The sequence below is a fragment of the Nostoc sp. DSM 114167 genome, from assembly GCF_052692655.1.
The window spans coordinates 865,074-922,744 of the sequence record NZ_CP195116.1 but is presented as its reverse complement, the minus strand read 5'-3'; the positions used below and the strand labels follow the sequence as shown (position 1 = coordinate 922,744).

The window sequence follows — 57,671 nt, the reverse complement described above, 5'->3', positions numbered from 1 at the left end:
TAAAAACACATCGGCAATTAGTGGTTCTTGGTCATCCCCTGATAAAGTCAGTTTCAACCCTTCTGGGACACGTTCAATTGCTTTCACCACATTATTCTTAATCAAGCGAATTCCGTGGTTCGTCATACCCTCTTCAATTTCTATGCGGACATCTTCATCAAAACCATTCAAAATCTTTTCACCTCTGGTAATTTGTGTCACCTCAGAACCCAAACCGCGCATAATACAAGCAAATTCCGTGCCGATATAACCAGCGCCAATAATGACGATGTGTTTTGGTTGTTCTTTTAAATGAAAGATTTCGTCGGAGGTAATCCCATGTTCCATCCCTGGTAAATCTGGTTTGACAGGACGCCCACCAACAGCAATTAAAATTTTGTCTGCTGTAACTTTACGTCCATCAACTTCTATGGTGTGGGGGTCTACCAATGTAGCGCGACCAGAAAATAGTTCTACTCCGGCTTTTTCCAAGAAGCTTATATGTAGTTGCGATAATCGCCGAACTTCCTTATCTATAGATGTAATGAAATATTCCCAGTCAAACTCAGCATTACCCACTTTCCAGCCATAGCCGGAAGCGTCGCTGAACAGTTCGGGAAAGTGAGAGCCATAGACCATGAGTTTTTTGGGAACGCAACCGCGAATCACACAAGTGCCACCAACTAAATCATATTCAGCGATCGCCACTTTTGCGCCGTAGCTAGCCGCTCGTTTGGAAGCCGCCAAACCTCCAGAACCCGCACCAATTACAAACAGGTCGTAATCAAAAGTCATAAGTTTATGTTCTCTTTAGCAACAAGTGAGTTCCTGGTAACTTACACACAGAACGTGATTGAACTATATAAGGATATCCGGTGAACGCTGTGTAAGTCCTGTCCTTGATTTAATCTAGCGTTAGCAGATGCTATCTGGTCGTAGGGAATATCACTTTTTGCTTTGGCGGCAGTAAAGGCAGTAGTTAACAGTTGTATAGTTCTGCCCCTAATCGAGCATAAGTTTGTGCTACCGCATTAGAGCAACTAAGTTCCACAGGAATTAGACAAAATTATGACAAGACGTACTGTCTTCGGCTTTCGCATAGCATTTTTTACCCCAATTAGCAATTTTTATGTACTTGGAGAGTCAGTTGGAGTTACGGGTGTTACGGGTGTTACAGGTGTTGGAGTTACGGGTGTTGGAGTTACTGGTGTTACTGGTGTTGGAGTTACGGGTGTTACGGGTGTTGGAGTGACAGGTGTTGGAGTTACGGGTGTTACTGGTGTTACTGGTGTTGGAGTTACGGGTGTTACTGGTGTTACTGGTGTTACTGGTGTTGGAGTTACAGGTGTTGGAGTTACAGGTGTTGGAGTTACAGGTGTTACTGGTGTTACTGGTGTTACGGGTGTTGGAGTTACTGGTGTTACGGGTGTTACTGGTGTTACTGGTGTTGGAGTTACTGGTGTTACGGGTGTTACAGGTGTTGGAGTTACTGGTGTTACGGGTGTTACAGGTGTTGGAGTTACTGGTGTTACGGGTGTTACTGGTGTTGGAGTGACGGGTGTTGGATCTGTTGAGGTTACGGGTGTTGGAGTTACTGGTGTTACGGGTGTTACAGGTGTTGGAGTTACTGGTGTTACTGGAGTTACGGGAGTTACGGGTGTTGGAGTGACGGGTGTTGGATCTGTTGAGGTTACGGGTGTTGGAGTTACTGGTGTTACAGGTGTTGGAGTTACGGGTGTTACGGGTGTTACTGGTGTTGGGGTTACGGGTGTTACGGGTATTACAGGTGTTGGAGTGATGGGTGTTGGATCTGTTGAGGTTACAGGTGTTGGAGTGACAGGTGTTACGGGTGTTACTGGTGTTACAGGTGTTGGAGTGATGGGTGTTGGATCTGTTGAGGTTACAGGTGTTGGAGTGACAGGTGTTGGATCTGTTGGAGTGACGGGTGTTGGATCTGTTGGAGTGACGGGTGTTGGATTTGTTGAGGTGTTGGGTAATTTCTCAGTTGCAGTTGAGGTGTTGGGTGATTTCTCAGTTGCAGTTGAGGTGTTGGGTGATTTCTCAGTTGCAGTTGAGGTGTTGGGTGATTTCTCAGTTGCAGTTGAGGTATTGGGTGATTTCTCAGTTTGGCCAACTGGTGGAGTTAGCTGCACAAAAGAGGGGTTTTCAATTACTCCCTCGCCTTTTATAGGTGACTGTGCTTTCAAAGCCGCAGCAGTTTCGGCTTGAACACTAGTAATTGCAGGATCGGGCGTAGGCACAGGACTCTGCCTGTTCAAATCAAGTTCCCGAACCATCTGGCTCGTTTCATAAAAATTTCTTAGATCAAAATCATATAATCTCTGAAATTCGCCTTTAATTATAATCACCATTTGTCCTGCTTCCAACACCTGAGTTTGAGAAGCTTTCTTGTTAGAAACTTCAATGCCGCTATTTGTCAGCGCACCCACAATCGTGGTGTCTGTTTGTTGGTCGTAGCGTACAAATAATGCCGATCCACGAATTGCTGCTGCTGCATTTGGTGTTTGTATACGTGTTTGCCCCTTTCCTGGTGGGATGAGCAACAACACAGTCCCATTTGTCAGTTTAAAGTCACGAGTCTTCGGTAAAAATTGAAATAACGCCTGTTCTCCAACTCGTGCCAAAGAGCCATCATTAAAACGCAAATCTGCGAGAGAAGCTCGACCAGTTGACAGCCCGTCTCCAGGGGTCATTGCATCTAATTTGCGTGCAGGACGTTTCTTCAATTTATCTTTGGGTATCAGTTGTACGATGTTGCGGAGATTTTGAATCTCTGCTCGCGTTAGAGGAGTTATAGCACTTACCCGATTTGGCAAAGGCAGTACTATAAGTCCCCATAAACCAATCACTAATAATGGAAACGATTTATAAAACATAGTTTGAGAAATTTTGACCTTCAACTAATATCATAAAAATTAAATTTTAAGCTAATACTAATTGTTGTAATAGTTTTTTAGGTAAATTAATTTAAATTTTAATTTAGATTTAATGCCTAAAATAGATAACAAGTGAAATAACTGACTCAGATTTGATGATTCTTTAAAACATTCAGTACACATCTATTGTTTTTTTCCTATTTACCTGTTCCTTATCTACGTAAGCAAGTTGATGAATCAAATTGGATTACTAATAACTATATGTATTTAGTTAATTTAACTTTTGCTGGTGAAAATGAAATTGTATTCAATAAAGTTTGTAGCATATTTAAAAGTTAGTATTTGATATAAATAATTAAATCAGAAGTACCTTACACATAATCCTTTATAATCAGTTCAGTTAGAGGCTCATTAATTATGAGGGACAATAACTTGCTAAGGATTTATTGTTAAATTACCCACTAGCTGTATTTCACTAAAATTTAAACAACAATTTATCGGAGCATCTCAGTTTGAGAAAAAATCTGGGTAAAAATCCGAAAAGCAGTAATTTTAGTTTGTAGTTTCAGTATATACCTACAAAGCTAAATATAGATACAATCAACTGTATCTTTGTAGTCGGAACTTCCGATACAGCTTGTGGGTCTACATTTGCCAAATGCAATCAATGCGATCTAACCAGATGCGACTCAAGAACTGGAAAAATTTGTTTTTTTGTATTTTGTTAACGTCCAGTGGTGGAAGCTGGTGTTGCATTAGAGTAGATGCGGCAGAATCTGCAATTACACATGTTTTACATCCTAATCATTTAGCAACTACACAGTTAACTCATGAGCAGTTATGTCATAAGTTGGAGCAAAAAGCAATTAACTCTTTGTGCAAGCTGTCGAGTGAGTCACATACTTTAGACTCTCGGATGCCGTTAAATCTAGCACAGCAAACACCAGAAACGACTCAAATCCCAGATCAAACCGAAGAACCTATAAATACTCAAAAGCAAAATGAACCGCCACAGCTAGAATCTCCGCCAAATAATTTGCCCATATCTCCTTCAGACTCAAAGGAGCAACTATTAAATTTACCTGAGAGAGAGTATCCTCAAAGGCGAGAGAGGTTGATAGAACTGCTACGATCGCCAAAACAACCGTTTGAATCTAATAGCGATCCCGAATTGGGATTGCGGGTGCGGTTACGACCCCTAGAACAACAACCCTTAGAACAACAGCTACCACCACCGACAGAACAACCTGTACCTCAGTTTAAACCTATCGGCTATCTACAAGGACGTGTCGGCTACTTCCAAACGAATAACATTTTTTCCTCAAATGATAATCCCATAGAAGATGGTTTAATTATTTCTGGACTGACACTAGCCTCTACATATTTTCCTTTGGGATCTAAGACTTTTGTAAATGGCTCAATTGATGGCAATCTGATTCGTTATATAAATCAGTCACAATATCATTACAACCAGGTGAGATTCAATCTCAGTATTTACCAGCAGCTATCTCAACGGATGTTTGGAGAAATCAGTTGGAGCAATCAACAGTTATTTTATGCCAACAGCAGCGATCGCCCCGATAGCTTCAAAGCAGGCGATCGCTTTTTAAATGAAAATTCCCTACAGCTATCTTTGGGACGCCGAGATCCCTTAACTTCAAGATTAACCCTAGATAGCTTCTACCAGTTGAATGTAAATTTTGCCGATCCCCAAAGTCGTAATCGGATAATCAATTCCTTTTGGGTATCTCTGAACTACTACTTGCAAAAGCCTCTCCAGGTTGGTATTGACTACCAAATGAGTTTATCAGACTTTACAGAGCGCGATCGAGAAGACGAATTTTATCGGCTATTCGGACACTTAAATTACCAAATATCCGATACCATTTATATGAATGTCCAAGCTGGAGTAAGTTTAGGTAGTTCAACCGCCGAAAACATTGATTTTGATGGTTGGTTCTTCAGTATTAATTATGGTTTGCAATTAGGTCGGTTTTGAAATTTGTCCTTTGTCATTAGTCATTTGTCGTTTGTCCTTTGTGATTTATCTTTTATTAAAAACTAATGACCAATGACCAATAACTAATGACTATAAATAAGAAATCCAATCACTCCAGCTACCAGCATAAAGTTTACCCTTGCTAATATCAGCTAATTCTAAAGAAAGTAAATTCACACAAGCAGTAACGCCAGAACCGCAATATACCAATATTTCTTCGGCTGTTTTTAGCTTTTCCCACCGACGGCATTGTTCTTCTGGAGGGAGTAGGTAGCCAGAAGAGTCTGTAACTTCTTGCCAGGGATAGTTGACTGCACCGGGAATATGTCCAGCAATTCGATCGATTGGCTCTCGTTCGCCTTGGTAGCGATCGCTCTCTCTTGAATCAACTAATACTACCTCATGGCTATCTTTGCGGCTTTTCACCGCTGTAATATCTACCACCTTTTCTGTTTGTACTTGAGGGACAAACCTACCCATTCGGGGAGGAGGAATAACATTTGTAACAGAATACCCAGCTTTTTGCCATCCAGCCAAGCCGCCATCCAGTACTGCTACTTGCTCATGTCCTAGATAGCGCAACAGCCACCATAGACGAGCCGCAAAGGCAAAGCGCGAATCATCATAAGCTACAACTAAACTTTTTTGGTAATTTACCCCAATCGCTGCCAATTTGTTAGCTATATCATTAGGGTTAGGTAAAGGATGTCTTCCGCCATGCTTACCCACTGGACTGGAAAGATCCTGATTCAAATCTAAGTAATATGACCCCTTTATATGACTTTTTTGATACTGTTGTTGTCCTAGTTGTGGATCGGCTAAAGAAAAGCGACAATCCACAATAACGACTTGCGGATCTTCTAGATGTTCAAACAGCCAAGCTGGCGAAACAACAAATTGGGGACTTGTACTGAGCGAAGCCGTTGGCGCAGCCTCTTGTAGAGAAGTATTGGGCATTAGTCATTATTTAGTTTTTTTGTAAGATGTCAGACTTAGAGAATTTTACACCTAAGTTAACAGCAGATGGTTCTTTCACCTTTGTCTCTCAAGAGTTTGGTGAATCCTTTCACAGCCATTCTGGAGCTACACAGGAGAGTTTTTGCAAGTTTGTGGAACCTACTCAACTGGCTACAGCAGCGCAAAAACCGATCTTGCGACTATTAGATGTTTGTTATGGTCTAGGATATAACACGGCTGCTGCTTTGCAGACGATTTGGGACGTGAATCCTAGTTGTTGTGTTGAAGTAATTGGTTTAGAACTGAATCCAGCAGTGCCACAAGCGGCGATCGCTCATCAGTTGTTCGAGAATTGGAACTGTAATTATATTGATGAAATTTTGAAAAAGCTAGCTTTTGAGCATCAAGTACAAACACCTTGCCTGAAAGCGAAGCTACTGATTGGCGATGCTAGAACTACGATCGCGCTAGTACGTCAGTCGGGTTTCTGGGCAGATGCAATTTTCCTCGATCCCTTTTCACCACCACAGTGTCCTCAATTATGGACTGTTGAATTTATTAAACAACTCTCATTGTGTTTACATCCAGATGGTTTATTAGCCACCTATTCTTGTGCTGCTGCTGTACGTACAGCACTTTTGTCTGCTGGTTTGGTGATATCTTCTACCCCACCTGTAGGAAGGCGATCGCCTGGTACCGTGGCAACACATTCTCAAAATGCTGAGTCTAAAGACGACTCCCTACTCACTACCCTTTCAGAAGTTGAAAAAGAACACTTGCTAACTCGTGCTGCTATTCCCTATCGCGATCCTCAATTGAGCGATCCAACTGAAGTCATAGTTAGGCGGCGACAACAGGAGCAAGAAACCTCTTGCCTAGAACCTTGCTCTCATTGGCGAAAAAGGTGGTTATTGGGAACACAAGATAGGGATTTTATGGGAACTAGTTTGTAGTTTGATTACAATATCATACAATATGCTACGTCTATGGACTGCAAGCCTAATTCAACGAGTTTTTACGAGTCAAATAGCTTATCAATATGTTAGTATTCAATATCACATAGTCTATAACAGTAATGGAATATTGCTATAACTAAGTAAGTAAAAACATTTGTATCTAATGATTACAATGATTACTATAAAAACTTGAAAGTCCAAATCCGATATTTCGATATAAAGAAGCCAAATATAACGCTTTTTGGCGTCAGAAAGCGAAAAAACCTCCGTAAAAAACCTGATTTAACATTTGCGAGAATTTATCATACTGAAATTAAAAGCAAAAAATTTGACAACAAGATACATCTTGTTCGTAACATAAAAGATACATGCTGCGAAAAATCCCATCGCCAGGTTGAGATCGTGCATAATCCATATCGAAATTCTGACTCAGATACAGTCGAATCTTAAATTTGTTTTTAAAATCTGACACTGTTAACTAACTTGTGCAAAAACTTGGAGTGTCTTTGTGATTCAATGGAAATCCAACCATACAGGCTTTACAGAAAAAATTGTTAATGGATCAAACTCTATTAGCACAGTGAAGAGTATCGGTTCAAATCATGCCGTGGAATCGCAAAATGCGGAAGGTTATTCTTTAGGCTTATCTCAAGGAGACCTGATGCTTGAAGATAGGCAAGCAATGTCTTCTTGGATAAAATCTGATGTTAATTATGATGATTCATTGGTCTCTAGAACACTACAAGCCAAAGGTTCTAAAGTGAATGGGTTTGATTTAGATCCGCCGAAGGTTTTAGTAGTTGACGATCATGCCGCCAGCCGGATGACTGCTGTTGCCCTTTTGGGGATGGAAGGATATGAGGTGATTGAGGCGGACACTGGGTCTATTGTTGTGGGATTGGTAACTCAAAAACAACCAGATTTGATTTTGCTGGATGTGATGATGCCAGGAATGGATGGATTTGAAGTGTGCCAATTGCTTAAACAGGATGAGCAGACTAGACTAATCCCAGTAATTTTTATTACAGCGTTAAATGACAGGCGATCGCGCATTCGGGGAATTGAAGTTGGGGCAGATGATTTTCTCACCAAACCCTTCGATCGAGTGGAACTCGCAGCGCGTGTAAAGTCCTTGGTGCGGCAGAAGCGTATGAACGAAGATTTAGACCATGCCGAACAAGTACTGTTTTCCATTGCCATGTCTATCGAAAGTCGCGATCCCAATACAGGCAACCATTGCGAACGTCTAGTAAAACTGGGACAATTTTTTGGTGAATACCTCAACCTCTCACGCTATCAAATTCGAGATTTGAGGTGGGGTGGTTATCTCCACGATATTGGTAAGGTGGGTATTCCCGATGCTGTGCTGCTAAAAAAAGGCAAACTCACCCCCGAAGATTGGCAAATTATGCAGCAGCACGTTTTGATTGGAGAAAAAATCTGCCAACCACTACGCAGTATGCGCGGTGTAATTCCGATTATTCGTCATCACCACGAACGTTGGGATGGTTCAGGCTACCCGGATCGACTCAAGGGAGATGATATTCCTTATCTAGCGCAAGTATTTCAGTTAATTGATATTTATGATGCCCTAACCAGCGAACGACCTTACAAAAGAGCTTTTACTTCAACAGAAGCCCTTTTAGTGATGCAACAAGAAGCTGATTCTGGTTGGCGTAACCCCAAACTAATGCAGCAGTTTGCAGAGTTTATTTGCTCTTGTCAGGAAAATGGGAAGAGTGGGGAATAGGGAGTAATGATTTGTAGCTGCTGTAATGAACGCTAATTTGCATTATCATAATCTCTGCTTTTGAGGAGTGAAATTATACCGACTCCAGAATTCCGGCTCCTTTAATATTTTCAGTCTTCTATAATTAGCTGGTATGATTTGAGCCGAGATTTTAAAGTACTAACAGCATTAATCACATTTCACTGATAGCTGATAGCTAATTATGGTAGTTGTAGCAATTTTAGCGGCGGGACGCGGCACACGGATGAAATCACGCTTACCCAAGGTTTTACATTCTTTGGGTGGGCGATCGCTAGTAGAAAGAGTTCTCGAAAGTGTAGAATCACTTTCGCCCTCACGGCGAATCGTGATTGTGGGATATCAATCTGAGGAAGTGCAAGCCGCCATGCATTCGATTCCCAGTTTGGAGTTTGTCGAACAAACTGTGCAATTAGGGACAGGTCATGCTATCCAGCAATTACTTCCTCACTTGGAAAATTACACAGGAGATTTGCTGGTACTTAACGGCGATTTACCGTTAATACGCAGCGAAACTCTTCTTCAGATGTTACAAACTCACGTCCAAAATCAAAACGCTGCCACTATTCTCACCTCGCATCTACCCGACCCCACAGGCTACGGGCGCGTTTTTTGTAACGATGAAAATATTGTGCAGCAAATGGTCGAACACAAGGATTGTACGGCTGCTCAACGAGAAAATCAGCGGATTAACGCTGGAGTTTACTGCTTTCGCTGGCCAGATTTAGCAAAGGTGCTTCCCCACCTAGAGGCAAACAATGCCCAAAAAGAATACTATCTTACCGATGCTGTGACTCAGGTAGGACAAGTGATGGCAGTGGATGTGGAAGATTACCAAGAAATTCTTGGTATCAACGATCGCTTGCAACTGGCAGCAGCATCCGAAATTTTGCAAAAACGAGTCAAGGAAAAATGGATGCTGGCGGGTGTCACCCTCATCGACCCCACAAGTATCACCATTGATGAAACAGTGGAATTGCAGCCGGATGTAATTATTGAACCCCAAACTCACCTGCGGGGAAATACGGTAATTCAAACAGGAAGTCACATCGGGCCGGGGAGTTTAATTGAAAATAGTCAGTTAAGTGAAAATGTCACAGTGCAATATTCAGTAGTCATAAATAGCACCGTGCAGGCCGGAAGCCGAATTGGCCCTTATACTCATTTGCGCGGTCAGGTACAGGTGGGTGCTGGTTGCCGTGTGGGGAATTTTGTGGAACTGAAAAATACGCAATTAGGCGATCGCACCAATGCAGCCCATTTGTCATATATAGGTGATACTGTTGTCGGCAGTCGGGTGAATATTGGTGCTGGTACAATTACTGCCAACTATGACGGCGTAAAGAAACATCGTACCAAAATAGGCGATCGGACAAAAACTGGCGCCAATAGCGTTTTAGTGGCTCCGCTCACTTTGGGAGATGATGTCTACATTGCAGCTGGTTCTACTGTGACAGAAGATGTGCCTGATGATTCTCTGGTAATTGCCCGTAGTCGTCAGGTGGTGAAACCCGCTTGGCGAAGGAAAAATGTTGAAAATGAAACCACAGATCGACATAAATAATTCATCGGTGTTAATTGCGCTCGATCTGTGGTTTTAGACTAGAAACCACGATTTTTGCTAGATGTCTAATCTAGCTAGATTAGTAGTATAGCCAAAATCTCAACACATAACATACATGGAAGAACTGCTAGAACTTAGGCAATTTCTAGAACAAGGCAAAATCCATGAGGCGCTACTGTTGGTGGATGAGTTAGAAGAAATGAGCCTCAGTGACAAAATCAATAAAATTGATAGTTATGGTGTGATTCTGCTCATCCATTTAATTAAACAAAAGGCCGAAAAACGTTCGACTCGCTCTTGGGATGTTTCAATAGAAAATACAGTGCGAGAAATCAACAAAATAAACAAGCGCCGCAAATCTGGTGGCTTTTACTTGAATCAAGCAGAATTAATCGATATTCTGGAACAAGGATATCAAGTGGCACTGAAAAGAGCGGCGCTAGAAGCTTTTGAGGGGCGTTATGAAGCCCAAGAATTGGCTGCAATGGTTGACCAGCAAGAAATTTTAGCCGAAGCCCTGAAACTGATTCAACAATAGCCGATCAGTTCGTTGCCAGTCCATTCCAAAGTATCACCAATTTTTTCGCCGTCATGGTAGGCAGCGAGTAAGATTTCGCTAGTTTTTCCCCAAGCGATCGCTCCACTAGCATCTAAGGCGATCGCTCCCAAATCGCGTTTGTTCTCGTGGGCTTCCCCAAAGGAGCGCTGCATCGCTTCCTTCAGTGACATCCCATCAGTAACACGCACTACAATCCGTGCGGCTAAACACTCATCGATGATATCTTCACCAATACCAGTACAGCTAACACCAGCATTACTAGTAGCATAATTACCTGCTGGCATCGCCGAATCACTTACCCTACCAATCCGCTCAAATCCTTTACCACCAGTAGAAGTGCCAGCAGCTAGCTTACCAGATGCATCTAAAGCTACTACACCGATGGTACCGCGTCCGGCATTGCTGGTTTCTAGCAGTTCGGGTTCTGCTACTACGCCAGCCATTGCGCTTTTAAAATTATCCTGGCGCTCTTGTATCCACTCTTGTAACCGCAAATCAGTTAAAGCGTTATAGCTGGGAATTTGCATTTCTCGCGCCAACTCAGCCGAACCGAAATCTGATAGCACTCGGTCTGGGGAGCTTTGTAAAAATTGCGCTAAATCAATCGGATTTTTCACCCGCGAGATATTAATCACACCACTAAACCGCCCTGATGCACCATCCATCAGAGAAGCACTCATACGGATTTGTCCATCGGATTGCAATACTGAACCAGTACCAGCATTAAAACGGGGGTTGTCTTCGAGCATTAAACAACCCTGCACCACTGCCTCTGAGGCAGTTGCTCCTGACAATAGCAGAGAATAAACTTCTTCTATTACTGTATGGAGCGATCGGCGCACCGCCTCTAATCCTCCTTTACCGTGGAGAGAACTACCAGCCCCGCCATGAATAATTAATTTAGGTTGCACCTGTAACTCCATTAATCTCTTGCGCTATTTGCGTCTGTATCGCGGTTGGTTTCATTTTGAGCTTCAGAACGGCGACGACGACAACGTTCTGAGCAGTATTTCACATCGTCCCAACAATCTTGCCACTTTTTACGCCATGTGAAAGGACGTTGACATACCGGACAGATTTTTGTAGGTAGGTCAGATTTAGAACGAACACGTCCCATATAAATACTGTGTAAATGAGAATTTCATTTCTGAGGGAGATGGAAGATAATTATAACCAGTTTGCTACGAAGGCAGGATCAATTCGACGAACAAATATATTGTCAATCTATCCTTAGAGTTATTTGCAATATCTATTTTAAAAACAGAGAGGGTTTAAATCTTACTATCCTTCTCTTTTAGGGACTTGCAAAAAATAAATTATTCCAAACTATTTCTAGATTTGTAGAGGTGCAAGGACTTACATTGGTGTCAACTTAAGGTTAAAGCTTTTAGCAGTTTATCTCATTGGCTGTCGGAGAGTGGGAATGTTTAATGAGAGGCAGCATTTCTAGCCTCTGACTGGAAACGAGATATTAAAGGAGTTTTAGCTGAAGTTTACTGATACCAATAAAGGACATGAAACACCCCTGATGGGTTAGGGCAAGGAAGGCTGTTTCATGTCCTAAAAGGTGCTGATTTAGAAACGTTTTAAGCAAAAAATCAGGTGAATCAAAAATCTGATTGCACAAGAAAATAGTGATGCCTTCTCCTGTCAGAGACGCTTCTCTTCCAGAGACGCTAACGCGAACGCAAACGGCAAGGCTTCTCTACGAGAGGCTACGCCAACGCTAACGCATTGAAATTGACTCTTTGAGATAGTAATTTTTCGATTACTAACTTCCCCGCATTTACTGCCTATAGGACTCGTATTTGATTGCCTGAAAAAACTCAGTACACATTTATTCCTTCTTCCCTATTCCCTATTCTTCTCCAAATCAAAGTGGATTCCTACATGTTGTTGACAATATCCTTAATAGCTCGAATGAAATAGGCTTGGGATTAGGGGGATTAAAAGTCCTTAAACTCATATCGAAACACTTTTAAAACGACCTCTAAATACTAGACGTTGTAAATAGCTTGATAGTACATAGCAAAGTACTTTCCAAAAAAGTTTTTCATCCTATATAGTGTCAGTAACTTGATAGTAGAATGTTTTTTACTTTGCAAAAGAAAATTTACGTAAAACTACTATTCATCGAATTCTAATAGTGCTATTCTTTGTATGCCACTAAAAAACAAGTTGTAGTGGTACGACCACAAACAAGTTGACCTTACTAATTCTTAGGAAAGTAAAATCATGATTATCAACGATCTTTCTCATGTAGAAACCGTTCTTGAAAATGAGAATGTTCAAGGTGGAATAGCTTTTGCAGATGCTAATTCAAAAGCATTCGCTTTTGGTAAAAACATCGCTATCACCAGCATTTCTACTAGCACCGTTGCTGTCTCCAAGAAATACAGCCTATCTGCTAGTGTCGGTTCATCTAGTTCTTCTGCTGGCTAAATATGCCTTAGTCCTACAGTGTACTACAGTGCATTTTAGATAGAAAAATTGCTGAAAGTTCTCAAAAACTTTCAGCAATACGTTCGTTTTTCAAAGAGAGCTTTTTTATGGAACGATTAAGAATTTTCGATCTCAGTTTTTGTGAAGATGAAGCTTCCGATCTTAGTCAAGTACAAGGGGGAGTTGCATCTGCTTACGCACGTAGTTATTCCACTGCTAAGAAGAGCAGTTATAAAGTAGACAAATCCGGTATTTCCGCTGAGATTTCAGGTGCTCTTAGTGCCGCTCTTGCTGGCGCTATTACTGATGGTGATAAAGCTATTGCATCTGCCAATACATCTGCAACAGCTTCCTAAAGCTTGCATAACCAGATTGTAGGTAACTTTTATGGGCAATGTCCATAAAAGCTTCTTATAAATATTTCTATACCTCTATCTTATACCACATAGTAGTATAAGACAGTAGGTAAAAGTGACACTTCAACGTTGCTCACTGACCATGCTTGTTTTTGAGTTCAAAGCTTCTGAAAAGTCAGCCCAGATAACAGCAATAGATAATGCAATTCTGCCTGTAAAAACTCATTAAAAATAGCTGTATTTGGCTATAGATGAATGTTAAAAATACAGTTAAAAAAGATTTGCATAAATTATTGAATTGATTGTGCTGTATTTGCAGGTAACTTTCCTTTTACTAATGAACTTAACTCAATGGTAAGACTTACCAGTGGAGAACAAGCATGGTCTTCTATCTCTTGGTTTTATGACAACTGTAAAAAGGGTACTCTGAGTTTAAAACCATTCATTTTTATAGCTATTTATTTGTATTTATTTAATGCTTATCTGTCAGGGTGCAAAATCACAAAATCATTTGCATACCTAATGACTTAGGGTTCCCATAAATCAATTTTGTACCGATCTGAATGGAATGCTAAGTAGGTAGCCGAGAAACCCGAAGAAATAAAACCTCGTTTTACTAGAACTCGATCGATTCGATTTGTGATAGTAAGGGTAACTATATAAGTAGGTCGGCGTAAATAATTATTGTTGGGCTAAGGCAGGGGGCAGGGAGCAGGGAGCAGGGGGAGAAAGAGTTTGAGTCTTATTTACTTTTCTTTACATTGGTTGATTTTATTGCACCGACTTACTTATACCAGTTCAATTAATGATTGCAACACATCCTTGGGTAAAGACGCGATGAATCGCGTCTCTACAAATAGTCTATTTGTCGCATTATTTTTTCAAATTGGTATTACTTGCCCCATTTGCTTACCCTGAAGACTTGGTAGTATCAGCTTACCCGTTTGAGCAAACTCCTGAAAACAAAATATTTTTGAGAGATGGCTTAAACACAAAGACGCAAAAGCACTCCCTGCGCCTTTGCGTCTCTGCGTAATATATTCCTTACTACACCATCTCAGACGAAGCCTGCACTACCGGTTGCGGCTGTGGCTGGAACATGAATAACGAGTAAACAACGTCTCGGCGGATGTTAACCATCATATCCAAGAACAATTCATACCCCTCGCTCTTATACTCAATGAGCGGGTCTTTTTGCCCATAACCACGTAATCCCACCGATTCGCGCAAGGCATCCATTTGTTGCAGGTGTTCCCGCCACAGAGTATCAATGCGTTGCAAGATAAAGAAACGTTCCGCTTGGCGCATCAGTCCGGGTTGAACTTGGTCAATCTGCGCTTCTTTGAGATCGTAAGCAATTCGTACCTGTTCGTGGAGGAAGGCTTTAATCTCGTTGACTGTAATATCTTCTAATTGACTAGCTTGTAAATCCGCTAGCAGATAGACGAATTCTTTGACTTTCTCAACCAACTTTTCTAACTCCCACTCTTCCGAGGGTAAGTCTACGTTGATATAGTAGTCAACGATGTCATCCATCGTTTTTTCAGCGTATTTAATCACCTGTTCTTTCAAATCTTGACCTTCTAAAACTCGGCGACGTTCAGCATAAATAGCACGACGTTGATTATTCATCACCTCGTCATACTCAAATACCTGCTTCCGAATGTCATAGTAGTAGGTTTCAACTTTTTTCTGTGCGCCTTCCAAACTCCGGGTAAGCATTCCAGATTCGATGGGCATATCTTCTTCCACTTGGAAAGCATTCATTAACCCAGCGACGCGATCGCCACCAAAAATCCGCAGTAAGTTATCTTCTAAACTCAGGAAGAATCTTGTGGAACCAGGGTCGCCTTGTCGTCCGGCACGTCCGCGCAACTGGTTATCAATCCGGCGTGATTCGTGGCGTTCTGTACCAATGACGTGCAAACCACCGAGTCCTACTACTTCATTATGCTCTCGGTCGGTAAATTGTTCGTATTCCTGCTTAATTTGCTTATAAGCTTCCCGCAATTTCTGAATCACAGGGTCATCAATGGGAGCTTTTTCTGCGGCTACAGCTACCTTGTCTTCAGCTTCCAGTTCCGGTAAACTGCGTTCACCATACTCACGCACGGCAATTTCTACTGCATCTTTGAGTAGTTTTTCTGTTTCTTTTGTCAACTGAGTCGGGAAAATTTCTGGCGAAGCTCGCCAAGTTTTGACTTTTTTACCAGGGACAAAGCCTTGACCACCACCATGTCCTGTAGGCAATCCGGCTGCTCTTTGCACGCCAAAGGCATCTTCATCTTCTGGCATGACGATCCGGGGCATAAAGTATTCTCGCAGCTTCAGACGCGCCATATATTCGGAGTTACCACCCAAAATTATGTCTGTACCTCTACCAGCCATATTGGTAGCAATAGTAACAGCACCTTTTCGTCCAGCTTGGGCGACGATTTCCGCTTCACGTTCAACGTTTTCCGGTCGGGCGTTAAGTAATTCGTGAGGAATTGCCAATTCCTTCAATAGCCGACTGAGAAGTTCGGATTTTTCTACACTAGTGGTTCCCACTAAGACAGGTCTGCCGAGTTGGTGCATTTCGGCACATTCTCTGGCGATCGCCCCCCACTTGCCTGCTTCTGTCTTGAACACCATATCAGACAAATCTTCGCGTCTGCGATCGCGGTTGGTGGGAATTACCGCAACTTCAAGTTTGTAAATTTTTTCAAATTCTGGTTCTTCGGTTTTTGCTGTTCCTGTCATTCCACCGAGTTTTGGATACAGCAAAAACATATTTTGGTAAGTAATTGTCGCGAGAGTTTGAGTTTCTGGCTGAATCTCTACGCGTTCTTTCGCTTCAATGGCCTGGTGTAATCCATCACTCCAACGCCGCCCAGCTAATACTCGACCAGTAAATTCATCCACAATTACTACTTCACCGTTGCGGACGATGTAATTTACATCTTTGAGGAAAAGTTCCTTGGCTTTAATTGCATTGAAAATGAAGTGCGCCCAAGGATCTTCTGGGTCAAATAAATCTGTGACTCCTAAAAGATTTTCCGATTCCGCAAACCCTTCATCTGTCAATAGCACGTTGCGAGCTTTTTCATCCACTTCGTAATGCTCGTCTTTTTTGAGTGTGAATGCTATTTCAGCAGCTTGCAGATATTTTTCTGTAGGTCTTTCCACCTGCCCAGAAATAATCAGTGGTGTCCGCGCCTCATCAACTAAAATCGAGTCCACCTCGTCAATTACGCAATAATTAAACGGGCGTTGTACCACATCTGCCATTGATGTCGCCATGTTATCCCGCAGATAGTCGAAGCCGACCTCGCTGTTGGTAACATAAGTGATATCGCAGTCGTAGTTTTTCTGGCGTTCACTAGGAGTCATGCTTGACTGAATTAGCCCCACACTCAGCCCCAAAAACCGATGCACCTGTCCCATCCATTCAGCGTCCCGACGAGCTAGGTAATCGTTTACGGTGATGACGTGTACACCTTTACCAGTAAGGGCATTTAAGTAACTTGGCAAGGTGGCGACTAGTGTTTTACCTTCACCAGTTTTCATCTCGGCAATTTGCCCCACGTGCAAAATAATACCACCAAGGAGTTGGACATCAAAATGCCGCAAGCCTAATACTCGCCGTGCTGCTTCCCGAACAACGGCGTAAGCTTCTGGCAATATGTCATCTAGGGTTTCGCCTTTAGCGAGCCGTTGTTTAAATTCGACGGTTTTACCTTTTAACTCATCATCGGAAAGAATCTTAATTTCTTCCTCTAAAAGGTTAATTTCAGTAACAGAAGGTTGGTATTTTTTAAGCTTACGAGCGTTGGGGTCGCCCAACAAAAGTTTTAGCATGGCAGGTTATAGAACTGAATCAAGGGGGATGGGAATTAAAGGATCGGCATTGATTATAAACATTTAACCCAGTCCAAACGTCTTGGTCGTGGATGGGTGTGAAATGAGAATTACCTCAAAAGCAGGATAAAAACTAGCCAATCATTTAATAAACTGATTGGTTTGAACTCTTATCTTATATTTACTCTTTCTTCATAGTATCATTTTGCCTCCAGATGGGGCCAGAGAGGGTGTGGGGGAATAGAGTTAGGAGTTAAGAGTTATGAGTTATGAATTTTTAAACTCCTCATTTCTAACTCCTCACGCCTCACTTCCACTCTGCTGTCAGGCGGCGGAAATTGTAATCATTAGCACTGGGATGACAGCTGACACAGCTGCCAACCTGGATGGGACGTGGTAACTCAACTCCTGGATGCAAAGCTTTGAAATAACGCGAGTTGTTGAGGCGATATGGTGTTTCTTCATCGTCTAGCTGCACGCGGGAGAAAGTCGAAAGATATTTCCACACTAAGATGCGTTGCGGATCGACTAAAGGCTGGAGTTGTGCACCGTAGTGCTGCGAGTCTTGCAGGATATTTTTCCAAGTTTGGGTAGGTAAAACGGCTGGCGGTATGGCAATGTGACATCTGGAGCAGTTTTCTAAATAAAGTTCTTGCCCCAATTGGTATTGTGCAGGTACTACGTCAACAGTGCCAATTTCAGCGGGAGGAGTCGCACTTTGGGCGTTAGTTGCCAAAGCTAGAAGCCAGCCCATAGCTAAACTCCACGTTATAATTACCAGAAGTAAACCGAAAAATTGGCGTTTGAATTCACGTTCGGCGCTTGGCTGTAGCGCTTGGCGTTGACGTAGCCCACCGTAGGTATCGCGGATTTTGCGCTTAACAAAAATTGACATTCCTCACATTCCCAAATATTTAAAAGTGGCGCTTGTGCTAATCATAAGACTTACGCAGTATCGGCAGTGTTTCAAATTTTGTGTAAGTGGTTTTGTCAAGCAACACATCTTTTATATTGACAACAGTAATATAAATATCTATTTAGGGCACCACTGACTATGCAAGGAAAAATATTTTAGTAGTTATAACCTGACTCACTAGAAAAATTAGCCACAATATCTCGGATTTCATTTGCACCAATATCTTCTCGGTCAGAATTGGAATAAATCGTTAGTAGCAAAATACTTGTAGGTGACTCAAGTTGATAAATCAATCGGTATCCAGCACTCTTACGTTTTTGGATACTACTGTTACGAACTCTCAGTTTGTAAACAATACACACCTCACCAATGTGCGCGTGCGAGTCATGTCTGACTCTACTGACGCAAAATGAACCATAAAAGCGCAAAAAAATATTTTACCCAGCAAAAAATGCAGTTACCGCCACCTGGGATAGCTGTTTTTTAGATCGTCAAAATCATTTTACATTAAGGAATAGAAACCGATCGCAATAATCGCTCAACAACAGTTCTTGAATTGCGCCCTCCTCTAGGAATAAGTCGATGGCACAGAACATAAGGGACAAGAAATTTCACATCATCGGGAATGGCATAATCACGCCCTAATAGAAAAGCTAACGCTTGGGCAGCCCGTTGTAATGCTAATGTGCCACGGGGACTGACACCAAGGGCGATTTCCTCATCTTGACGTGTTGCCCGTACCAATTCGAGAATGTATTGTTGCAAGGAAGTTGCTACTTTTACTTGAGAGCAGAGATAACGCAATTCTTGTACTTCTGCCAAGGTAATACAAGGCTGCAAATCAGCAACTTTGACACCATTTTGGAGATTTTGTAGCATCAGGAGTTCTTCTGCTTCAGAAGGATAGCCCAAACTCAGCGACAACATAAACCGATCCATTTGTGCTTCCGGCAGGGGAAAAGTACCTTGATACTCGATAGGGTTTTGAGTAGCAATTACAAAGAAGGGCTGAGGAACTGCACGAGATACACCATCAACTGTTACCTGATGTTCCTCCATAACTTCCAATAAAGCTGACTGAGTGCGGGGTGTGGCGCGGTTAATTTCATCAGCCAATAGCACATTAGTAAAGACTGGCCCAGGCAAAAAAGTAAATTCGCCGCTTTTTGGGTTCCAGATGTTGGTGCCGGTAATATCAGTTGGCAATAAATCAGGAGTGCATTGTAGCCGTTGAAACTTGCCATCCAGCGAACGAGCTAAGGATTTAGCAAGCAGGGTTTTACCAACACCAGGGACATCTTCTAAAAGAGCATGACCACCACCTAGCAATGCTACTAGCACTAAGCGTATTGCTTCAGCTTTGCCAACGATGGTAAGAGCCAGATTTTGTGTTAAAGCGTCGATTTTTTCTCTCATGCGTTGTGGGGAGTGGGGAGTGAGGAAGCAGGGGAGCAGGGGAGCAGGGGGGCAGTACTTCTCTACGAGACGCTCTTGCTAGCTTGCTTAAGAGGAGGGGTACGGCTACGCTCAGTGACCGAAGAGAAGTAGGAGTAAGTTTTTCCTCTCTGCCTTCTCTGCCCCTTACAATGCCCTATCTATTGTTCCCACTAAGCACTCAAAACTTCTCTAGCAACAACGCAATCAAGTTGAATTTGTGTTTTCAGGGCTTCGAGAGAAGGAAATTTTTGTTCGGGGCGCAAAAATTTAACTAGTTGCACAACTAGTTTTTTGCCATACAAATCACCAGACCAATCGAATAAATGTACTTCCGCAGATGAATAAGTACCGTTTACAGTTGGACGATTACCGATATTCATGACGCCCAAGTTCTCACTAGGAACAGTATCAGATGTTTCACCAAGAGTGAAAACACGGACAGCGTAGACTCCTTGGCGGGGCAAAAACTTTTCTTTTGGTAGTTGGAGGTTAGCGGTGGGAAAGCCAATTGTTCTGCCCAATTGTTGACCTTGAACGACATCACCAAGGAGGGTGTAAGGGCGTCCTAATAACAGATTTGCGTTTTTGATGTCTCCCTGCTCAAGGTTTTGGCGGATCAATGAAGTGCTAATACGGGCATCTTGAGTCGGAGTAGTACTGACGCAACTGGTTTGGGTGGACGAATCACCTGTATAAGTTTGTAAGGGAACGATGGTAACGGGAATATTGTGCTTGGCGGCGAGTAATTGCAAATCTTGAGCAGTACCACTGCGCTTTTCGCCAAAACAAAAATCCTGCCCGATGCTAATTCGTTGGCATCGCAGTTGTTGCACGAGAATTTTTTCGACAAATTCTTCGGGGGTTAACGCAGACAATTCTTTGTCAAAGGGTAGTAATACCAGTTGTTCTACCCCAAGCGATCGCAATTGTTGGACTTTTTCATCCAGTGGCGTTAACAATGTCCGGGGTTGCCCTGTAAAGAACTCCTGTGGATGGGGGTCAAAGGTGACAACAGTTGAATAGGTATATTCTTGTGTCAGTTGATTTCCCTTTGAGTGCGGATTACTAGCTCCTGACAAGTGACCACCAGTGTGCAAGACTGGTTGAATTACCCTTTGATGACCAAGATGAACGCCATCAAACTTGCCAAGGGCAACAGCAGTCGGCGTTAGTAGCCCAACGCTAGAAAAAGCAACCCGCACAGAACACCCATTTTTAGACAAATTTAGCACGTGGATTCTGAGATTTTAGGTTTATTTTAGCTCTCAGCAGGAAGCTACCCTATAGTAAACCGCCTTAAGGAGGACAGCTTTTGTAGTACCAATTTGTCATTTATCCTTTGTCCTTTGTCCTTTGTTATTTGTCATTTGTAAATAACCAATGACCAATGACCAATGACCAATGACCAGTGTGTCCTCCTGTTGTCGCCCTAATGCTGTGGTCGGCGTGACAATTCTGGGCAGCGCTGTCTCACCGTACAGCCAACAGGGACGCTCTGGCGCTGAAAGCCTCTGATCACCAATCTAATCTAAAATCTCTAATTCCTCCGATCGCAATCTTTAGGTAGAAAACTTGCTAACAGGAAAAGATTCTGATAAGACAACTGAGGTTGGAACCTGAAGTACCAATCCTTCCCGTGCCATAATTGCACCAGGAAATTTTTCAGCGGCTTGTTTGCCGACATTATCCAAAAAGTCGTCATCGTGTGCCGGGTCGTGGTGGTAAATCACCAGAGTTTTGACGTTAGCGGCTTGTGCTACTTTTACAGCTTCTTGCCAAGTAGAATGTCCCCAGCCAATTTTCGGGGATTTTGGCGAGTGGTATTCCTCGTCTGTGTAGGTAGAATCGTAAACCAGAATGTCAGCATTACGAGCTAACCACAACACATTGTCATCGAGTCGATCGGGAAAATGTTCGGTATCAGTGATGTAAGTAGCAGCACCACCACGCCAGTTGACGCGATATCCTACAGCTTCACCTGGATGATTTAAAGGTGCTGTTTCTACAGTAACTTCATCAATGTGGATTGGTTGCCCCGGTCGAATGTCGTAGAAATTTAAATTGGCTTGCATAATCTGCAAGGGTACAGGAAAGTTCGGGTGCAACATTTGATCGTTGAGGCGCTGTTCTATGGTAGAACCATCAGGTGCGATCGCGCCGTAAATATGAAAGTCATTCCCCTTTACAAACCCTGGCGTAAAGAAGGGAAAACCTTGCATATGATCCCAGTGAGAGTGGGTAAAAAATATGTGAGCTTCTAACGGCATTTGGCGCAACAGAGATTGCCCCAAAACATGTAGTCCCGTGCCAGCATCGAAAACTAAGCGTTTATCGCCCGTTTGCATTGATATGCAAGGGGTATTACCGCCGTAACGAACAGTGTGTGGCCCTGGGCTGGGGATGCTGCCACGAACGCCCCAAAATTGTACGGTAAATTGATTCTCTATCCTAGACATGGGTGTTGCTTGCTGGACTGAGCGGGCGATAAATGAAAGAATTGTTACTTATTTTGTCTAAGTTTATGCTGTCTCTCCAATTTTGCTAGAGGGAGGATTTCTTGGTAAAACAGCATATCCTGTTTCTGGCTGATTGTGTAAATGTGAATGAAATACGTCTGTTAGAATTTCCCAGGTTTTGGGGTGAATGTGTATCGGTTATTTCAAGAGTGCCCCTACGTTATAGCCTACATTTTTCCGTGATGCATTTGAATAACTCCATTTTTGTCCCGATCGATCAAATGATTTAAGGAAAATTGAATTCCCACTCCGATAATTTCTCTAATCCGGTTGCGTAAGTAAGATTGTATTGTAACGGAGTAATACTGATGTAATTTTTACGTACAACTTCCACATCTGTAGGTACATTTTGAGGCAGATTTAATCCGCTTGGGGGTTCTACATCCTCAATTACCTCTCCAGTTAACCAGTAGTACGTTTTTCCACGAGGATCGACTCGTTTGTTAAACACATCAATGTAATGCCGTAATCCTTGACGGGTGAGAGTAACTCCGGCAATTTCTTCCCATTTGACCGCAGGAATATTGACATTGAGTAACATTAAATCTGGCAGCGGTTTTTGGGCTAACTGATCTACGAGAACTGTGGCAAACTTAGCAGCAACTTGAAAGTCTTTAGATGTATGACTCATCAGACTCAGCGCTATGCTGGGAATACCTTCAATTAGACCTTCCATTGCCGCAGAAACAGTGCCAGAATACAGAATTTCTGTTCCCAAATTCGCACCTTGATTAATACCAGAGAGAACCAAATCCGGCGGAGTTTCCAGCAAAGCCCACAGCGCCAATTTGACACAATCTGAAGGTGTACCATCACAAGCCCAAGCTTTGACAGCAGGATGAAAAATCTCTTCAACAATTTCGGCGCGAATCGGTTGGTGTAAAGTTAACCCGTGTCCAGTTGCCGATCGCTCTCGATCTGGGCACACTACACTCACATCATGACCAGCCTCTGCCAAATAGTTGGCTAGGGTACGAATCCCCAAAGCAGAAACGCCGTCGTCGTTGCTAATTAGTAATTTCATGGTCATTAGTCATTAGTCATTGGTCATTAGTTATTAGTTATTTGTTATTAGCCATTTGTCAATGTCTGAGGTCACAAACAGCAAAAAACATTTATACTCACTAGTAGTTCGCTTTCGTAACTTGGCTCTTTTAAGGGCAAGGGGGAAAGGGAAAGATGTTTACTCCTTTTCCCAGCCCTCACCTAACAATTTTGGGTTGGCAGACTACTAGAGTGTGTGGCGGGATTTTGCTTACCTTTAAGACAAGTTGCTCAATCTCCAAGTCCGGTTAAGTGAGATGTTAGCTGGATTTTCGTGCCTGCTGTACTAGCCCAATCGTCTATCACTGATAAACAGAGGTTTGGTTGAAACTCTCACCTTTAGCTGATGTTAATGGTATGACTGTAAGTTTATTTATCGACCAGTTCACAGCTTTTGACTATAGACTAATGACTAATGACCAATGACTAATAACTAATGACTAGCAATTTAGAAGCTCAACTTTTAGCACTGCGGCAAGAAGGAGAAAAAGCGATCGCAGCCGCCGACACCTTAGAACGTCTGGAGGAACTCAGAGTTAACTATCTGGGTAAAAAAGGGGAACTGGGGGCGCTGTTGCGAAGTATGGGGCAGATGAGTGCAGAGGAACGACCAAAAATTGGAGCGATCGCCAATACAGTCAAAGAATCCCTGCAAACTAGTCTAGACCAGCAACGTGCCGCCCTGGAAGCCGCGCAAATTCAAGCTTTGCTAGAGGCTGAAACTCTGGATGTAACTATGCCGGGAATTTACAGCCCCCAAGGTCGGATTCATCCTCTCAACGGTATTATCGACCGGGCGCTGGATATCTTTGTCGGTATGGGCTATACCGTGGCTCAAGGGCCAGAGATGGAAACAGATTATTATAATTTCGAGGCTCTCAACACCCCGCCAGATCACCCCGCCCGTGATATGCAGGATACCTTCTATCTGCCAGATGGCAATCTTTTACGCACTCATACCTCATCAGTGCAAATTCGTTACATGGAAAGAGAAGAACCGCCGATTCGGGTTGTGGCTCCAGGGCGAGTTTATCGGCGAGATAATGTAGACGCGACTCACTCGGCTGTTTTCCATCAAATAGAACTTTTAGCCATTGATGAGGGACTAACTTTTACAGACCTCAAAGGCACAATTAAAGTATTTTTACAAGCAATATTTGGTGATTTACCAATTCGCTTCCGCGCCAGTTATTTCCCCTTTACCGAACCTTCGGCTGAGGTGGATTTGCAGTGGAATGGGCGCTGGCTAGAGGTTATGGGCTGCGGTATGGTCGATCCAAATGTACTTAAGTCTGTGGGTTACGACCCAGAAGTTTATACAGGGTTTGCTGCGGGTTTTGGTGTAGAACGCTTTGCAATGGTGTTACATCAAATCGATGACATTCGTCGGTTGTATGCTAGTGATTTGAGATTTTTGCAGCAATTTTAGGGAAGCGATCGCTTTAAATAATTAGCCAACATTAAATCCAAAAACGATTGAAATTATCTCATTCGGGCTTTTATTTTAAGTAAGCTTTGATGATTTGATAAAAGATTGAAAACTGAATATGAGGTAAAATTGCAACCAACAATAGAACAATTGCGAAGCTTTTACCAAATGTCGGTGAGGATAAGCAATTTACTTCGACCAATTAATTTAGTGCGAATGGACGAACGGACAAAACGTATAGTCATGTTGGTGGGAGAGACAATAGAAATAGAAATTTATCCCAATGGAGAGGTATTTACCAAATGACACAACCAAACTTTGTGGATATGACTGATGCCGAGTTACGAGCTTACGTGTTGCAAAATCCTAACAACACTGAAGCTTTTCACGCATACGTCGATCGCTTGCACGCCGCCAATCCAAATCCACAGCTAATGTCGATAGAAGAGGCTGAAGCTGAATTGGAAAGGAGGGTAAAACAAGGTCAAAGATAGTGGTAAGCATCCTGAACAAATCTTCAGGATGCTTTGCAAAATTTTACCAGATCGAAGTAAACTATCAGTACGCAACTCTGCTTTATGCGATATGACCGCGATCGCTGGCAAAGCTAACGAGGATCGGGACTATCGCTACAAACGTTCCGAGTATGCCGCAAGGGGAATTGCTGAATATTGGATTGTCGATCCACAAATAAATACAGTTACCGTACTGATATTAGTTGATGGGTTTTATGAAGAAACCAGATTTGTAGGAAATAGTGCGATCGCTTCTACTATTTTCCCAGAATTACAGCTAACGGCAGAGCAAGTACTCAAAGCTGGAGAAAGCAATGCGGTTAAAAGGCAGACAGACGAAATTATTTTAGAGGTGCGATCGTACAGTTTTTTTGCCTAGTAGTGGCTTGTAAATTTTCAAGCGCGTACAACATTACTGCACAGTGATTCTTATCATACTACCTCTAGCTAACTCAGCGTGGATATAGCCTGATTTACAGGATTAGATTGTAAGGTTGCTGTTGGTGATAAATATCTAAAGACTATGGGAATACTAAACTCTGATAGTGGAAAATTTGACTGCCTGAAGCTGAGGCAGCAATTTAGTCTTTTCAGAAAGGAGAACAAACATGGTTTGTGGTATTTATCAGATTTCAAATACTGTTAATGGTAAATCTTACATTGGACAATCACGGAACATATACAGGAGATGGAAACAACATACAAGAGGGTTGAATAAGCTAAATGCATTAGAAATTGGAAGTTATCCACTTAGATATGCCTTTTTAAAATATGATCTAAAAGAGATAGTGACTACACCAGGAAAAACAGGTGTATTTGATTTTAAAGTTATTGAACAATGCACAGAAGATAAACTGCTGGAAAGAGAGCGATTCTGGATAAATACAATTAACCCAGAATATAACTGCAATACTTGGACACCTGCCCGAAAGAAAAAGGAAATTGATTCTGAACCTAAATTTTGGGCTCAATACCATAATTATAATGTTCTAGGTTACGTACCTGTTGAAATAATTCTTGATGAATCACTAATTGAAAAATATGATTATGACGAAGTTGTGCCTGGTATATCAACTAATAAAAGAGCCGTTTTAAATACAGTAGGCGATACAATTTTTTTGATAGTAGGAATAGGTAACAAACCAAAACAATATTATCTTTGGTCTAAATTTATTTGTGAAGAAACAGTTACAAATGATTATGAAAATAGTCATTTTTATGATGCTTTTGGTACTGGTTATTTAATAGATCCGCCTCAACTATTGAATTCAAAACAGTTTAATGAATTCAAAAGATTTTGTGGAAATTTTGGTTTTGGCTTTATGCGTATCAAAGAACCCTCTGAAGCCTGTACTTATTTAACTACGTTAAAAGATATAACAGAAAGCTATAAGCCGAAAAATTCAAAGTTAAATTTTTCACAGTATATAAAAGATTTTTATACCCAAGTCACTAGGGTCAATCCTCATGAATATTCTGCTTATCACCAACGAGGTTTTTATAGGCATTTAGCTGTTTCTCTATCCATTGAAGAGGCTCTAGGCTTGTTAATGTGTGAGTACACCACATTAGTAATATTTGACCCAATTAATCATGAGTTTAACTACAAAGATAGTACATTATTAGTTCACACATTAGACTTTTATAATTCAGAAGAAGGTAAAAAATATCTAGACTCTTATGAACTTAACGATCAAACATTTCCTTCTTATGCAATTGTAGGATGGATGGCTGTTGAAAAAATTTTTAAATATGATGAAAGAAGCTTTGCTGACGATAAAGATTTGCATTTGTTAGGAGAAAGTCTTGTTGACTACAAAAATAGTTGTGGTTATGAAGGATCTGATGTCTGGGGTATTGCCCTACAAAAACCTATCTTTTTAAATCCGCCTATTTGTGACGTATTACAGCCAGAGGGTATTAATAACGGTGAGCTATGGGGGGCTGAAGATTTGTCACATTTAGAAGCCTTCGATATAGCACTTAAAGCGAAAGTTGAGTATGAATAAGCCAAAAAACAAGGTGTAATATTTTTGTGTTTTGCTACACTGGCTTCTTGGTGTATACGTTTACTAAATTAAAAATATTAAGGTTTTTGAATTCGATCAGCGAAAAATAAAGGCGATCGCGATTTCAGAAACTCCTCTTCTGTCTCTAAATTACCAACGCGATGATAAAGCATTGCCTTGAGTCGTTCCCAATAAAGCGGTATAGTTTCTAACAGAGTAATCAAGTTACTTGGCCCGACAATATCCACACCAGCAGTAAATATTTCTGAAAAATTGAGAGTTTGAAACCCACCTCCGTGGGTTTTACCTGTGTAGTTGCGGTTTCTAACCGCCCTTTTAACTTAGCGGCAATTGTCGCAATGTCCGCAACGCAGGTTAGCTGCTTCTTTATCAAAACCAAAGGCATTTAACAAAAACTGCCAACGACACTGCTTAGTTGTTAGGTATTGCTGCATCTGTTTAACAGCGTGTAATTGCGTCGGTGACTGATTTTCGGCTTTTTGAGCAATGGTGTAATGGAAAGGATCGAGCCAGTTTAGCTGGCCGTTGCTATGGAGTAAAGCTAATGCTGTAGCACCTTCGGGAAATTGTCGCGTTACTGCATTCACTTCTCCCTGTTTTGGTAATTTTTTCACAAGTTGCTGCGCTATTTGTTGCTGCGATCGCATTTGTTCTTGAAAAAACTCCTGTCTTTGCTTATCCCCTGAATCTAACCATCCTGTAGGTTCACTTACCAATGTCAACGCCTCTGCTGGTTTCCCATCCCTTCCAGCGCGGCCGATTTCTTGCACATATTCAGATAGCAGATGTGGCGCGTGAAAGTGGGCAACCCAGCGAACATCACTTTTATTTATCCCCATGCCAAACGCACAGGTACAAACCACAAAAGGTATTTTCCCACTTAACCAGCTTGCTTCTACTTCACGGCGTTCGATTGCACCCAATCCCGCATGATAGCTAGCTGTGGCATAACCCATGTCTGCGAACCATTGGGCTAAATCTTCGCTATCTCTCCGAGTGCGAACATAAACTAATCCCGATTGTTGCGGTCTATTTTGAATAAACTTTAATAATTGTTGTTTCCTACCTCGTGGTGTCCAAGCGATGCGAACGCTGGGATGCAAGTTCGGACGGTAGGGATTCAAGCGAAAAATCTCTGGTTGCTGTAATTGTAAAACTGTTTGAATAATTTTTTGGGCTGAGGGGTCAGCAGTAGCAGTAAAAGCAGCGATGCTAATTTTTGTTCCTGGTGGTTTTGATTTGAGCAATGCCGGACGCACTGCCCCTAATCTGCGATAAGCTGGACGAAAAGTATCACCCCACTGCACTAAACAATGAGCCTCATCTAAAATTAAGCCATTAATTTGCAATTGCGGGTGAGATAATCTTTCCCAAACTGGCGCACTGAGCAAAGTTTCGGGTGATAAATACAGTAATCTTAGCTGTTGGCGTTCCAAAGCTTGCAGAGTTGCACGGCGTTGAGATGAAGATAATTCACTATGCAAAAGTGCTGCTTTTTGGTGGCTTTCTCGTAGTTCCTGTACTTGGTTTTCCATCAACGCCACCAAAGGCGAAACTACCAAAGTTAATCCTGTTTGTAGCAGTGCGGGAAGTTGAAAACAAATCGATTTTCCGCCACCTGTAGGCATAATAATCAGCGCATCTTTTTGTGACAATAAACTGCTGACAATTTCTCCCTGTGGTGGACGGAAATCTTCATAACCCCAAATTTGTTTGAAAGCAGCACGGACTTCTTGCCAAGATTTTGTTTTAGGCTGATTCATAATCAATAACTATATGCACCCATATCATTAGACTTCTTGCAGAAGAGGGGAAAAGGGTAAGGGGTAAAGGGTAAAGGTATGGAATTTTCCCTTACCCTTTAACCTTTAACCTTTCCCCAACATCTTGCAAGATGTCTATTGAATGCTGAATATAGCCTTTGTTATCCAGTTAATGGTTCAGTAATTTCATCATCTTAACTGAACTGTATTGAGTTAGAAAGCAGGTTCCTCCTGCCTTCTGAACTATTTATTAAATTTCCACTGATAATCCTGGATTAAAGTAATTATTTGGTTCATCTGGATAACCACGCGGATTACAAATAACGCGAGTCAAACCGATTTGATAATCTAATTGATTGTGAATGTGGCCATGAATCCATAATAATGCTCCAGAGTCCTCAACTAAATTATCAAGATTTGAAGCATAAGCAGCACTTAAAATATCTTCTTGATATTGAAAAGGTATAGACTTTGCACTAGGAGCATGATGACTGATAATTACATTTTTACCAGACAAGCCAGATAATGTATTTTTTAACCAATTAACTGACTTTTTACAAATTAGGGCTGTGTCAAGAGTTCTTAATTTTGAGTATTGAGGACTTAATCTAATTTTCTTGTAATCGTTCATGACTTGACTAGCTTCTACACCTGCCATACGTGGCTCACCAAATAGTTTAAAATCAGTCCATAAGGTACAACCTAAAAAATTTACACCCTCAATGGTAACTAAATCATTCTCTAGAACATGAACATTAGTTCCTAATGAATAATCTTTCAGCTTCTCAACAAGCCTTGGATAAGCACTCCCATAGTATTCATGATTACCTAATACATATATCACTGGTTTCTTGGGAATGTTTTGAATTGCCCATTTAATTCCTCTTTCTCTTAAATCAATATCTCCAGCTAAAACAACAATATCCGCATTTATATCAGGAGTATTAAAGGGTTTAAATTCAAGATGCAAATCACTTAATATGTGAATTTTCATGCTAATTCCATAATTGAAGCATTTTGAAATACTATAGGACTAGTATTTGATTTTTGAAATGCACGTAGTGGACTATCTACGCAAAATAGTTTATTAGACGTAGACGTAGGTTGGGTGAAGCGGAGCGTAACCCAACATATATCAGGATGTTGGGTTACGCAAAGCCTCCACCCAACCTACAATTTTCTTGTATCGTATTTGTATTGTAATAAGTTAGTTTTATGCCCCTGAATAGAGCGATAAGTACTAGAGCAAAAACATAGTTACAATTTAATTATTAATCTCCGAACAAAGATTCTAAATCTCGATAACCACTGGCAACACGAGTAATACTGATTCCGTCTTCCCTTGGATAGTAAAATATAATGTAATCATCCACAACAAAACCGCGCAGATTTGGTACAAACCTTTCATAGCTTTTTCCCATATTAGGGAAACTCGCTACTAATTTACATTTGGAGCGAATCTCATCAAAAAGTTTACTGGCTGCTTTTGGGTTACTCCGAGCAATATATTCACAAATTTCATCTAAATCTCGAATTGCTGCATCTGAAAATGAATAATTACTCATTCAGAGGACTCCTCGGCAATTAGACGAATTTTTTCTTGTAATCTGGCAAATACAACTTCGCCGTCAGTTACTTGTCCCTTAGCAATTTGTTCAGTTCCTACAGCAATTTTTTGCCGTAATTCTTCAAGTCGTTGCTCTCTTTCTTGTAACAGTTTAAAGGCTTCATTGATGACATCATCTGCATTAGAAAATCTACCACTTGCAAGCTGTGCCTGAATAAATTGCTCTAGTTCTGGTTTAATTTGGATGTACATATTTTCTAGCTTTATAGAATTAATATTTTTATCTAGATTCTAACAGCATTGACAGAACGAGAGAAAATCATGCTAACCAAGCTTGAGCAAAGCGGAGACAAACCAGTGCGTAGACGTAGCCCGCACTTCTCTACGAGACGCTCCGCGAACGGCTGCGCTCAGTGACCATCGTAGACATCGCTAACCCACATTGACAGTTAGATTACAATCTTAGGTATAGTTTCTCTGACTGGAGTTGTTCATCGGGTGATTCAATCCGATTCAATGACAAAGCATACCAGACAAGTATTACTTAGTGCGCTCAAGGTAGTTGTCTTATGCCTGACACTGTTCCTACTATGCACAAGCAATAGTTGGGCGCAAATCACTACTGACAGCAAAATTGCTCCCCTGATTGAGAAGCTGATAGATAACGATGCCCACATCAGAAGCCTTGCAGCAGATGCATTAGTTAATATCGGTTCGCCAGCAGTACCGTCTCTGATTGAAGCTTTGAAAAATCAAGATATTAATCTTCGCTGGCACGCCGCTTCGGTTTTAGGAGATTTGGGTGCAGAAGCAGCACCAGCCGTCCCAGCCTTAAGTGCGGCATTGCAGGATGAGGATGGACAAGTCCGCCTGTACGCCACCTTAGCTTTAGGAAATATTGGTACAGCAGCCAAAGCAGCAGTTCCATCGTTGATGGCGGCATTACAAGACAAGGAGCAATTCGTTCGCATTTATGTTCCTTCTGCACTCAGAAAAATTGGTGTAGAAGCGAAAGTAGCTGTCCCAGTATTAACTGCTGCCTTAAAAGATAAGAACCCCACTGTACGTTATAATTCTGCCTACGCTTTGGGTGCAATGGGTACAGAAGCAGTATCTTCTGTCCCGAATTTAATTGCCCTGTTGAATGATAGCCAGTTTTACGTGCGTTTAGGTGCTATCAAAGGTTTAGGAGGAATAGCGGCAGGCTTTCAAGATAAAGCAAATGCTTTACCTACCTCCAAGTTGCAGAAAGTCATCTCAGACTTTGAAGAGGTATTGGCAACTATACAAAAATACAAAGATAAATTCACAGAGACGGACATTAGGCTGATACGTCGCCCTCTCAATGCCTTGAAAGCAGAAAAAGAAACTCGCCTTTTTGATAGAGTTCTGGAATCGCTATTTAAGCATAAATTACTCTTGGGAATTGCCGCTTACCTTATCTTATTGCCTTCTATTTGGTTAATTCTCTTGCGGGTTGCCCCTTTATGGTTGTTGAAAATTAATAACGCCCTCAAACCCTACACAGATTTTTCTCTCCCATTTATCAGCGTTAATGTACCTCTGCGATATGTGCTATTTGTTGGCTGGTTTCATTACCATCCCAGAGTATTAGATGCGTGGGTAGCTAAATATATCAAAGCAGCCCGCGAACAATTTCCCAAAAAGGATACAGTTAGCAGTCGCGCCTGTTATATTCCCATTCCCGTTGTTTTGGATGGTACAACAGTTCCCCAATTGATGAATGAGAATTTGCGCTCAACTTTCGAGAAACAACGTAGCTGCTTAGTAATTGGTGGGGAAGGGGGTGTAGGTAAAACCAGTTTAGCGTGTCGAATCGCTGGGTGGGCAATGGCTGAGGATGAAGACCAACAACTCTGCAAACATTTGATGTTACCTGTGCTGTTAGAAGAAGAATTTCGGGTAACTGAAGGTAAGTCGCCGCTTTTAGAAGCCATCAGAGGACAGTTGCAAGCTTTAATTGATGAACCAGAGCCGATTTGTCAAGAATTACTGTCACGTTTATTAAGAAAGAAACGCATTTTAGTAATTGTAGACCGATTCTCAGAAATGAATGCCACTACACGAGAAGCAATTGAGCCGGAGTCGCCAGAGTTTCCGGTGAATGCGTTGGTGATTACTTCCCGAATTGAGGAAAAGCTGGGGCGGGTTAATAAGACGATAATTAAACCCTTGCGGATTGAGGCTAATAAACTATCGTCCTTTATGGAAGCTTATCTCATGCAGCGAGGTAAACGCGATCGCTTTACCGATCAAGAATTTTTTGACGCTTGTAACCGCCTTTCTCTAATGGTTGGTCAAAATAATATCACTGTCTTGCTGGCTAAACTTTATGCTGAACAGTTAATCGCCAGTAAAGACGTTACATCTAATATTTCTGCGTTACCAGAGAATATTCCTAATTTGATGCTGGGTTATATCAATGAACTCAATCGTGATGTCACAGACGATCGATTTGACGATCGCACCGTTCATCAAGATGCCAAAGCGATCGCCTGGGAATGTTTGCAGCAAAGTTATCAACCAGCAACCGCCAAGCGTGCAGATGCTATTGCTGCATTAGCAGCTTTGGGTATTGACGATCCGGAAGCACACCTCAATTATCTGGAAAAGCGTCTGCATCTGATTCAAACTATCGGTTCTGCTAAAGATAGAATCCGTTTTTGTCTCGATCCTTTAGCTGAGTATCTTGCAGGTTGGTATTTAATCGAATTGTATGGCAATAACGATGGCAAATGGCGATCGGCTTTTTTCAAAAAGGCAGATGATTTAGTTAAAACGGGCAGACAAGATACCATCAAAGGCTTGTTGTTAGCAGTGCGAGATTGCTACTTATCTGAAGTTCAAGGTAGCAAAGAAACTGACTTTGTACCCCAGAAGTTGGGTAAACTGGCTGGCTTTACACTTCCAGCCAATACACCAGCTACTACTGTGCAAACACTAATACCATGAATGATATCCAATGCATATTTTCGATGATTATACTCACTCACTCGGCGATCGCTGCTGTTTTTTAAGAGTGCCAAGCGAGTGTACTATTCGATGAATACAACAAAATCAAAATTAGTGATTATTTTGATTTTGGGAATGGAAGGGACAACCCCCTGCTGTTAATTTCTGAAGAAAGACATTATTATCAAAATAATGCTCTAAAGATTCAATCTTTAAGTCTTCAGTCACGCGAGCAATACTAATTCCGACGATTTCTATTGTTTCACCTGTGGGTGCATAGTCTTTATAGGAACCATTAAATGTTCCCCAATGTCGCCACTTAAAGGTAACATTAGGCGGCCCTGCAAGGACTTCTGTTAATTCCCAAAGGAAGCCATTGGGGAAGGCTGTATGAAAAACTTGAAATGAAGATTCAAAGATTTCTGTTTCAGAGTTATATTGCTCAGTTTTACCCAAAAACAGATTATAAGTACCTTCGGTTGCAACATCTTGAGCAGTGAATTGTTGTCCCCCATTGGTACTCATCTTAAACTTATCGGTAACAATCGAAAGCCACTGTTGAGGATTAGATTTATTAGAAGCTTCCATCTCAAAAGTGCGGACTAAATTTTGAGCGATCGCTTCTAAAGACCCTTCAGGATGCTGAAATTTACTCTCTTGATGAAGAAATTCATTGGTGTAAGAATAATCTGGGCGTTTTCCTTCTCGCCACTGTACTTCTTCATCATGAGCAATGACTATATCTCTATCTTGTACCCAGAGCGGTAATTCTGTAGTTTTTTCGCTACTCATACAAGCTGACTGACTATAAACATCGTTTTTTAGAATAAAATTTTCTGGATACAAGTAAATCGAAAAATCTAAAAAAGTAAAAAATATTCATAATTAACTCAATAAATTTGACTTATAGTACAAATCAGAATAATAGTAACTACATACATCTGAATACTTCTAGTTATCCTATTTAATGTGAGTTTGACAAATATCTTCTTACATAAATTTAGGTCGATCGGACATCACTACAAGGCAACAAATTGCTGTACTTAAATCAAATCTAATTGCATTAAATTTCCTTCAGAGAAACCGAGACTGGAATAAACTGGTTTACCCGATGGGGAGGCATTAAGAAGCACTCGCGTGCAACCGATCGCTTTTAAATATTCAATTGCTCTATTAGTTAAGGATTTGGCAATTCCTTGTCTGCGGTAAGGTTGTTCGACATAAACGCCCCAAATATATCCAAACTTGCGATATTCATCTTTGAAAACATTCGGGTATAAACCTGCAAAAAGTTGACAACTAATAGAACCTACAACTGTATTATCAATCTCTGCAATAAAAGCTTTATAAAATAAATCTCGACGCGCCTCTTCTATAAATTGGAGAGTAATATTCTCCCATTCCAGAAGTATATTACTTTCATCAACACCAATATCCAGCCACATTTGGTAAAAGTGTTTTGCAATCAGTAAGTCTTCTTTGGAGATGGCTTCTCTAATAATGATATGTTTTTCTGTCAGCATAATTCCCAACAAATTTTTAGAACTCACAAATAATATCGTGTCCGGTTAAAGACTGATCGTTAAGATGGCAGTTCTTGCTGGGGGAAAGAGGGTTTCCTGGTTTTTGCATAGATGCGGGAATTATAACTAATTAGGCGGACATGATATAACGCCAATTTGGAAAAAGAATGCGACAGATACATACGGACATATCTTTGTTATGTCTGGCTTTCTTAATTTTTGAATTTTGAATACTTCGGCTACGCGGTAGTTGAATCTCGACTTACTTCTCCTGTCGGAGAGGCTGCGCCAACGACTACGCTCAGTACAAGTCGCTCGATTACCGCGCAGCCGAAACTCAGTATAAGTTTTGAATTTTGAATTGATATAACTCCTCCCCAAAGTTGGAGAGGAGTTTGTCAGCATCAGCTAAAAACTAGCAGTTTCACAGATTCCGATCTCAGACTTTCTGTGCAGTTACTTCCTCTGGCTTTTCTTGAGTTTGCAAAGATGCATACAACCTATTCAACGCATTTACATAAGCTTGCGCGGATGCCACGATGATATCTGTGTTGGCTGCATGACCAGAAAACACTTTAGACTCATAACGTAAACGAATCGTCACTTCACCAATGGCATCAATACCGGCTGTTACTGACTGCACAGAAAACTCAATCAACTGGTTGGGTACATTCACCACCCGGTTGATGGCTTTGTAAACTGCATCCACTGGCCCAGTACCGATCGCAGCATCGGTTAATTCTTCACCTTCTGGGGTACGCAGAGTAACTGTAGCAGTAGGACGGGCGTTGCTACCGCAGGAAACTTGCACCAACTCTACCCGGAACAAATCGGGCGCTTGTTGGATTTCATCGTTAACGATCGCTTCCAAATCCCAATCGGATATTTCTTTCTTTTTATCTGCTACTTCTTTGAATCTGACGAATGCTTTATTTAATTCAGTATCCGACAGTTCAAAGCCCAATTCTTTCAACCGAGTCCGAAAAGCATTTCTACCTGAATGTTTGCCCAAAACGATTTGATTGTCTGTTAAGCCAATCAATTGGGCATCCATAATTTCATAGGTGAGTTTGTTTTTTAGAACACCATCTTGGTGAATTCCAGACTCATGGGCAAAGGCATTCGCCCCGACAATCGCTTTATTTGGTTGTACCAACATTCCCGTCAAATTAGAAACTAAGCGTGAGGTTTTATAAATTTGTCGGGTGTCGATATTTGTCAGGGGTTCTTGAGAATTTTCTGGTCTGCCGAGATAAGGGTTAAAATATTGCCGCCGCACGTGCAACGCCATTACCAATTCTTCGAGTGATGCATTACCGGCGCGTTCGCCAATGCCATTGATCGTACATTCTAGTTGCCGTGCGCCATTTTTGACGGCTTCTAAGAAGTTAGCAACTGCCAAGCCTAAATCATTATGACCGTGAACGGAAATAATCGCTTGGTCGATGTTCGGGACATTTTCGATAATGCCTTTAATTATGGCCCCAAATTCGCTAGGGGTTGTGTAACCTACAGTATCGGGAATGTTAACTGTTGTTGCACCAGCTGCGATCGTTCGCTCTAACACTTGATACAGAAATTCTGGATCGGAACGAGCCGCATCCATCGGCGAAAATTCCACATCTGTCATGAAAGATTTGGCATAAGCTACCATTTCTTCAGCGATCGCTAACACTTCTGCCCGTGACTTTCGCAATTGATACTCTAAATGAATATCAGAAGTCGAAATGAATGTGTGAATTCTGGCATTAACTGCTGGTTTTAATGCTTCCGCAGCCGCTTCAATATCTGCTTTAATCGCTCTTGCCAAACTACAAATTACCGGGCCATTTTCTGTCCCGACAATTTGAGCAATTTTCTTGACTGCTTCAAAATCTCCGGGACTCGCAAAGGCAAAGCCTGCTTCGATTACATCTACACCTAGACGCGCTAATTGCTTCGCAATAACTAGCTTTTCGTCTATATTCAAAGTGGCTCCCGGACACTGCTCTCCATCTCGCAATGTTGTATCAAAAATGATGATTCGATCTGTTTTGTTTGTCATTTGCCGTTTATTGTTTAGTGTTTAGTGTTTACTTGTGGCTTAATATATCTTCAACTCTAGTTTTTCTTTTACTCTGATTTTTGTAAATAATTGTTAAAGTTACTAACCTTCAGTTTTCTCTATTTGATCTCTGATATCATTTAAATCTATATATCTATCAGTAGCATTGCGTAGCTCTCTAGCAATCATTCCTTCTGTTGATACTACTGTAATATGTGTATTTTTTGAGCGTAATAGTTCGATTGCTCTTTCAAAATCTCCATCACCACTGAATAATACTACTCGGTCATACTGGTCTACTGTATTAAACATATCTACAACAATTTCAATATCTAAATTCGCTTTTTGCGAGTAACGACCTGACGTATCATCATAATATTCTTTGAGAATTTTAGTTCGTACTGTATATCCTAGACTAATTAGAGCGTCTCTGAAACCTCGCTGGTCTTGTGGATCTTTTAAGCCAGTGTACCAGAAGGCATTAATTAATGTTGTTTCTGATTGCTCATGTTTGAAGTATTCTAAGACTCGTCGCGGGTCAAAAAACCAGCCATTTTTTTGTTGAGCATAGAACATATTGTTTCCATCTACAAAAATAGATAGACGATTCATTGGAGAACCCATACAAATTTACACCTAATAATATATATGAATTTAGATGGAACAATAGATTATAGCAATTTTCAAATGCCTTGTTTGCTAATATCTATAACGTAGTTTTTTATCTATAGCTTTTATCCTACCTCTTTCAAGACATAAAAACGCTTGCAATATTGGAGTTGAGATCCTGAGTGTTAACCTGATTCACTCAGCACAGCAAGAGCCACCCGGCGATCAAAATCTACCCATAAAATTGACCCAGTAACAGCATTCATCGCTGCATAACACTAAAGTTTACTCCTAAAGAGGTATAACATAGGCTTAAGGTAAGATATAAATTAAACCCTATATTTTGCTAAAGCTGTCAGTATTAGGACACGCTTTCTGGAGATTACCAACATTGCGCCAGAGACAGAAGACAGCCTTGGACGTTTATGGTATGACACCCAGTTAGAAACGTACTTGTTGGTTAGGTTAGGGTAAAATCTTGCCAGAACCAAATGCGCTGGTAGAGTATATCCGGCTCCGATCTATGAGACAATCACTACTTGTAACTCATTCAACAGAAAAAGAATAAATTAAGTAGTGGTTGAATAAGAATTTTTTGGGGGCTGGCTCTGCCAATAAAATTTTGTTGATGAATAGAAGATACTTTACAAATGTATAAGATTATCATTTAAGTCTTATTTCAATGTGCTTACACTAAAACGCGGTCTGAATAAATAAAAGTGTTGGACTAAAATCAATCAGTAACACGATATGGCAGAAGAACCTACATCTACCTTAACTAAAAACTATGTCTCTACTGCCAATAGACTGTCAAGTAAACCAACAAAAGTGACTTCAACAGCATCTGCTCGCCACTCTCGCTGGATGGTTCGCTTAGGTCATCTACTGGCAGGTACTTGGGCAATTGGGGGCGCACTATTGAGCGCTTCTGGTGGGGAATCGGTTCAATTGATGGAAAATCAGGTGCTTTCTGGCTTTTTTCAAATGCGTGGGTCGATCGCGCCTCCAGAAGACATCGTAATTTTAGCAATAGACGACCAGTCAATATCGGTTCCCGAACAGTACTATAAAACAGATCCAAAACAGTATGCTTATTTAGAAACACTAAAATCTTATCCTTATAAACGGGCTGCATACTCCCAGGTAATTACAAAATTAATCAAAGCAGGTGCCCGCGCTGTAGCAGTAGATGTAGTTTTTGATACGGCAAGCAGCTATGGAGTTGCAGACGATCGCCAATTTCAGGCAGTACTGCAAAAATATGGCAATAAAGTTACCTTAGCAGCCGTTTACGAAAACTCCCAGACGCACCAAGGGTCTTTTACGCAACTAACAGACCCACAACAAATGTTTCGTACAAAGTCAGTATCCATTGGTTCAGTTAATTTTCCTTTAGAAGTAGATGGAAAAGTTCATCGATTAGCAAGTGAGTATCCCAAATTATTAGGTGAAGATAATTTATTTACCAAAAAGCGACTCTCTTTTGATGAAGCCGCGCTGAAGGCAGCACAAGTAAATTATCCCCGGCCAAAAGGCGATCGCATTTATTTTTGGGGGCCTGCGGGTACATTTGAACAAAAACCTTTTTGGCACGTACTCGACCCGCAAAACTGGAACAGCTATTTGCAGCAAGGAAAGGTGTTCAAAGACAAGATCGTGCTGATTGGTGCAACAGATCGGTTACACAATGATTATTATCCAGTTGCTGGTAGTAATAGCACTGAACCGATGTCGGGCGTGGAAATTCACGCCAATGCGATCGCAACTTTGATGACAGGAAAAGCGATCGCCCCAGGAATTAAGAGTCCACCATTGCAAGGTTTGTTTGTGCTAATGCTAGTTGGCAGTGCAGCCTTGATGATTAGCAGACGCAAGCGTAGCATCCATAGATTTTTCTATAGCCTCGCCCTATCTGGCGCTTGGGGAGGAATTAGCTATGGGTTATTTGTCTATGGTCAGTTAACTCACATCTTGCATCAACCGTAGTCACCCGTACAGTTCAAATAACCTAGTGCAAAACTATACAACAAGTAAATATCATCAATCAGGGAGATTAAGTGCTAAATATAACTTAAATAGTGCAATTAATACAGAGAGAAATAGATGCTGGAATGCAGAGACTTTTTGACCTGAGATAGAGAGATGATTGCATCTGAATCTCGAAATATGAGAGAAAAGGCGTGAAATATCGAAATGTTTTAAAGCAAGAAAAATGCTTGCCCACGCCCAAGAATTAGTTTACAACCTCAAAAAGTTGATGCCGACGCAGTACCAAAAAGATAACCTAGAAGCTATGCTGGGGTTATTCTTAGAGGCACAAGGACACCCATTACCTGAACATAGTCAGGCAAAATCCCCCAGCGCAATCAGCCGATTTTTAAATATCAATCCTTGGTCAACAAGGGAAATGATTCGCATAGTTCGCCACCAAGTATTACAAACAGTGGTCAAGTCATTATCGTCATCTGGCAGAGGGCGCAGACCATTTTTACAAGTAATCATTGACCTGACGACTTTAGAAAAACGTGGCAAATTTAAAGATTTTAGTGAGTTAATCAAAGTCTATAACGGTAAGCGTGGTCTCCATTTGGTAGTAGTTTATTTGGTAATCGGAAAATGGCGTATTCCCTGGAATTTCCGTGTTTGGAGAGGTAAGGGTACTCCATCACCAGCTAAACTTGGACTATCTCTAGTGAAACGTTTACCTCAATCTTTAACTCAACACTTTGAAACAATTATTTTAGCGGATACAGCTTTTGGTAGTGTCGAATTCTTGCAGGGTATACGTCAGCTTAAATATCATGCTGTTACAGGTGTAGCGATTAGCCGTAAATTGACCGATGGTAGAGTTTTACGACATTTGCACAAACAGGGTCAACAGGTTCGTTTAGTAGGTTTAAAGTTTCCTGTTACAGTATCTTGGTATTACTTAAAGCGGGATAATGGCAAGTTAGAAAAGCGTTTTGTTCTGTCTACCCGCCCAATTAAAGCTTCTACTCTACGGTGGTGGGGTAAGCGTCGTTGGCAGATTGAAGGTTGGTTTAAAACTGCCAAACATCGCTTTGGTTTACATCGTTTTGGTCAAGGTACTCTTAAGGGTATGTATCGCTGGCTGATTCTTTCTCTGACTGCTTATCTCATCGCTCATTGGAGTTATCTGCATACTCAGCCAGCTTCTTCACCTGATTGGGGACAAGCTGCACAAACTGCTTTAGAATCTATTTTTCCTCAAATAGTTGTGTATTTTCTTTTACTTAATATTAAACGGCTAACTCCTCTTACACGTAGTTGTGGTTTTGACATTCATATTTCTCGGTGCAAGATGTGAGTTAATTTTTCCCACTAGCGTACCAGCGATCGCGATCGCCATGACTGGAATTTCCTATTTGGCAACCTCAGTCATCAGAGAAAGCATCAGAAAACGCCAATTAGTAGACATTTTTCAGAAGTATAAAACTTCACCCGTTGTCCAAGAAATTATCAGCCAACAAGATGATTTCCAACACCTAATCCAGCAACGAGATTTAGCCTTATCAGGGAAAGTCTTAGCTAGACGCTACAAAATTGTCAAAGTTCTCGGTTCCGGTGGATTTAGTGAAACCTACATTGCCGAAGATACCCAACGTCCTGGTAATCCGCGATGTGTTGTCAAACAATTAAAACCAGCCAATACCAAACCAGAAGGATTGCAACTTGCCAGACGTTTATTTCACTCAGAAGCACAAACACTAGAAAAATTGGGAAGGCACGCTCAAATTCCTCAACTTTTGGCGTATTTTGAAGAAGATGAAGAATTTTATTTAGTCCAAGAACAGATAATTGGTCATCCTTTAAATCAAGAACTTCCAGCAGGTAGAGCAATTGATGAAATTGCCGCGATCAAAATTCTCAGGGACTTATTGCAAACATTAACATTTGTCCATGAAAACCACGTGATTCATCGGGATATTAAACCCAGCAATATCATCCGGCGACACTCAGACGGAAAACTGGTGTTGATTGACTTTGGAGCCGTTAAGGAAGTCGGCATCAAACAGCTCGATCGTCAAGAGTCCACACCTTTCACCATTGGTATTGGTACTCAGGGTTACGCACCAAGCGAACAATGTTTTGGGCGTCCACAGTACAGTAGTGATATCTATGCAGTTGGCATGGTTGGGATTAAAGCCTTGACTGGTGTAGCACCCCGCGAACTAAATAGAGACGCAAATGGGGAAATCAAATGGAGCGATGCCTACGGCGGTAAACTACGCACTCAGGTCAGCCACTCCCTAGCTAAGATTCTCAGTAAAATGGTGCTAAATGACTTCAAAGAGCGATATCAGTCTGCATCAGAAGCTCTTAACGATCTTGAAGCTCTTAAAGTTCTTGACGATTTGGTAAATTCCCAACAGAGAGACTATATCCCAGAAGATGACTTATTAATGAATACTTTAGACGATTTAGGCATTCCCACAAAATCTTACTCAGAAGGACAAGAAACTTCTAATTGAAGAAGAATCCAGCTATTCTGAATTCAGGAGTCAGAACAAGAAAGTGGGCGATTCAGACCCGCCACTAATTGTAGCTAAGAATATTCGTAGGTTGGGTTGAGGCTATGCCAAACCCAACAAACCCAGGAAAATGTTGGGTTGAGGAACGAAACCCAACCTACACATTGATTTAACTGGGTTTCTACTCAGCACAGGCTAAACATTAGCTATCCGCTAACAGCACTTTGCTATAACGACAAAAATTCTTCTCCTGTCGTGGGATGAATGCCTATTGTTTCATCCAAATCTTCCTTGGTAATGCCCTTGCGAATTGCCACACCTAAACTTTGAATGATATCTGCTGCATGTTCGCCCACCATGTGAGCGCCCAAAACTTGCCCAGAATCACTATTTAGCACTAACTTTATAGTGGTTGGCTCATCCTGTTCGATCATCTGATACAACAGTGGTTGGAATTCGGTGCAGTAGCATTCTACAGATTCACCAAATTTTTCCCGTGCTTTCGCCTCCGTCATCCCCACACTAGCCGCTTCTGGACGGCAAAAAACAGCAGTGGGCACATAATCATAATTTAGTTTTTGCGCCTTGTTCCCAAAAACTGTATCGGCAAAGACAATACCTTCTGCCTTAGCCACTGGAGTCAATTGCACGCGGCTGGTGCAGTCACCCACAGCAAAAATGTTTTCTTGGCTGGTGCGGCTGTATTCATCTACTTTGATTGCACCATGTTCGCCAAGTTCAACATGGGCATTTTCCAAACCAAGATTCTTGGTATTTGGAGCGTAACCTGTGGCAACTAAGATGGTATCTGCTGTAATTATTTCTTGGCTCTCACCAGTAATAGTTAACAACAAACCCTCTTCTGAGTATTTGATTTCTTGAACACTGCTATTGGTGAAAAACTTAATTCCGCGTTTAATCAACCCCTGTTGTACAGCAGAGCAAATGCGATCGTCAAACCCCGATAAAATCATCTCGTCTTTTTCAATCACCGTCACCTCACAACCGAAAGCGTGCATCATACTGCAAAATTCCACACCAATGTAGCCGCCGCCAATAATGGCTAAACGTTTTGGCAGATAGGGTAACTGGAACATCTCGCGGGATGTGATGGCGTATTCTATACCTGGGATTTTGGGCTTAAGGGGTTGTCCTCCCACAGCAATTAAAATTTTGTCGGCTGTAACTTTGCGTCCATCAATATCGATCGTATGGGTATCGATGAAAGTAGCATGTTGAGAAATTAATTCAATTCCAGCTTTTTGCAATTGCTGAAAATAGGATTGGTTAACGCTGTCAATATGCTGATGTACTGACTTAATAAATAATGTCCAGTCAAAGTATGTTTGACAGTCACTCCACCCATAACTTTGTGCGATTTGATTTTTGAGGGCGAAGTCAGCAGCGTAGACAATCAGCTTTTTGGGAACGCAGCCGCGATTTACACAGGTGCCACCAATAGCTTCTTGTTCAGCAATGGCGACACGTACACCATAACTAGCTGCTTTTTTAGCTGCTGCCAATCCCCCAGGCCCAGCACCAATGACAAACAAATCGTAATCAAATGTCATAAAAATCTGTTCCTTTTTCACTTTTTGGAATGCAGAGCTATTTCATACCTTATAGTTATTCACACAAAACTTCATCTACTGTCTTTGGGTGGACAATTTGGAATGAAAGCAGGCTAATATTTAGCAGATTGCCGCATTAATAGTATTAGCTCGAAAAGAATAGCGATCGCCCAATAATTACTAAGTTATATTACACTTTATTGACAAATAAAGCATCTTGTTGTGTAAAAAATTAGAAGTGCGATCGCTGGTGACAAAGTGTAACCCATTGGCTAATTTGGGCAGCAGCCATGCTAAAAAACAACTGGAAATGCGATATTTGCAGATAATTATGGACAATCAAGTAAAGTTTGCATCTCCTGTGCATCCCTTGTCATACCCAAGTCCTTAAAACTATTAATAGCCTGAATGGATAGTTGGCAGGCTTTTTGGACACTTCCCCACTTTTTCTCCCAGCGCGCAAGAGAACGTTGATAACGAGCTAGACGGCGTTTATTATTGCTGCTTTCGGCGACAGTTAAGCCTTTAATTAATAGCTTTTGAGCTTCATCGCGATCGCCTTGTTCGATGGCAATATCAGCAAGCCAATTTTGAGCAGAATTAATCACCCGATGCCAATTAATTTTTTCTGCACTTTTCATCACATCTTGAAATAGCTTTTTGGTTAAAAGATATTCCCCTTCTGAATAAAAGATTTCAGCCCGATGATAAAGCACGGGAATAAAATAGCGGATATGCTGTCGCTCGTCTAGATTCGCCTCAATCGCTAATTTTTCTTCTACCATTAGCCAGTGGCGCGCATCTATATAATTATTCTGTCTGATTCGCAGTCTAGCCATACTTTCGGCTAAGTCAGCTTGAACGTATGAATCTGCATGGTCGCGTAAAACCCATGCTCGCTGCAATATTTCGTCTGCTTGTGTGAGACTTTGGGGCGAACACTCCCGAATTAGCAGCCAGGTTTTGCGGATCATGAATTTCACCAAAGATGACCATTCACCACGTCGTTCTGATTGTTCTATCAGCCATTGCAACCAATCGAGGCGATCGTCCCAATAAGCATAGAGATTGGCGTAGTGGTTCAAGAGCAACCACAAATCCCTAACTTCTGCATAGTGGTCTTGGTTTTTACACCAATAAAGTACTGCCCGTAGATTTCCTTCCTCTTCCTTTAACCTGTCGTAATGTATCCAGTTCTCCCAATCTTCTCCGCCGTAACTGTAAGCAAAATTTAGATACCATCTCACCCAACGCATCCGTGCTTCCCTCTCAAAATCTGGGTAAGCGGCTAATTGTGCTAAGGCATACTCACGAGTCAGAGAGAGCATCTCGTATCGCTTAGTTTCTGGGTTAAAATTCACTAACGAAAGTTGCTGCAACCGTACCAAGCCATTACTGACAGAATCAGGAGCAGATGTCAGTCCAGCAACTTCAGCCACAGCAGCTTGGATGGGAGCGTCAGGAAAAATCGCCAGTGACATGAGTAACTTGTGTGGTGGTTGTCCCTTTGTACCTTGCACCGATTGCTCAAAGCAGAAACGAGCCACATCGCCTGTAGCGGAGGCTAACTGCTCCAATACAAAGTTCAAAGGGTAGCCACTAGAAACTTGACCGAGTGCGTAGACAATAGCGAGAGGGATTCCTCCAGTGCGATCGTAGAGCAAGCTAGAGTCTTCATCTTGGATATTTATACCTTTCTCTTCAGCTTGTTGCTGAATCAACAGTAAACCATCATTCAGAGGCAAGTTTCGCAGACTGATTGGCAGCAGGGCAATTCGTTCGCGGGTAGTAATCACTACTTTGACGCAAATGGGTAAATTGTATAGAAATTCTATAACCTCATCCCTGTCCTCTATAGTCTCCATATTGTCCACAATCAGAAGCGTTCGCTGTTTAGAAAGACATTGGCGTACGCGATCGAATTGGTCATTGGGAGGAGATTGAATAATTGTAGAGTCGTTTAAGGCATTAGCAATCACCCGAAAAATCTCGCGCAGGTTACGCTGTCCTTGCTGTCGCTGCAAAATCATATCGGGAATCAGTTCTTGTTGTTTGGCCGAAGTGAAAATAATCGCATCAAATTTAGGTGCATCAGAATTGTTTTCGTTACTAGCTTTTAAGCACAGGTAAGCAGCTGCTAACACCAGCGCTGTTTTTCCTACGCCACCAATGCCATGTACTGTAATCATATGAGCGCCATGCATCGGCAAAAGCCTTTCCAGTAGCTTTTTCATATCTGCTTCGCGCCCAATAAATTCTGTGTAGGTTGGTGATGGCAGATTGTGAGGAATAGAGGCGCTTTCGGTACTAGATGCAACAACACCTCTGCGATATCCATGTCTCTCTAGAATGTAAATCAGGTTGCTCGATCTGACGCTGTTATCAGGTTCTCCTGTCAAAGTTTCAATATCTCGATAGATATAGCTCAATCCCACTCTCACACTAGCGTTTTCCCTGCATAAGTCCTTACTTATCTTTGTCAAGCTATACCCACATAGCAACCCAAGTAACAGGTCTTTCTTAGTGTTTTGCCTGTATCGCTGTTGAATTTTAGACTCTAAATCAGTCAGCAAACGATCTATATCCCAGTCCTGTAAAACCTTTTGATACCAAGCTTTAGACAGATTCCCCCGCTCTGACTGATCTGACATAAATATCATCCTAAGTAGGTCGGCGTAAATAATTATTGTTGGGCTAAGGCAGGGAGCAGGGGGCAGGGAGCAGGGGGAGAAAGAGTTTAAGCCTTATTTACTTTTCTTGACACAGTTTGATTTTATTTCACCGACTTACTTATTAGTTTTGTTGTTAAATGTTGGTTAGCAACATTTTAACTAACAAAACTTTCAGTATGTTGTATTAGTAATTTTTAACTAACAAATTTTTAACATTGTTAATTACACTATTTAGGGTCAATTTAGTAGGCTAATTACTAAGTTCATAATTGTTGGTAACAGGCTGCGTGCAAATGCAAAATCTATCCTGATAACCAATCAAAAACTCTGGCTGAATTATCGTTTTCACTTCTGACAACAAAGGAGTACTGAATGAATAAACTAATTCAAACTGTAAGTATCTTGGTTGGTCTAAAACAAGCTCGACTTTATTTTCCTGAAGAAAAACAAGTCTGTGTCTTTAATAAACTTCCGACACTTTACCGTGAGTTTACACCAAAGTCTGTCCAAGAATCAATCAATGAATTGCAAGAGCGATTAAAAACTCAAGGTTTAATTGCAGAGATTACTGGTAAATTTGACTTAGAGACAGACGAGGCAGTAAAAGAATTTCAAAAAAGAAATAATCTTTTAGCAGATGGAGTGGTTGGCCCACTGACATGGGCTTGCCTTTTGTACCCAAAACTTTCTCGAAGTCAAAAAATTAAGTCCCCGGAATTAAGGAATGCGGTCAAGGAACTGCAAATTATCCTTTATGATGAAGGCTTTTTGAAAAAAGAACCTACTAGCTATTTTGACAGTGCGACAGAAAGAGCAGTGAAACGCTTCCAAAGAATTTATGGATTGAAGAATGATGGCATTGTTGGGGCAGCGACTTGGGCAGTACTGCTGGGAATGCGACAAAAAATTGATAAAAGCTTTCCGAGGTTAATTTATTTTTTGTCGCCGCAATCATGGTTTTTATGGGAGCAATTTTTGATGATTTGTTGCATCCTATTGGGTATTTATTGTAGTCCGATACCAGGTCAGACTCCTAAATTCACTACTGCTTTAGCAACTGCTTATGGACTCACCTGTGTAGTGCCTTTTTTGTTAGAAAGTCTACCGCTAAAGCCTTCAATTAAGCCGAGCTTATCTCTCTTGCAATATGCTCCTTATGTATTAACTGGTATCTTTTGGAAACCAATTATCAATTTTTTGGGGCAATTGTTTAATTAGTCATTTGGGAGTGGAATAATTGATGAGCAATCAAACTTTTGCGTTATGTCTTTAAAAAGTGCGATCGCTTCCGTCCAAGCGTAGGCGATCGCACTTTTAAGCCAAAGCATATAAATATATGAAATGCGGGAGCCGTTAGAGTGATTTATTTATTAGATACCAATTTAATCTTAGTTACCCACAATAAGAGTGAATTTAATCGCGTGAATGGGTTACAAATTGAGGATTGGGAGGAAGAAGGTTGATAATTGAGTTAGTAGCTACGAATTACTATTAATCTGCTTACACTACTTCTAATGTCAAAATCCCTTTTGGTTTATTTACAACCAACTGCATAATATCTAACCTTTTCGCTTTCTGCATCTATAGCGATAAACCAGTTGTAATGGTTGTCGATGAGTTGGGGACGAAGAGACTCAAAAATAGTACGACACCGCGCACCCAGTTCCTGACGTTGTGCTTGACGGAGATTTGTTTCTTCAGGCGTGACGTTAGATTTTGTCCATCCCCAACTTCGGCTTGTTTTTGATAATTGAGTCATATTGAATAAAAGTAGATTAGAAGCAGTATTTTAATTATTGCGTGCTATTGTTGATTGTCTATAAAATATTGGAATCGCTTCGGCTAATCTACCACTTCTTCTAAGAGAGTGTTTATAAAATAAATCTTAAGCAGTTGAGCAACGATGATTACAGACACCCTACTCTTACCCATCGCTGAAATAGAAAAACGATCATCAAAAATTAAATCGCTTTCTTCTTTGCGTGAGGTAAAAATCAAAAACAAAGGCGGGTGCGGGGATTGAACCCGCTAATCCCCACAATGGTGGAGACGTAACCGATAACCCTAAATTCCTCGGCCCCGAAAGGCAAGTTGCGAACAAGGATAACCCGCCATGAAGTATGAAGGATAAAGTTTTTCATTCTTTATCCTTCAGCAATATTTACAATTCACCCGTAGCTAGCATCTGAACGATCCGAGGTGTACCTGGGTCAAACCCTGCCAAATCCCAAGACAGCGGATCTTCAGGATCTACTAAAGTAATTCGGTAAGGTGTCAAGGTGACATACACCGCCTTGACGTTGGGATTCACCTTTTTGCGGTACTCCTTCAGCGCTTGACTTGGATGCTTATACCCAGCCCAGCTTTCTGAGTCAGTCCAAAAGCAGACTACATCAGCTTTAAACTTATTCTTAATCATCCAATCGTAAGCTACCGATGCATCCGTTCCACCGAAGTTTTGATTGCTAGCTTTGCGAACCGCAGAACTAAAACTATCTTTGGCAGTGATATCTAATTCGCGGAATTCCGTAGCAAAGCCGCGAATCACATAGTTTTTCTCTGCTTTTGCTGTCACTAGTGCCATTGTTGTGGCAATTTCACAGCAAGTTAGTCCCATATCTGCAACCATGCTACCCATAGAACCAGAAACGTCTACGGCGTGCATGAAAACTTTACCTGTGGGTTGCACAACATCAAAAGACAGTTCAACCGCCTTTTCTAATATGTCTACAATCCGAGGAACTGGATTCCAAGTTTTCTTACTGCGTCCTAATGTTCCACCAGATTGATATGTTTTGAGTGCTTTCAAAACATCAATCGGATGGATGCGACCTTTACGCAGATGTTCTCTGCGATTAAGAACTGCTTCCACTTGCAGTAAGTTGGCGCTTTCATCGGCTCGTAACACACCCAGTTCAGTCAAAGAACCCAAGTTACGCAGCATTGCACCTATTGGCATTTCCTGAAATAGCAGCTGCCAAGCAAGCTTATCCATTTTGCCCACAGGTGCAGCCATTTCGTGGGTTAAACGTCCTTGAGAAATAGCTTCATGGGTTTGAGTTGGATTGCGTTTGAGCCACTCATACCACCAAATCTGCGCCAACGCTTCTGAGGGGATATCTGCTGGCAATTCTTCCCAGCCTCTAACTACCCACTCAAATAGTTGGCGGTGATTTTCTGTAGGCGGTTTGACATGGAACAACCGCAACGCATCCCGGTGCGAGAAGCCTTGACGCTGTTGATATTTCAACAGTTGATAAGCTAAACCCTTGACATCTTCCCTTGAGAGCCAAGTTTTACCAGCTTCCCGCACTACTTTGCCAAATCCCCGCAGAGATTTGGTGTAGTTCAGCCATTCGTAGAAGTGGCTGCCAGTGCGGACAACTTGTGGAAATATTTCACCAAATGCCTGTTTTGCTTCTGGTGCTTCACCCATTGATAGCAACACTAAAGCTAAGATAGGCGCACTGTTATTGATGGCGCGTCCATCGCTAGCATACAAAATTTCTTCCGCTACACGGCCGGGATTTTCGGCAACAGCAAGTCTTACAACTGTCACAAAATCTTCAGTTAATTCCTGTTTACCAGCGTAGTAAGTGCTTTTTGCTGTGCCAACCAATAAACAACGGCGCAGCATTTTCCAAATACCAGCATCAAACATCCAGCCGCCGGAACGTCCCTGAACCATTTCTGCTTCTCGTCCGGGGATAGGTTGATTTTGGGGTGTAGTTGCCTTCTTTTTAGTGAAAAAATTGTAATTCATCGTTTCATCTCCCGGCCCTTGCGGGCAAAAATGAAAGGTGGCGGAGCAGGAATCGAACCCGCGACCTCTCGAACCCTAATCGATAACCCTAATTCGTCGGCCTTTGCAGGCAAGGGGTGAACAAGGATGTTTAGCGCTCTACCTCTGAGCTACCCGCCACATAAAAATTTTGGATTTTGGATTTTAGATTTTGGATTGAATTTAAAATCTAAAATTAATTGGTGTAGTGGAGCGGGATTTGAACCCGCGACCTCCCGCTTGGCAGGCGATAACCCTCAATTCGTCGGCCTTTTCAGGCAAGGGGTGAATAAGGATATTTAGGCGCTCTATCCACTGAGCTACCCACCACATATAAATTCAAAACTCAGCATTAAATTTGCTGTAACGAAGTAGGATTTTTACCTACACCTCCAGAAGTTTGATCGGGGGTGTTTTAGTTATATGCGATAACCCTCGATACGTCGGCCCTTTCGGGCAAGGTGGGCGCTCTGCCATTTGAGCTATTCGCTACTGCTGAAAGCTAACTCCCTCATGAAAGTTTACTTGTATTATTAATGTAGTATACGTATTATCTGTTGTCAAGGGTCTGGTAAGCCAATTTAGAATTATTGCTTTGGAAAGAAAAGCTGAGATGTGTTGCGATCGCCATACATCTCAACCCCCTTATTTTTTCTGGTAAAAACTTTTGCGCGTAGTTTACCGCCGTAGGCATCGCAGACCAATCTTATATGAGCAAAAAGTTAATAAGCCTATAACACTTACTGAATAAAGCTTTTGCCGAAAATTTTGCCGCAACTTTGCCAAACGATACAAAAAAGTGTCTCAATTTTTGCCAATATAATAATATTATTTCCCAAAATTCACTTGGCAAAAATCGGCATGAGTGAGAAACCCATAGAAGGTAACGGTAAGGCTTTTCTCGTTCTACTTTTGCCCATCTCGTTTTTGATTATTTTCCTAGTTACTACCTGGAGAATTTTACTGGCGGTAATTGTGCTAGTAATTGCCTTCAAGCTTTGGCAGGAATATCAATGGCAACAGTGGACTGTGCGAGTTAACCCAATTTTTCATCAATTGGTTCGTGAAAATCAGGGCAGACTGACGCCAATGGACTTGGCAATCAGGGGCAATTTTCCTGGAACAACGGCAAAGCGCTACTTGGATAGTAAAGCCTCGGAATTTGGTGCCAGTATAGTCAACTCTGAAGATGCAGGGCAGTCTTATTACTTTATAACTGCTAGCATTCTCGGCAATATTCTTGATAGTAGTGAGCCTGTTAAAGAACTTCCGGCTCAACCAGTTACTAAAACAGCGCGATCGCTTTTAGCACCACCACCAACCCCGCAGGAGGAAGAACCAGAAGCCGAATCACCACCACAGCAAACAGATGAGGAAGTTAAACGATCGCTGGAAAAACAGTTAATTTTTGGCTCTCTGATTCAATCTGAACTTGCCAAACGGCTCAATGTCTATTCCAGCACGGTTTATAAACGGCGAAACGATCCAGAGTTTCCTGAATGGAGCCGCAGCAGAGACCCTGATGGTATTGCCTGGTCATTCTCGGAAAAAACTAAAGAGTTTTTCCCAGTGGAGGAAGGATAACAATTCAAAATTCAAAATTCAAAATTCAAAATTAGAATTTTGGAATTTTTGTTTGTAAACCCACAGCTTCGTTGATGGAATTTAATCCGCTTTGTTCTAGTAGGACAAGTAAACCAGCTAGAATTCGGCGTACCATCATTGGCCCTTCGTAAATCCAGCCTGTATAAACCTGAATCAAGCTAGCACCAGCAGTAATTTTTTCCCAAGCATCTTCTGGGGAAAAAATACCGCCAACACCAATAATTGGGATTTGTCCTTGAGTTTGCTGCCAAATAAAACGAATTACCTCAGTGGAGCGATCGCGCAATGGTTTACCGCTAATTCCGCCTGCTTCATCCTGGGGTGATTTGCCTGTTTGGTCAATCGCCTGGGTTTTGAGTCCATCACGGCTGATGGTTGTGTTAGTGGCGATAATTCCCGCTAGTTGGTAGGTTTTAGCAAGAGTTACGATCTCAGCGATCGCAACCCAATCTAAATCTGGGGCTATCTTGACAAAAATAGGTTTATATGTAGTATTTTCTTGTTGTAATAAATCTAAGATGGCACTGAGCATAGAAGCATCTTGGAGCGATCGTAACCCTGGTGTATTGGGAGAAGAGACATTAACAACAAAATAGTCTCCCAAATCCTTGAGTAAACGAAAACTATCGAGATAATCCTGTGCGGCTGCTTCTAGGGGAGTTATCTTAGATTTGCCCAAATTTATTCCTATGGGTATTAAGTGGGTTGACTCCTGTTTTTCTTGTGTTAATCGTGCCGCCATTGCTACTGCACCACTGTTATTAAAGCCCATGCGATTGAGAGCAGCTTTATCCAACGGGAGGCGAAACAAACGGGGACGCGGATTTCCGGGCTGTGCGTGAAAAGTTACAGTTCCTAGTTCTGCAAAGCCGAAACCCAGGTTAGACCAAATGCCAGCAGCTACTCCATCCTTGTCGAACCCAGCTGCTAACCCTACAGGATTTGGAAAGTTTAGCCCAAACAAATTTTGTTCTAGGCGGGAATCGTACAGACATAAGGACTGCTTTAGGCGTTGGTTTACCCAACTAGCAGGAGGGCTAATATTTCTTTGCGATAGCCAACTAAAACTGCGAATCGTCTGCTGATGTAACCACTCTGAATCAGTTTTTACTACATTGAACAAAAGCGGACGAATAGCAAGTTGATAAATGTCCATTTCAATCCTTAACACTACGCGAATTCGGTAGACTGCCGCGCTTCCTCTTTAGCTCGTCGGAGTTCTTCTTTAGCTTGACGGAGTTCGTCTTTAGATTGCCGTGCTTCCTCTTTAGCTTCTCGGAGTTCTTCTTTGACTACCCGCACTTGTTCAGCAAACAGCCGGGTTTCTTCGGCAGAATTTCTGATTTCTTCAGCAAGCTGCCGGGTTTCTTCGGCAGAATTTCTGATTTCTTCACTAAACTGTCGCTGCTCCTCTTGTGAGAGCCTTTTATTTTCAGCAGACTCTCGCTCGTTCTCTTGTGAGAGCCTGGTATCTTCAGCAGACTCTCGCTTTTCCTCTGAGACTTGTCTCTGTTGCTCTTGAGCATCAGACGTAGTTTCGCCCATTTCCCTGGCACTCCATAATCTAAATTTAACGAACCTGTTACCTACAACTTTTAGCAAACACCTGTGGCAATATTACTCAGGGTGCTTTTCTGGGCATCTTATATATTACAAGTTATGTTAACCAATAAATCAGATGGGGCAGCCGCAAAAACCTATAGCCGCCGAACAACAGATCCTCTCTTTAGGGCGCGTCCTCCAGAGCCTCAGAGAAGAAGATGATGTTGACGTTCTGATTGAAACTACTATTTCTTATCTCAAAGAAGAGTTTGACTACAAACTGATTTGGATTGCTCTTTACGATCGCCTGAATCACATATTATTCGGAAAAGGGGGCATCACACCCGATCGCGATATGAGCTTTTTACGCCAAAGAGTTGTTCTCAGCCCTGGAGATTTATTAGAGCAAGTAGTAATTGAACAGCATCCTTTAGGCGTAGCTGATTTGCAAACTGAAATCCGCGCCGCCGAATGGCGAAAAGTTGCCGAAAAATTCCACATCCAAGGAACGATTATTTTACCGATTCGCTACAAAGACCGTTTCTTGGGCTTGGTATTACTGGGTTCAGAACGCTGGGGCTACCTACTGACAGGAGAAACAAAAGCACGTTTGATGATGGTTTTAGGTGAACTAGGGGCAGTGCTTTATCAAAATGAAATGCATAAGCACCAAAAGCAAACCAGGCGAACTGACGAGCCATTATTAGAATTGCTAGAAAATTTACGCAGCCTCAGTAACCTGAATCAAAGACTTGAAGCAGCAGTGCAAGCAACTCATAAATTTGTCTCCCCCAGCCGGACAAATGTTTACTGGTTTGAGCGAGAAGGGCGCTACTTTTGGTGTCGAATGAGCAATCAGCTGGTCAAAATGGATCGCAATTCTAGCACTCAGCAAGCAGCGGGAATGACTGTACAGGACTTAAGCGATTTTTATTATGCTTTGGCAGTTAACCAAATAGTCTCCATTGGTGATGCCCGCAGTTCTTTAAAAAGCCATTTTACGGCTAAATTGCTGCAACGCTTGCAGGTGCGATCGCTTCTGGCAGCTCCGATTTTCTGGCAAAAGAACTTAGTCGGTTTTCTGGCGGTGGAAAGCAATGAACCTCGCATCTGGACAGACACAGACAAAAATTTTGTCCAGGGTGTTGCTGGTTTAATCTCTCTAATTACACCTACCGAAAGCATGGAAAGCACTATCAAACAGATTCAAGAGGATGCTCAATTGACTAGCCAAGTTGCTCAAGGTATCTATAGCGAACATGACCTTCAGGTAACTTTACATAATTGTGCTAAAAGAGTTTTAGCTCGATTAGGTGCTACCCGCTTTTTGCTGTTGCAGTACGACGCCGAGCAGAAGAATTATCAATTTACTTACCAAAGTCAGCCCCAAAATCGTCGGCCGTTGACATTTACTCTTCATACTCTCAAAGAATTAGATGGGCAGCTTTTGCAAGGTTCAACACAGGCGGTGGAAATTGAGAACTTAGATGAAGATTTACGCTTTTTTAACTGGCGACCCTTGTTATTAGAGAATAATGTGCGATCGCTGCTTGTTTGTAAATGCACTCACGAGCATATACCAGCAGCACTTTTGGTGATTACTCATGAAAGCCATCGTTCTTGGACAACTCTAGAAAAAGAATTGCTGTGGGCTGTCAGTCAACAGATTGGTGTAATTGTTCGTCAATGGCAATTACATAACCGCACTACCCAGCAGCAAAAAACTTCCCAGGCTTTTGAGCAATGCTTACGCATCCTGACACAATCCCAGAACAGCATTGAGGTGGAAAAAAAGCATTTAGAACCTACAGCACTCGAACAAATAGCCTCAATTTTGGGCTGTCCCCTAGCGCTAATGCTATCTTGGGCACCTGGTGAAAGTCGCGCAGAAATTATTCCTGGAGTGATTGACAATAGCCAATTTGGGATTTTTTCTGATGTATCTATTTCTATCCGAGCTGAAGCCTTAATTCAGTGGGCACTTGCTACAGAGAATTATCTGACTTTGAAGGTGGATAATTTACCTCCAGAAACTCGGAAATGGTTGAATGTTCCAGACAAAAGTCAAATTATGGTAATGGCATTACGTACAACCGCTGATTATGAAACCACTGGTGTCGTGTTGCTTGTAGACTATCAAGAGCGTCGCTGGTCAGAACCAAACCTTAGTGCAACAGCAACTCTGATTTCTCAATTAGCCTGGTGGCGTCGTGAAAAGCAAATTACCCGACTTTTAGAATCCACAACCGAAGAATTACGACAACTCAACTGGTACAAACATCGTCGTCTAGAGGAAATTCAAAGAATAACGGCCCATTCCCTGAAACAAATACACGATTTGGGCATTCCTGCTAATGAATTGACTCAGATGCGCTACCAGCTATTGCTACGCCAGTTAGATCATACAGCCAACTCCATGAGTGGAATGCTAAAACTTGAGAACTGGCAGCTACATATTAGTTGGGAAACTATGCCCATAGCCAGTTTACTGAAGCGATCGCTCGAACGGATCGAAAATTTACTCAAACAACAAAAGCTGTGGATTGGTGTACATGGTTTGGGACAACCAATTGACGAGCAAGAAGCACCCAAGAATTCTTCATTAGTTAGAGGCGTTCCTCCCTCCAGCGCTCAATCTGCAATGGCGATCGCTGGTGATATTGTCAAAATTGAATTAGTTATCCATGAATTATTGGTTACTGCCTGTAACCGTTCTCAAATCGGTAGCAGAATTGATATTTGGTGCCGCCGTTTAGATGCGTCAAAACCCTTAGATATAAAATATTCTTCTTCTACAACTGGAGCGGCTGAACATCAGACATCGCTAGAATTATCGATCACATATAACGGTGCGATCGAACCACAGCTACTCACGGAACTACATAATAATACACCCAAAGATGTGCTTGCTCCTTCCTACCTCGACCAACCACCAGCTTTACATCTGGCGATCTGCCAAAACCTCATGCAAGAACTAGGAGGAGAGTTGAATTTCTATGAGTTACCAGATAATCGGGTAGTCAGTCGCTTGTTGTTGCCCTTAGCTATTCATGATTCTTAATACCAATTCGTAATCGTAATTAAGAAAGTCAGATATGGTCTGGCTTTCGGGGTTTGAATGTGTTGCCTCATTTTAGAGAATTGGTATTAGAACTCCTGCCTCACTTCGACTACGCTCAGTGACCACCTGCCTCCTGCCTGGTTGTTGAGCGTAGTCGAAACACTGTCTCCTGCCTGGTTGTTGAGCGTAGTCGAAACACTGTCTCCTGCTATACAGTGAGTTGCTTGCTCATCAAAGGATGCTTTGGCAGCAACATCACTTATATGACAACACGCTTGGGTTAAGGGTTGTTGGTGTAGATAATTGGTCTTTGAAGACGCGATAAATCGCGTCTCTACATCTGGATCTTGGGCTTATCTGAACTGTATTAACTTATGTGAACTTTTCTCTACTGAATTTGTGAACTTTTCTCTACTGAATCCTTACGTAAATCCCAATTAAAAAATGCTCTTTTTTACTCAAGCTTTACAAGAAACTAGTGGATGCACGACTAGTATAAATATGTAACCAATTGAACGCGCACTGGGTTTAATAACTAATTTACTTATACGGTTATTACTTATATAAAACTGCGCAAATGGTAAATAAAAATTAGTCCTGAAATAGAAGATTCCTTCTAAATAAGACAAACATGGCTTGAAAAGTTCCCAAGCTGACCATCCTGCTTGCCTATAACTTGTTCTTACTTATCAGTAAGGCAGTAGACAAGCATGACAAATTTGCAATCTTAACATTCTGAATGAAAACAATTAATTGTATGAAAAACTACACCAAAATTGTAAAGCGTTTTTTTGCATTGGCTACTCCAGCGATCGCTACTTCGATATTGGCAACCTTACCAAGCCAAGCTGCTACCATTGCATATTCTGAGTCAAAATTCAACATCAACAACTTTAGTAGCAGCCCTTTAGATGTTAGGACTTTGACTGATACTTTGACCAACACAATTAGCACAGGTGGTCAAGTAACTGCTGATGCTAACGCTGAGGCTAAGTTTAATATCGATGCAAACAACTCTGCCTCCAATTTTTCCTTCAGCCAAGCTCAAGGTCAGGGTGATGGCTATACAGGGTCGGCGGAAAGCTTTGCTGGGATTATCGGTTATGATTTCATCGTTGACAAAGAGTTTTCTTTTGATTTCAGTGGCTTATTTAACCTGAAAACATCCATTGATGATGCCGTGACTGAACGTGCAAATGCTCGTGGAGAGTTCTTATATGAGTTATACGACAGCGATACTGGTAATCTTTTAGACTCTTTCAA

At 41.6% G+C, this 57,671-nt stretch carries 43 protein-coding genes, 2 tRNA genes and 5 pseudogenes (2 of these 50 cut by a window edge); 21 read left to right on the top strand and 29 right to left on the bottom strand.

Annotated features, from left to right (window positions below; genetic code table 11):
- Nucleotides 1-774: the 5' portion of a glutathione-disulfide reductase gene (gene gor / locus NSTC731_RS03790; protein ID WP_445629694.1), read on the bottom strand. The gene continues 603 nt to the left of window position 1, outside the view; 774 of the gene's 1,377 nt are visible here — the first part of the coding sequence; the start codon lies at nt 772-774; the stop codon falls past the left edge of the window.
- 273 nt (nt 775-1,047) lie between these two features.
- Between gor and NSTC731_RS03785 the strand changes: the two genes are divergently transcribed.
- Nucleotides 1,048-2,208 carry a hypothetical protein gene (locus NSTC731_RS03785; protein WP_445632274.1) on the top strand — a complete coding sequence of 387 codons (1,161 nt, stop codon included), beginning with the start codon at nt 1,048-1,050 and terminating at the stop codon, nt 2,206-2,208.
- A gap of 293 nt (nt 2,209-2,501) precedes the next feature.
- Here NSTC731_RS03785 and NSTC731_RS03780 read toward each other — a convergent pair.
- Nucleotides 2,502-2,693 (bottom strand): annotated as a pseudogene (locus NSTC731_RS03780) (iron dicitrate transport regulator FecR); the annotation flags it as partial.
- An 850-nt stretch (nt 2,694-3,543) separates the two neighbouring features.
- Here NSTC731_RS03780 and NSTC731_RS03775 point away from each other — a divergent pair.
- Entirely contained in the window at nt 3,544-4,875 is a 1,332-nt protein-coding gene (locus NSTC731_RS03775) for a hypothetical protein (protein ID WP_445629693.1), read from the top strand.
- A gap of 90 nt (nt 4,876-4,965) precedes the next feature.
- Here the strand turns inward: NSTC731_RS03775 and NSTC731_RS03770 are convergent, their stop codons facing one another.
- Nucleotides 4,966-5,832: a sulfurtransferase gene (locus NSTC731_RS03770; RefSeq protein ID WP_445629692.1), complete on the bottom strand. Its 867-nt coding sequence runs from the start codon at nt 5,830-5,832 to the stop codon at nt 4,966-4,968.
- 26 nt (nt 5,833-5,858) lie between these two features.
- Here NSTC731_RS03770 and NSTC731_RS03765 point away from each other — a divergent pair, with 26 nt between their 5' ends.
- The 4 genes from NSTC731_RS03765 (at nt 5,859) to NSTC731_RS03750 (ending at nt 10,658) form a co-directional block, all read left to right on the top strand.
- Nucleotides 5,859-6,785, top strand: coding sequence for a tRNA (5-methylaminomethyl-2-thiouridine)(34)-methyltransferase MnmD (locus tag NSTC731_RS03765; RefSeq protein WP_445629691.1), 927 nt, complete (start codon nt 5,859-5,861; stop codon nt 6,783-6,785).
- Nucleotides 6,786-7,296: 511 nt separating this feature from the next.
- A complete protein-coding gene (locus NSTC731_RS03760; protein WP_445629690.1) occupies nt 7,297-8,538 on the top strand; it encodes an HD domain-containing phosphohydrolase in 1,242 nt (413 codons plus the stop codon).
- 202 nt (nt 8,539-8,740) lie between these two features.
- Nucleotides 8,741-10,120 carry a bifunctional UDP-N-acetylglucosamine diphosphorylase/glucosamine-1-phosphate N-acetyltransferase GlmU gene (gene glmU / locus NSTC731_RS03755; protein ID WP_445629689.1) on the top strand — a complete coding sequence of 460 codons (1,380 nt, stop codon included), beginning with the start codon at nt 8,741-8,743 and terminating at the stop codon, nt 10,118-10,120.
- 115 nt (nt 10,121-10,235) lie between these two features.
- Entirely contained in the window at nt 10,236-10,658 is a 423-nt protein-coding gene (locus NSTC731_RS03750; RefSeq protein WP_445629688.1) for a DUF29 family protein, read from the top strand.
- Here NSTC731_RS03750 and NSTC731_RS03745 read toward each other — a convergent pair.
- A complete protein-coding gene (locus NSTC731_RS03745; RefSeq protein ID WP_445629687.1) occupies nt 10,649-11,602 on the bottom strand; it encodes an isoaspartyl peptidase/L-asparaginase in 954 nt (317 codons plus the stop codon). The two genes, NSTC731_RS03750 and NSTC731_RS03745, sit on opposite strands and share 10 nt — an antisense overlap.
- Nucleotides 11,602-11,796: a DUF2256 domain-containing protein gene (locus tag NSTC731_RS03740; protein ID WP_289799005.1), complete on the bottom strand. Its 195-nt coding sequence runs from the start codon at nt 11,794-11,796 to the stop codon at nt 11,602-11,604. Before NSTC731_RS03740 ends, NSTC731_RS03745 begins: the two co-directional genes overlap by 1 nt.
- A 1,118-nt stretch (nt 11,797-12,914) precedes the next feature.
- Here NSTC731_RS03740 and NSTC731_RS03735 point away from each other — a divergent pair.
- Entirely contained in the window at nt 12,915-13,121 is a 207-nt protein-coding gene (locus NSTC731_RS03735) for a hypothetical protein (protein ID WP_445629686.1), read from the top strand.
- 107 nt (nt 13,122-13,228) lie between these two features.
- Nucleotides 13,229-13,477, top strand: a complete 249-nt coding sequence (locus tag NSTC731_RS03730; protein WP_445629685.1) for a hypothetical protein — start codon at nt 13,229-13,231, stop codon at nt 13,475-13,477.
- 1,047 nt (nt 13,478-14,524) lie between these two features.
- Here NSTC731_RS03730 and secA read toward each other — a convergent pair.
- From secA to surE, 7 genes are all read right to left on the bottom strand, one after another.
- Complete coding sequence (gene secA / locus NSTC731_RS03725; protein WP_445629684.1) at nt 14,525-17,317, bottom strand: preprotein translocase subunit SecA; 2,793 nt, start codon at nt 17,315-17,317, stop codon at nt 14,525-14,527.
- A gap of 307 nt (nt 17,318-17,624) precedes the next feature.
- Entirely contained in the window at nt 17,625-18,212 is a 588-nt protein-coding gene (locus NSTC731_RS03720; protein WP_445629683.1) for a cytochrome C, read from the bottom strand.
- Nucleotides 18,213-18,388: 176 nt separating this feature from the next.
- The gene (locus tag NSTC731_RS03715) at nt 18,389-18,595 is read right to left on the bottom strand and encodes a type II toxin-antitoxin system RelE/ParE family toxin (RefSeq protein ID WP_445629682.1); all 207 of its coding nucleotides are present in this window, start codon (nt 18,593-18,595) and stop codon (nt 18,389-18,391) included.
- A gap of 145 nt (nt 18,596-18,740) precedes the next feature.
- Complete coding sequence (locus tag NSTC731_RS03710) at nt 18,741-19,649, bottom strand: AAA family ATPase (protein WP_445629681.1); 909 nt, start codon at nt 19,647-19,649, stop codon at nt 18,741-18,743.
- Between the two features lie 191 nt (nt 19,650-19,840).
- Nucleotides 19,841-20,902 (bottom strand): bifunctional riboflavin kinase/FAD synthetase, encoded by a 1,062-nt coding sequence (locus NSTC731_RS03705; RefSeq protein ID WP_445629680.1) that lies wholly within the window; start codon nt 20,900-20,902, stop codon nt 19,841-19,843.
- 327 nt (nt 20,903-21,229) lie between these two features.
- Nucleotides 21,230-22,126, bottom strand: a complete 897-nt coding sequence (locus NSTC731_RS03700) for an MBL fold metallo-hydrolase (RefSeq protein ID WP_445629679.1) — start codon at nt 22,124-22,126, stop codon at nt 21,230-21,232.
- A gap of 286 nt (nt 22,127-22,412) precedes the next feature.
- Nucleotides 22,413-23,210 (bottom strand): 5'/3'-nucleotidase SurE, encoded by a 798-nt coding sequence (gene surE / locus NSTC731_RS03695; RefSeq protein WP_445629678.1) that lies wholly within the window; start codon nt 23,208-23,210, stop codon nt 22,413-22,415.
- Nucleotides 23,211-23,666: 456 nt separating this feature from the next.
- Here surE and pheS point away from each other — a divergent pair, with 456 nt between their 5' ends.
- The 5 genes and pseudogenes from pheS (at nt 23,667) to NSTC731_RS03670 (ending at nt 27,183) form a co-directional block, all read left to right on the top strand.
- Nucleotides 23,667-24,659, top strand: coding sequence for a phenylalanine--tRNA ligase subunit alpha (gene pheS / locus NSTC731_RS03690; RefSeq protein ID WP_229490194.1), 993 nt, complete (start codon nt 23,667-23,669; stop codon nt 24,657-24,659).
- A 129-nt stretch (nt 24,660-24,788) separates the two neighbouring features.
- Nucleotides 24,789-24,965 (top strand): DUF6888 family protein, encoded by a 177-nt coding sequence (locus tag NSTC731_RS03685; RefSeq protein WP_445629677.1) that lies wholly within the window; start codon nt 24,789-24,791, stop codon nt 24,963-24,965.
- Entirely contained in the window at nt 24,962-25,153 is a 192-nt protein-coding gene (locus NSTC731_RS03680) for a DUF6887 family protein (protein WP_334937599.1), read from the top strand. Before NSTC731_RS03685 ends, NSTC731_RS03680 begins: the two co-directional genes overlap by 4 nt.
- 106 nt (nt 25,154-25,259) lie before the next feature.
- A pseudogene (locus NSTC731_RS03675) lies at nt 25,260-25,481 on the top strand (Uma2 family endonuclease); the annotation flags it as partial.
- A gap of 301 nt (nt 25,482-25,782) precedes the next feature.
- Complete coding sequence (locus NSTC731_RS03670; RefSeq protein ID WP_445629676.1) at nt 25,783-27,183, top strand: GIY-YIG nuclease family protein; 1,401 nt, start codon at nt 25,783-25,785, stop codon at nt 27,181-27,183.
- 77 nt (nt 27,184-27,260) lie between these two features.
- On the opposite strand, the gene NSTC731_RS03665 is transcribed toward NSTC731_RS03670, so the two are convergent.
- From NSTC731_RS03665 to NSTC731_RS03645, 5 genes are all read right to left on the bottom strand, one after another.
- Nucleotides 27,261-27,431, bottom strand: coding sequence for a hypothetical protein (locus NSTC731_RS03665; RefSeq protein ID WP_445629675.1), 171 nt, complete (start codon nt 27,429-27,431; stop codon nt 27,261-27,263).
- A 93-nt stretch (nt 27,432-27,524) separates the two neighbouring features.
- A complete protein-coding gene (locus NSTC731_RS03660; RefSeq protein WP_445629674.1) occupies nt 27,525-28,967 on the bottom strand; it encodes a RecQ family ATP-dependent DNA helicase in 1,443 nt (480 codons plus the stop codon).
- A gap of 250 nt (nt 28,968-29,217) precedes the next feature.
- The gene (locus NSTC731_RS03655; RefSeq protein WP_445629673.1) at nt 29,218-29,961 is read right to left on the bottom strand and encodes a metallophosphoesterase; all 744 of its coding nucleotides are present in this window, start codon (nt 29,959-29,961) and stop codon (nt 29,218-29,220) included.
- A gap of 277 nt (nt 29,962-30,238) precedes the next feature.
- Nucleotides 30,239-30,532 carry a type II toxin-antitoxin system RelE/ParE family toxin gene (locus tag NSTC731_RS03650; RefSeq protein WP_445629672.1) on the bottom strand — a complete coding sequence of 98 codons (294 nt, stop codon included), beginning with the start codon at nt 30,530-30,532 and terminating at the stop codon, nt 30,239-30,241.
- Nucleotides 30,529-30,786 carry a type II toxin-antitoxin system ParD family antitoxin gene (locus NSTC731_RS03645; RefSeq protein WP_445629671.1) on the bottom strand — a complete coding sequence of 86 codons (258 nt, stop codon included), beginning with the start codon at nt 30,784-30,786 and terminating at the stop codon, nt 30,529-30,531. The genes NSTC731_RS03650 and NSTC731_RS03645 overlap by 4 nt, the downstream gene beginning before the upstream one ends.
- 264 nt (nt 30,787-31,050) lie before the next feature.
- Here NSTC731_RS03645 and NSTC731_RS03640 point away from each other — a divergent pair, with 264 nt between their 5' ends.
- Nucleotides 31,051-33,507: a HEAT repeat domain-containing protein gene (locus NSTC731_RS03640; protein WP_445629670.1), complete on the top strand. Its 2,457-nt coding sequence runs from the start codon at nt 31,051-31,053 to the stop codon at nt 33,505-33,507.
- A 111-nt stretch (nt 33,508-33,618) separates the two neighbouring features.
- Here NSTC731_RS03640 and NSTC731_RS03635 read toward each other — a convergent pair whose 3' ends face one another.
- The 4 genes from NSTC731_RS03635 to NSTC731_RS03620 form a co-directional block, all read right to left on the bottom strand.
- On the bottom strand, nt 33,619-34,299 hold the full coding sequence (locus tag NSTC731_RS03635; protein WP_445629669.1) for an ester cyclase: 681 nt from the start codon (nt 34,297-34,299) through the stop codon (nt 33,619-33,621).
- Nucleotides 34,300-34,550: 251 nt separating this feature from the next.
- Nucleotides 34,551-35,057: a GNAT family N-acetyltransferase gene (locus NSTC731_RS03630; RefSeq protein ID WP_445629668.1), complete on the bottom strand. Its 507-nt coding sequence runs from the start codon at nt 35,055-35,057 to the stop codon at nt 34,551-34,553.
- 412 nt (nt 35,058-35,469) lie between these two features.
- On the bottom strand, nt 35,470-37,074 hold the full coding sequence (locus tag NSTC731_RS03625; protein WP_445629667.1) for a 2-isopropylmalate synthase: 1,605 nt from the start codon (nt 37,072-37,074) through the stop codon (nt 35,470-35,472).
- Nucleotides 37,075-37,176: 102 nt separating this feature from the next.
- Nucleotides 37,177-37,698, bottom strand: coding sequence for a LabA-like NYN domain-containing protein (locus tag NSTC731_RS03620; protein WP_041565194.1), 522 nt, complete (start codon nt 37,696-37,698; stop codon nt 37,177-37,179).
- 735 nt (nt 37,699-38,433) lie between these two features.
- Between NSTC731_RS03620 and NSTC731_RS03615 the strand changes: the two are divergent.
- The 3 pseudogenes from NSTC731_RS03615 to NSTC731_RS03605 form a co-directional block, all read left to right on the top strand.
- Nucleotides 38,434-39,645 (top strand): annotated as a pseudogene (locus tag NSTC731_RS03615) (CHASE2 domain-containing protein); the annotation flags it as partial.
- Nucleotides 39,646-39,895: 250 nt separating this feature from the next.
- Nucleotides 39,896-40,966: pseudogene (locus NSTC731_RS03610) on the top strand (transposase); the annotation flags it as partial.
- A gap of 43 nt (nt 40,967-41,009) precedes the next feature.
- Nucleotides 41,010-42,176: pseudogene (locus NSTC731_RS03605) on the top strand (protein kinase domain-containing protein); the annotation flags it as partial.
- 227 nt (nt 42,177-42,403) lie between these two features.
- Here NSTC731_RS03605 and gorA read toward each other — a convergent pair.
- Both gorA and NSTC731_RS03595 read right to left on the bottom strand, forming a co-directional pair.
- Nucleotides 42,404-43,747 carry a glutathione-disulfide reductase gene (gene gorA, locus NSTC731_RS03600; RefSeq protein ID WP_445629666.1) on the bottom strand — a complete coding sequence of 448 codons (1,344 nt, stop codon included), beginning with the start codon at nt 43,745-43,747 and terminating at the stop codon, nt 42,404-42,406.
- A gap of 329 nt (nt 43,748-44,076) precedes the next feature.
- A complete protein-coding gene (locus NSTC731_RS03595) occupies nt 44,077-46,398 on the bottom strand; it encodes an NB-ARC domain-containing protein (protein WP_445629665.1) in 2,322 nt (773 codons plus the stop codon).
- A gap of 393 nt (nt 46,399-46,791) precedes the next feature.
- Between NSTC731_RS03595 and NSTC731_RS03590 the strand changes: the two genes are divergently transcribed.
- Nucleotides 46,792-47,637 (top strand): peptidoglycan-binding domain-containing protein, encoded by an 846-nt coding sequence (locus NSTC731_RS03590; RefSeq protein WP_445629664.1) that lies wholly within the window; start codon nt 46,792-46,794, stop codon nt 47,635-47,637.
- Nucleotides 47,638-47,953: 316 nt separating this feature from the next.
- On the opposite strand, the gene NSTC731_RS03585 is transcribed toward NSTC731_RS03590, so the two are convergent.
- The 4 genes from NSTC731_RS03585 to NSTC731_RS03570 all read right to left on the bottom strand — a co-directional run bounded on the left by NSTC731_RS03585 (nt 47,954) and on the right by NSTC731_RS03570 (nt 50,531).
- The gene (locus NSTC731_RS03585; RefSeq protein WP_445629663.1) at nt 47,954-48,178 is read right to left on the bottom strand and encodes a hypothetical protein; all 225 of its coding nucleotides are present in this window, start codon (nt 48,176-48,178) and stop codon (nt 47,954-47,956) included.
- A 402-nt stretch (nt 48,179-48,580) separates the two neighbouring features.
- Complete coding sequence (locus NSTC731_RS03580) at nt 48,581-50,182, bottom strand: TROVE domain-containing protein (protein WP_445629662.1); 1,602 nt, start codon at nt 50,180-50,182, stop codon at nt 48,581-48,583.
- A 37-nt stretch (nt 50,183-50,219) separates the two neighbouring features.
- Nucleotides 50,220-50,341, bottom strand: a tRNA-OTHER gene (locus NSTC731_RS03575).
- 60 nt (nt 50,342-50,401) lie between these two features.
- A tRNA-OTHER gene (locus NSTC731_RS03570) sits at nt 50,402-50,531 on the bottom strand.
- Between the two features lie 530 nt (nt 50,532-51,061).
- Between NSTC731_RS03570 and NSTC731_RS03565 the strand changes: the two genes are divergently transcribed.
- Complete coding sequence (locus NSTC731_RS03565) at nt 51,062-51,784, top strand: hypothetical protein (protein ID WP_445629661.1); 723 nt, start codon at nt 51,062-51,064, stop codon at nt 51,782-51,784.
- A gap of 31 nt (nt 51,785-51,815) precedes the next feature.
- Here NSTC731_RS03565 and NSTC731_RS03560 read toward each other — a convergent pair whose 3' ends face one another.
- Both NSTC731_RS03560 and NSTC731_RS03555 read right to left on the bottom strand, forming a co-directional pair.
- Nucleotides 51,816-52,961, bottom strand: a complete 1,146-nt coding sequence (locus NSTC731_RS03560) for a quinone-dependent dihydroorotate dehydrogenase (RefSeq protein ID WP_445629660.1) — start codon at nt 52,959-52,961, stop codon at nt 51,816-51,818.
- A gap of 14 nt (nt 52,962-52,975) precedes the next feature.
- The gene (locus NSTC731_RS03555; RefSeq protein WP_445629659.1) at nt 52,976-53,350 is read right to left on the bottom strand and encodes a hypothetical protein; all 375 of its coding nucleotides are present in this window, start codon (nt 53,348-53,350) and stop codon (nt 52,976-52,978) included.
- 133 nt (nt 53,351-53,483) lie between these two features.
- On the opposite strand from NSTC731_RS03555, the gene NSTC731_RS03550 reads away from it, so the two are divergent.
- Nucleotides 53,484-56,408: a GAF domain-containing protein gene (locus tag NSTC731_RS03550; protein ID WP_445629658.1), complete on the top strand. Its 2,925-nt coding sequence runs from the start codon at nt 53,484-53,486 to the stop codon at nt 56,406-56,408.
- A gap of 757 nt (nt 56,409-57,165) precedes the next feature.
- Nucleotides 57,166-57,671, top strand: the 5' portion of a protein-coding gene (locus tag NSTC731_RS03545; protein ID WP_445629657.1) for a PEP-CTERM sorting domain-containing protein. 340 nt of this gene lie beyond the right edge of the window; only the first 506 of its 846 coding nucleotides appear in the window; it begins with the start codon at nt 57,166-57,168; the stop codon falls past the right edge of the window.

What these genes read in the sequence shown, in the direction of transcription:
- NSTC731_RS03650 (WP_445629672.1), bottom strand. Translation starts at nt 30,532, where the DNA reads ATGAGTAATTATTCATTTTCAGATGCAGCAATTCGAGATTTAGATGAA.
- NSTC731_RS03595 (WP_445629665.1), bottom strand. Translation starts at nt 46,398, where the DNA reads ATGTCAGATCAGTCAGAGCGGGGGAATCTGTCTAAAGCTTGGTATCAA.
- NSTC731_RS03640 (WP_445629670.1), top strand. Translation starts at nt 31,051, where the DNA reads ATGACAAAGCATACCAGACAAGTATTACTTAGTGCGCTCAAGGTAGTT.
- NSTC731_RS03565 (WP_445629661.1), top strand. Translation starts at nt 51,062, where the DNA reads ATGAGTGAGAAACCCATAGAAGGTAACGGTAAGGCTTTTCTCGTTCTA.
- NSTC731_RS03655 (WP_445629673.1), bottom strand. Translation starts at nt 29,961, where the DNA reads ATGAAAATTCACATATTAAGTGATTTGCATCTTGAATTTAAACCCTTT.
- NSTC731_RS03785 (WP_445632274.1), top strand. Translation starts at nt 1,048, where the DNA reads ATGACAAGACGTACTGTCTTCGGCTTTCGCATAGCATTTTTTACCCCA.
- NSTC731_RS03555 (WP_445629659.1), bottom strand. Translation starts at nt 53,350, where the DNA reads ATGGGCGAAACTACGTCTGATGCTCAAGAGCAACAGAGACAAGTCTCA.
- NSTC731_RS03635 (WP_445629669.1), bottom strand. Translation starts at nt 34,299, where the DNA reads ATGAGTAGCGAAAAAACTACAGAATTACCGCTCTGGGTACAAGATAGA.
- NSTC731_RS03645 (WP_445629671.1), bottom strand. Translation starts at nt 30,786, where the DNA reads ATGTACATCCAAATTAAACCAGAACTAGAGCAATTTATTCAGGCACAG.
- secA (WP_445629684.1), bottom strand. Translation starts at nt 17,317, where the DNA reads ATGCTAAAACTTTTGTTGGGCGACCCCAACGCTCGTAAGCTTAAAAAA.
- NSTC731_RS03590 (WP_445629664.1), top strand. Translation starts at nt 46,792, where the DNA reads ATGAATAAACTAATTCAAACTGTAAGTATCTTGGTTGGTCTAAAACAA.
- NSTC731_RS03560 (WP_445629660.1), bottom strand. Translation starts at nt 52,961, where the DNA reads ATGGACATTTATCAACTTGCTATTCGTCCGCTTTTGTTCAATGTAGTA.
- NSTC731_RS03660 (WP_445629674.1), bottom strand. Translation starts at nt 28,967, where the DNA reads ATGAATCAGCCTAAAACAAAATCTTGGCAAGAAGTCCGTGCTGCTTTC.
- NSTC731_RS03770 (WP_445629692.1), bottom strand. Translation starts at nt 5,832, where the DNA reads ATGCCCAATACTTCTCTACAAGAGGCTGCGCCAACGGCTTCGCTCAGT.
- surE (WP_445629678.1), bottom strand. Translation starts at nt 23,210, where the DNA reads ATGAAATTACTAATTAGCAACGACGACGGCGTTTCTGCTTTGGGGATT.
- NSTC731_RS03625 (WP_445629667.1), bottom strand. Translation starts at nt 37,074, where the DNA reads ATGACAAACAAAACAGATCGAATCATCATTTTTGATACAACATTGCGA.
- NSTC731_RS03775 (WP_445629693.1), top strand. Translation starts at nt 3,544, where the DNA reads ATGCGATCTAACCAGATGCGACTCAAGAACTGGAAAAATTTGTTTTTT.
- NSTC731_RS03710 (WP_445629681.1), bottom strand. Translation starts at nt 19,649, where the DNA reads ATGAGAGAAAAAATCGACGCTTTAACACAAAATCTGGCTCTTACCATC.
- NSTC731_RS03735 (WP_445629686.1), top strand. Translation starts at nt 12,915, where the DNA reads ATGATTATCAACGATCTTTCTCATGTAGAAACCGTTCTTGAAAATGAG.
- NSTC731_RS03700 (WP_445629679.1), bottom strand. Translation starts at nt 22,126, where the DNA reads ATGTCTAGGATAGAGAATCAATTTACCGTACAATTTTGGGGCGTTCGT.
- NSTC731_RS03585 (WP_445629663.1), bottom strand. Translation starts at nt 48,178, where the DNA reads ATGACTCAATTATCAAAAACAAGCCGAAGTTGGGGATGGACAAAATCT.
- NSTC731_RS03670 (WP_445629676.1), top strand. Translation starts at nt 25,783, where the DNA reads ATGGTTTGTGGTATTTATCAGATTTCAAATACTGTTAATGGTAAATCT.
- gorA (WP_445629666.1), bottom strand. Translation starts at nt 43,747, where the DNA reads ATGACATTTGATTACGATTTGTTTGTCATTGGTGCTGGGCCTGGGGGA.
- glmU (WP_445629689.1), top strand. Translation starts at nt 8,741, where the DNA reads ATGGTAGTTGTAGCAATTTTAGCGGCGGGACGCGGCACACGGATGAAA.
- NSTC731_RS03765 (WP_445629691.1), top strand. Translation starts at nt 5,859, where the DNA reads ATGTCAGACTTAGAGAATTTTACACCTAAGTTAACAGCAGATGGTTCT.
- NSTC731_RS03550 (WP_445629658.1), top strand. Translation starts at nt 53,484, where the DNA reads ATGGGGCAGCCGCAAAAACCTATAGCCGCCGAACAACAGATCCTCTCT.
- NSTC731_RS03580 (WP_445629662.1), bottom strand. Translation starts at nt 50,182, where the DNA reads ATGAATTACAATTTTTTCACTAAAAAGAAGGCAACTACACCCCAAAAT.
- NSTC731_RS03680 (WP_334937599.1), top strand. Translation starts at nt 24,962, where the DNA reads ATGACACAACCAAACTTTGTGGATATGACTGATGCCGAGTTACGAGCT.
- NSTC731_RS03740 (WP_289799005.1), bottom strand. Translation starts at nt 11,796, where the DNA reads ATGGGACGTGTTCGTTCTAAATCTGACCTACCTACAAAAATCTGTCCG.
- NSTC731_RS03720 (WP_445629683.1), bottom strand. Translation starts at nt 18,212, where the DNA reads ATGTCAATTTTTGTTAAGCGCAAAATCCGCGATACCTACGGTGGGCTA.
- NSTC731_RS03745 (WP_445629687.1), bottom strand. Translation starts at nt 11,602, where the DNA reads ATGGAGTTACAGGTGCAACCTAAATTAATTATTCATGGCGGGGCTGGT.
- NSTC731_RS03730 (WP_445629685.1), top strand. Translation starts at nt 13,229, where the DNA reads ATGGAACGATTAAGAATTTTCGATCTCAGTTTTTGTGAAGATGAAGCT.
- pheS (WP_229490194.1), top strand. Translation starts at nt 23,667, where the DNA reads ATGACTAGCAATTTAGAAGCTCAACTTTTAGCACTGCGGCAAGAAGGA.
- NSTC731_RS03750 (WP_445629688.1), top strand. Translation starts at nt 10,236, where the DNA reads ATGGAAGAACTGCTAGAACTTAGGCAATTTCTAGAACAAGGCAAAATC.
- NSTC731_RS03620 (WP_041565194.1), bottom strand. Translation starts at nt 37,698, where the DNA reads ATGGGTTCTCCAATGAATCGTCTATCTATTTTTGTAGATGGAAACAAT.